66 protein-coding genes and 2 tRNA genes (1 of these 68 cut by a window edge) are annotated in these 56,419 nt (G+C 42.7%); 53 read left to right on the top strand and 15 right to left on the bottom strand.

Features of this window, described 5'->3' with window-relative positions; all coding sequences use genetic code 11:
- A protein-coding gene (locus tag ACESTK_RS04310; RefSeq protein ID WP_373118854.1) for a phosphate/phosphite/phosphonate ABC transporter substrate-binding protein crosses the window boundary here: on the bottom strand, positions 1-508 show its start. The gene continues 524 nt to the left of window position 1, outside the view; 508 of the gene's 1,032 nt are visible here — the first part of the coding sequence; it begins with the start codon at positions 506-508; the stop codon falls past the left edge of the window.
- A gap of 690 nt (positions 509-1,198) precedes the next feature.
- Positions 1,199-2,485, bottom strand: a complete 1,287-nt coding sequence (locus ACESTK_RS04305; protein WP_148461650.1) for an O-acetylhomoserine aminocarboxypropyltransferase/cysteine synthase family protein — start codon at positions 2,483-2,485, stop codon at positions 1,199-1,201.
- A 225-nt stretch (positions 2,486-2,710) separates the two neighbouring features.
- Here ACESTK_RS04305 and ACESTK_RS04300 point away from each other — a divergent pair, with 225 nt between their 5' ends.
- From ACESTK_RS04300 to ACESTK_RS04280, 5 genes are all read left to right on the top strand, one after another.
- Positions 2,711-3,421, top strand: a complete 711-nt coding sequence (locus ACESTK_RS04300; protein WP_373118852.1) for a LytR/AlgR family response regulator transcription factor — start codon at positions 2,711-2,713, stop codon at positions 3,419-3,421.
- Positions 3,422-3,432: 11 nt separating this feature from the next.
- Complete coding sequence (locus tag ACESTK_RS04295; RefSeq protein ID WP_195477650.1) at positions 3,433-4,782, top strand: ATP-binding protein; 1,350 nt, start codon at positions 3,433-3,435, stop codon at positions 4,780-4,782.
- 213 nt (positions 4,783-4,995) lie between these two features.
- Positions 4,996-8,070: a glycoside hydrolase family 3 C-terminal domain-containing protein gene (locus ACESTK_RS04290; RefSeq protein WP_373118849.1), complete on the top strand. Its 3,075-nt coding sequence runs from the start codon at positions 4,996-4,998 to the stop codon at positions 8,068-8,070.
- A gap of 16 nt (positions 8,071-8,086) precedes the next feature.
- Positions 8,087-8,491, top strand: a complete 405-nt coding sequence (locus tag ACESTK_RS04285; RefSeq protein ID WP_373118846.1) for a hypothetical protein — start codon at positions 8,087-8,089, stop codon at positions 8,489-8,491.
- Between the two features lie 98 nt (positions 8,492-8,589).
- On the top strand, positions 8,590-10,977 hold the full coding sequence (locus ACESTK_RS04280; protein ID WP_373118843.1) for a beta-glucosidase: 2,388 nt from the start codon (positions 8,590-8,592) through the stop codon (positions 10,975-10,977).
- A gap of 221 nt (positions 10,978-11,198) precedes the next feature.
- On the opposite strand, the gene ACESTK_RS04275 is transcribed toward ACESTK_RS04280, so the two are convergent.
- The 4 genes from ACESTK_RS04275 to ACESTK_RS04260 all read right to left on the bottom strand — a co-directional run bounded on the left by ACESTK_RS04275 (position 11,199) and on the right by ACESTK_RS04260 (position 13,897).
- On the bottom strand, positions 11,199-11,810 hold the full coding sequence (locus tag ACESTK_RS04275; protein ID WP_373118840.1) for a stage V sporulation protein AA: 612 nt from the start codon (positions 11,808-11,810) through the stop codon (positions 11,199-11,201).
- A gap of 55 nt (positions 11,811-11,865) precedes the next feature.
- Positions 11,866-12,222 (bottom strand): SpoVA/SpoVAEb family sporulation membrane protein, encoded by a 357-nt coding sequence (locus ACESTK_RS04270; RefSeq protein ID WP_118581240.1) that lies wholly within the window; start codon positions 12,220-12,222, stop codon positions 11,866-11,868.
- 113 nt (positions 12,223-12,335) lie between these two features.
- Complete coding sequence (locus ACESTK_RS04265; protein ID WP_173773715.1) at positions 12,336-13,430, bottom strand: stage V sporulation protein AD; 1,095 nt, start codon at positions 13,428-13,430, stop codon at positions 12,336-12,338.
- Positions 13,427-13,897 carry a SpoVA/SpoVAEb family sporulation membrane protein gene (locus tag ACESTK_RS04260; RefSeq protein ID WP_118581234.1) on the bottom strand — a complete coding sequence of 157 codons (471 nt, stop codon included), beginning with the start codon at positions 13,895-13,897 and terminating at the stop codon, positions 13,427-13,429. The genes ACESTK_RS04265 and ACESTK_RS04260 overlap by 4 nt, the downstream gene beginning before the upstream one ends.
- A gap of 221 nt (positions 13,898-14,118) precedes the next feature.
- Between ACESTK_RS04260 and ACESTK_RS04255 the strand changes: the two genes are divergently transcribed.
- Entirely contained in the window at positions 14,119-15,123 is a 1,005-nt protein-coding gene (locus ACESTK_RS04255; protein ID WP_373118837.1) for a helix-turn-helix domain-containing protein, read from the top strand.
- 31 nt (positions 15,124-15,154) lie between these two features.
- On the opposite strand, the gene ACESTK_RS04250 is transcribed toward ACESTK_RS04255, so the two are convergent.
- Positions 15,155-15,574, bottom strand: a complete 420-nt coding sequence (locus ACESTK_RS04250) for a stage V sporulation protein AB (protein WP_173716322.1) — start codon at positions 15,572-15,574, stop codon at positions 15,155-15,157.
- Positions 15,575-15,803: 229 nt separating this feature from the next.
- Here ACESTK_RS04250 and murB point away from each other — a divergent pair, with 229 nt between their 5' ends.
- The 41 genes from murB (at position 15,804) to ACESTK_RS04045 (ending at position 42,596) form a co-directional block, all read left to right on the top strand.
- Positions 15,804-16,715, top strand: coding sequence for a UDP-N-acetylmuramate dehydrogenase (gene murB / locus ACESTK_RS04245; RefSeq protein ID WP_204453733.1), 912 nt, complete (start codon positions 15,804-15,806; stop codon positions 16,713-16,715).
- Positions 16,716-16,832: 117 nt separating this feature from the next.
- Positions 16,833-17,711, top strand: coding sequence for an RNase adapter RapZ (gene rapZ, locus ACESTK_RS04240; RefSeq protein ID WP_118581226.1), 879 nt, complete (start codon positions 16,833-16,835; stop codon positions 17,709-17,711).
- Positions 17,712-17,728: 17 nt separating this feature from the next.
- Complete coding sequence (gene whiA / locus ACESTK_RS04235; RefSeq protein ID WP_373118833.1) at positions 17,729-18,688, top strand: DNA-binding protein WhiA; 960 nt, start codon at positions 17,729-17,731, stop codon at positions 18,686-18,688.
- Positions 18,685-18,939, top strand: coding sequence for an HPr family phosphocarrier protein (locus ACESTK_RS04230; RefSeq protein ID WP_118581220.1), 255 nt, complete (start codon positions 18,685-18,687; stop codon positions 18,937-18,939). The genes whiA and ACESTK_RS04230 overlap by 4 nt, the downstream gene beginning before the upstream one ends.
- A gap of 31 nt (positions 18,940-18,970) precedes the next feature.
- The gene (locus ACESTK_RS04225) at positions 18,971-20,038 is read left to right on the top strand and encodes a hypothetical protein (protein ID WP_118581217.1); all 1,068 of its coding nucleotides are present in this window, start codon (positions 18,971-18,973) and stop codon (positions 20,036-20,038) included.
- A 569-nt stretch (positions 20,039-20,607) separates the two neighbouring features.
- Positions 20,608-20,925: a 30S ribosomal protein S10 gene (gene rpsJ / locus ACESTK_RS04220; protein ID WP_117852518.1), complete on the top strand. Its 318-nt coding sequence runs from the start codon at positions 20,608-20,610 to the stop codon at positions 20,923-20,925.
- Between the two features lie 80 nt (positions 20,926-21,005).
- A complete protein-coding gene (gene rplC, locus ACESTK_RS04215) occupies positions 21,006-21,638 on the top strand; it encodes a 50S ribosomal protein L3 (RefSeq protein WP_117852520.1) in 633 nt (210 codons plus the stop codon).
- Positions 21,639-21,659: 21 nt separating this feature from the next.
- Positions 21,660-22,280, top strand: a complete 621-nt coding sequence (gene rplD, locus ACESTK_RS04210) for a 50S ribosomal protein L4 (protein ID WP_118581214.1) — start codon at positions 21,660-21,662, stop codon at positions 22,278-22,280.
- Positions 22,280-22,579 carry a 50S ribosomal protein L23 gene (gene rplW, locus ACESTK_RS04205; RefSeq protein WP_117852524.1) on the top strand — a complete coding sequence of 100 codons (300 nt, stop codon included), beginning with the start codon at positions 22,280-22,282 and terminating at the stop codon, positions 22,577-22,579. Before rplD ends, rplW begins: the two co-directional genes overlap by 1 nt.
- A 195-nt stretch (positions 22,580-22,774) precedes the next feature.
- Positions 22,775-23,620: a 50S ribosomal protein L2 gene (gene rplB / locus ACESTK_RS04200; RefSeq protein WP_118581211.1), complete on the top strand. Its 846-nt coding sequence runs from the start codon at positions 22,775-22,777 to the stop codon at positions 23,618-23,620.
- 15 nt (positions 23,621-23,635) lie between these two features.
- Positions 23,636-23,917 carry a 30S ribosomal protein S19 gene (gene rpsS, locus ACESTK_RS04195; protein ID WP_015526921.1) on the top strand — a complete coding sequence of 94 codons (282 nt, stop codon included), beginning with the start codon at positions 23,636-23,638 and terminating at the stop codon, positions 23,915-23,917.
- A 97-nt stretch (positions 23,918-24,014) separates the two neighbouring features.
- On the top strand, positions 24,015-24,404 hold the full coding sequence (gene rplV / locus ACESTK_RS04190; protein WP_117852663.1) for a 50S ribosomal protein L22: 390 nt from the start codon (positions 24,015-24,017) through the stop codon (positions 24,402-24,404).
- Positions 24,405-24,415: 11 nt separating this feature from the next.
- Positions 24,416-25,072 (top strand): 30S ribosomal protein S3, encoded by a 657-nt coding sequence (gene rpsC, locus ACESTK_RS04185; RefSeq protein WP_117852529.1) that lies wholly within the window; start codon positions 24,416-24,418, stop codon positions 25,070-25,072.
- Positions 25,072-25,509, top strand: coding sequence for a 50S ribosomal protein L16 (gene rplP / locus ACESTK_RS04180; RefSeq protein ID WP_117852531.1), 438 nt, complete (start codon positions 25,072-25,074; stop codon positions 25,507-25,509). Before rpsC ends, rplP begins: the two co-directional genes overlap by 1 nt.
- On the top strand, positions 25,499-25,708 hold the full coding sequence (gene rpmC / locus ACESTK_RS04175) for a 50S ribosomal protein L29 (RefSeq protein WP_118581208.1): 210 nt from the start codon (positions 25,499-25,501) through the stop codon (positions 25,706-25,708). The genes rplP and rpmC overlap by 11 nt, the downstream gene beginning before the upstream one ends.
- 18 nt (positions 25,709-25,726) lie before the next feature.
- A complete protein-coding gene (rpsQ, locus tag ACESTK_RS04170) occupies positions 25,727-25,984 on the top strand; it encodes a 30S ribosomal protein S17 (protein WP_117852536.1) in 258 nt (85 codons plus the stop codon).
- A gap of 14 nt (positions 25,985-25,998) precedes the next feature.
- Positions 25,999-26,367: a 50S ribosomal protein L14 gene (gene rplN, locus ACESTK_RS04165; RefSeq protein WP_022067326.1), complete on the top strand. Its 369-nt coding sequence runs from the start codon at positions 25,999-26,001 to the stop codon at positions 26,365-26,367.
- Positions 26,368-26,378: 11 nt separating this feature from the next.
- A complete protein-coding gene (gene rplX / locus ACESTK_RS04160; protein WP_118581205.1) occupies positions 26,379-26,690 on the top strand; it encodes a 50S ribosomal protein L24 in 312 nt (103 codons plus the stop codon).
- Between the two features lie 22 nt (positions 26,691-26,712).
- Positions 26,713-27,252 (top strand): 50S ribosomal protein L5, encoded by a 540-nt coding sequence (rplE, locus tag ACESTK_RS04155; RefSeq protein WP_118581202.1) that lies wholly within the window; start codon positions 26,713-26,715, stop codon positions 27,250-27,252.
- A 73-nt stretch (positions 27,253-27,325) separates the two neighbouring features.
- Positions 27,326-27,511 (top strand): type Z 30S ribosomal protein S14, encoded by a 186-nt coding sequence (locus tag ACESTK_RS04150; protein ID WP_117852543.1) that lies wholly within the window; start codon positions 27,326-27,328, stop codon positions 27,509-27,511.
- 198 nt (positions 27,512-27,709) lie between these two features.
- Positions 27,710-28,111 carry a 30S ribosomal protein S8 gene (rpsH, locus tag ACESTK_RS04145; protein ID WP_118581199.1) on the top strand — a complete coding sequence of 134 codons (402 nt, stop codon included), beginning with the start codon at positions 27,710-27,712 and terminating at the stop codon, positions 28,109-28,111.
- A 95-nt stretch (positions 28,112-28,206) separates the two neighbouring features.
- A complete protein-coding gene (gene rplF, locus ACESTK_RS04140) occupies positions 28,207-28,746 on the top strand; it encodes a 50S ribosomal protein L6 (protein ID WP_118581196.1) in 540 nt (179 codons plus the stop codon).
- A gap of 17 nt (positions 28,747-28,763) precedes the next feature.
- Positions 28,764-29,132: a 50S ribosomal protein L18 gene (rplR, locus tag ACESTK_RS04135; protein WP_118581193.1), complete on the top strand. Its 369-nt coding sequence runs from the start codon at positions 28,764-28,766 to the stop codon at positions 29,130-29,132.
- Between the two features lie 18 nt (positions 29,133-29,150).
- On the top strand, positions 29,151-29,660 hold the full coding sequence (gene rpsE, locus ACESTK_RS04130) for a 30S ribosomal protein S5 (RefSeq protein ID WP_117852552.1): 510 nt from the start codon (positions 29,151-29,153) through the stop codon (positions 29,658-29,660).
- Between the two features lie 14 nt (positions 29,661-29,674).
- Entirely contained in the window at positions 29,675-29,857 is a 183-nt protein-coding gene (rpmD, locus tag ACESTK_RS04125) for a 50S ribosomal protein L30 (protein ID WP_117852555.1), read from the top strand.
- 21 nt (positions 29,858-29,878) lie between these two features.
- Positions 29,879-30,319: a 50S ribosomal protein L15 gene (rplO, locus tag ACESTK_RS04120; RefSeq protein ID WP_118581190.1), complete on the top strand. Its 441-nt coding sequence runs from the start codon at positions 29,879-29,881 to the stop codon at positions 30,317-30,319.
- A 13-nt stretch (positions 30,320-30,332) separates the two neighbouring features.
- Positions 30,333-31,649 carry a preprotein translocase subunit SecY gene (gene secY / locus ACESTK_RS04115; protein ID WP_148461640.1) on the top strand — a complete coding sequence of 439 codons (1,317 nt, stop codon included), beginning with the start codon at positions 30,333-30,335 and terminating at the stop codon, positions 31,647-31,649.
- A 71-nt stretch (positions 31,650-31,720) separates the two neighbouring features.
- Complete coding sequence (locus ACESTK_RS04110; RefSeq protein ID WP_118581187.1) at positions 31,721-32,365, top strand: adenylate kinase; 645 nt, start codon at positions 31,721-31,723, stop codon at positions 32,363-32,365.
- 18 nt (positions 32,366-32,383) lie between these two features.
- Positions 32,384-33,142 (top strand): type I methionyl aminopeptidase, encoded by a 759-nt coding sequence (gene map / locus ACESTK_RS04105; protein ID WP_118581184.1) that lies wholly within the window; start codon positions 32,384-32,386, stop codon positions 33,140-33,142.
- 33 nt (positions 33,143-33,175) lie between these two features.
- Positions 33,176-33,394 (top strand): translation initiation factor IF-1, encoded by a 219-nt coding sequence (gene infA, locus ACESTK_RS04100; RefSeq protein WP_117852566.1) that lies wholly within the window; start codon positions 33,176-33,178, stop codon positions 33,392-33,394.
- A gap of 291 nt (positions 33,395-33,685) precedes the next feature.
- On the top strand, positions 33,686-33,799 hold the full coding sequence (gene rpmJ, locus ACESTK_RS04095) for a 50S ribosomal protein L36 (protein WP_003022746.1): 114 nt from the start codon (positions 33,686-33,688) through the stop codon (positions 33,797-33,799).
- 299 nt (positions 33,800-34,098) lie between these two features.
- The gene (rpsM, locus tag ACESTK_RS04090) at positions 34,099-34,467 is read left to right on the top strand and encodes a 30S ribosomal protein S13 (RefSeq protein WP_117852568.1); all 369 of its coding nucleotides are present in this window, start codon (positions 34,099-34,101) and stop codon (positions 34,465-34,467) included.
- A gap of 57 nt (positions 34,468-34,524) precedes the next feature.
- Positions 34,525-34,920: a 30S ribosomal protein S11 gene (gene rpsK, locus ACESTK_RS04085; RefSeq protein WP_148461639.1), complete on the top strand. Its 396-nt coding sequence runs from the start codon at positions 34,525-34,527 to the stop codon at positions 34,918-34,920.
- Positions 34,921-34,942: 22 nt separating this feature from the next.
- A complete protein-coding gene (gene rpsD / locus ACESTK_RS04080; RefSeq protein WP_118581181.1) occupies positions 34,943-35,536 on the top strand; it encodes a 30S ribosomal protein S4 in 594 nt (197 codons plus the stop codon).
- Positions 35,537-35,590: 54 nt separating this feature from the next.
- Positions 35,591-36,550, top strand: a complete 960-nt coding sequence (locus ACESTK_RS04075; RefSeq protein WP_118581178.1) for a DNA-directed RNA polymerase subunit alpha — start codon at positions 35,591-35,593, stop codon at positions 36,548-36,550.
- 110 nt (positions 36,551-36,660) lie between these two features.
- The gene (locus tag ACESTK_RS04070) at positions 36,661-37,197 is read left to right on the top strand and encodes a bL17 family ribosomal protein (RefSeq protein ID WP_118581175.1); all 537 of its coding nucleotides are present in this window, start codon (positions 36,661-36,663) and stop codon (positions 37,195-37,197) included.
- Positions 37,198-37,280: 83 nt separating this feature from the next.
- Positions 37,281-38,135 carry a phosphatidylinositol-specific phospholipase C/glycerophosphodiester phosphodiesterase family protein gene (locus ACESTK_RS04065; RefSeq protein ID WP_118581172.1) on the top strand — a complete coding sequence of 285 codons (855 nt, stop codon included), beginning with the start codon at positions 37,281-37,283 and terminating at the stop codon, positions 38,133-38,135.
- Between the two features lie 125 nt (positions 38,136-38,260).
- On the top strand, positions 38,261-39,598 hold the full coding sequence (locus tag ACESTK_RS04060) for a Mur ligase family protein (RefSeq protein WP_118581169.1): 1,338 nt from the start codon (positions 38,261-38,263) through the stop codon (positions 39,596-39,598).
- Complete coding sequence (locus tag ACESTK_RS04055; protein WP_118581166.1) at positions 39,595-40,320, top strand: type 1 glutamine amidotransferase; 726 nt, start codon at positions 39,595-39,597, stop codon at positions 40,318-40,320. The genes ACESTK_RS04060 and ACESTK_RS04055 overlap by 4 nt, the downstream gene beginning before the upstream one ends.
- 101 nt (positions 40,321-40,421) lie before the next feature.
- Complete coding sequence (locus ACESTK_RS04050) at positions 40,422-41,066, top strand: WYL domain-containing protein (protein ID WP_373118818.1); 645 nt, start codon at positions 40,422-40,424, stop codon at positions 41,064-41,066.
- Between the two features lie 63 nt (positions 41,067-41,129).
- Positions 41,130-42,596, top strand: a complete 1,467-nt coding sequence (locus tag ACESTK_RS04045) for a substrate-binding domain-containing protein (protein WP_373118816.1) — start codon at positions 41,130-41,132, stop codon at positions 42,594-42,596.
- Positions 42,597-42,679: 83 nt separating this feature from the next.
- On the opposite strand, the gene ACESTK_RS04040 is transcribed toward ACESTK_RS04045, so the two are convergent.
- Positions 42,680-43,252, bottom strand: coding sequence for a xanthine phosphoribosyltransferase (locus ACESTK_RS04040; RefSeq protein WP_118581157.1), 573 nt, complete (start codon positions 43,250-43,252; stop codon positions 42,680-42,682).
- Positions 43,253-43,492: 240 nt separating this feature from the next.
- Here ACESTK_RS04040 and ACESTK_RS04035 point away from each other — a divergent pair, with 240 nt between their 5' ends.
- Positions 43,493-43,720, top strand: coding sequence for a hypothetical protein (locus ACESTK_RS04035; RefSeq protein ID WP_373118813.1), 228 nt, complete (start codon positions 43,493-43,495; stop codon positions 43,718-43,720).
- 8 nt (positions 43,721-43,728) lie between these two features.
- On the opposite strand, the gene ACESTK_RS04030 is transcribed toward ACESTK_RS04035, so the two are convergent.
- Positions 43,729-43,923: a DUF6783 domain-containing protein gene (locus ACESTK_RS04030; RefSeq protein WP_373118810.1), complete on the bottom strand. Its 195-nt coding sequence runs from the start codon at positions 43,921-43,923 to the stop codon at positions 43,729-43,731.
- Positions 43,924-44,139: 216 nt separating this feature from the next.
- Between ACESTK_RS04030 and ACESTK_RS04025 the strand changes: the two genes are divergently transcribed.
- The gene (locus ACESTK_RS04025; RefSeq protein ID WP_118581323.1) at positions 44,140-44,469 is read left to right on the top strand and encodes a metal-sensing transcriptional repressor; all 330 of its coding nucleotides are present in this window, start codon (positions 44,140-44,142) and stop codon (positions 44,467-44,469) included.
- Between the two features lie 25 nt (positions 44,470-44,494).
- Complete coding sequence (locus ACESTK_RS04020; protein ID WP_118581151.1) at positions 44,495-45,325, top strand: Mrp/NBP35 family ATP-binding protein; 831 nt, start codon at positions 44,495-44,497, stop codon at positions 45,323-45,325.
- A gap of 116 nt (positions 45,326-45,441) precedes the next feature.
- Here the strand turns inward: ACESTK_RS04020 and ACESTK_RS04015 are convergent, their stop codons facing one another.
- Positions 45,442-46,530, bottom strand: coding sequence for a class II aldolase/adducin family protein (locus tag ACESTK_RS04015; RefSeq protein ID WP_226854328.1), 1,089 nt, complete (start codon positions 46,528-46,530; stop codon positions 45,442-45,444).
- A 78-nt stretch (positions 46,531-46,608) separates the two neighbouring features.
- Entirely contained in the window at positions 46,609-47,520 is a 912-nt protein-coding gene (locus ACESTK_RS04010) for a LysR family transcriptional regulator (RefSeq protein ID WP_187565486.1), read from the bottom strand.
- Between the two features lie 411 nt (positions 47,521-47,931).
- On the opposite strand from ACESTK_RS04010, the gene ACESTK_RS04005 reads away from it, so the two are divergent.
- The 3 genes from ACESTK_RS04005 (at position 47,932) to ACESTK_RS03995 (ending at position 53,643) form a co-directional block, all read left to right on the top strand.
- Positions 47,932-51,729, top strand: coding sequence for a phosphoribosylformylglycinamidine synthase (locus ACESTK_RS04005; RefSeq protein WP_373118807.1), 3,798 nt, complete (start codon positions 47,932-47,934; stop codon positions 51,727-51,729).
- Between the two features lie 263 nt (positions 51,730-51,992).
- Entirely contained in the window at positions 51,993-52,502 is a 510-nt protein-coding gene (locus tag ACESTK_RS04000) for a sigma-70 family RNA polymerase sigma factor (RefSeq protein ID WP_270413561.1), read from the top strand.
- Positions 52,495-53,643 (top strand): hypothetical protein, encoded by a 1,149-nt coding sequence (locus ACESTK_RS03995; RefSeq protein ID WP_373118803.1) that lies wholly within the window; start codon positions 52,495-52,497, stop codon positions 53,641-53,643. Before ACESTK_RS04000 ends, ACESTK_RS03995 begins: the two co-directional genes overlap by 8 nt.
- A gap of 82 nt (positions 53,644-53,725) precedes the next feature.
- Here ACESTK_RS03995 and ACESTK_RS03990 read toward each other — a convergent pair whose 3' ends face one another.
- The 4 genes from ACESTK_RS03990 to ACESTK_RS03975 form a co-directional block, all read right to left on the bottom strand.
- A complete protein-coding gene (locus ACESTK_RS03990; protein WP_373118800.1) occupies positions 53,726-55,273 on the bottom strand; it encodes a hypothetical protein in 1,548 nt (515 codons plus the stop codon).
- Positions 55,274-55,325: 52 nt separating this feature from the next.
- The gene (locus ACESTK_RS03985; RefSeq protein WP_373118797.1) at positions 55,326-56,018 is read right to left on the bottom strand and encodes a hypothetical protein; all 693 of its coding nucleotides are present in this window, start codon (positions 56,016-56,018) and stop codon (positions 55,326-55,328) included.
- Between the two features lie 187 nt (positions 56,019-56,205).
- Positions 56,206-56,279 (bottom strand) — tRNA-Met (locus ACESTK_RS03980).
- 60 nt (positions 56,280-56,339) lie between these two features.
- Positions 56,340-56,413: transfer RNA gene (locus tag ACESTK_RS03975), tRNA-Met, on the bottom strand.
- Positions 56,414-56,419: the final 6 nt, after the last annotated feature.

Here is a 56,419-nt window from a genome sequence, read left to right as displayed (position 1 = left end):
CGTTATTTACCTTTTCCAGTAAAGCCTGTCCCTTTTCGCTTGGACCTGCCAGAATAATAGAACGGTAATAGGTAGACATCTCATCGGTGTTTTCTTCGATTGTACCATCATTCCAATCTTTCGGATCATCAGAATCTTTGTTGATTCCATAGCGAAGGGCGGTAAGAAGAACGTCACAGTCATCAGAGAAAAGTACGTAATTTCCGCCGGAAATAAATCCGATATCTGCGCTTCCTGCACTTAAAGCCTGGCCAACAGCGGTGTAGCTTGTACCTACTGTCATGTCCACGTTCTCCACGTCATACCCCTTGGTGAGCAATGTTTCCTTCAGTAAATTTTCCAGCGGCTCGGTAGCAGTGGTGATAGTGTCGGAATCCGCGTATGGGGAAAATGCAATCTTCAGAGAATCAATCGTCTTAGTGTCCTCTGCAAAAACAGTGACAGCGCTCCCTGCGGTAAGTCCCAGGCATAATGCCATGGAAAGTGCGGATACAATGTGTTTCTTCATAGTGAAATACCTCCATGCTTTTGTTTGATCATATAATGTGTTACTGTGCATTTGAAATGTTACGCAAAGCGAATCGCTGCGAATAAAATGGGCAGTAACTTTATTTCTGCTGGAAGTCGGTTATAACAGGAAAACTGCCAAATTTCAAACCATAACATGTTTGAAAAAAGGTTTTTCCATTATTCTTATTCGCGTAAATAAAAAAATACATGCCTCCCAGCATGTATCGAAAATGACTTTCGAGCAGATGCTGACAATCCACCTGCAAAAAAAGGTGAACAGGTTTCGGTCGATCCTGACGGGATCCTCTCAACCCGGACTTACGGGCTCCCTCGCAATCTGGTTTTCGTCATCACAAATTCTGACCGCAGCACAAGGGCGCTCCCCCTGGCACTGCATTCCGTTAACCGGATAAATTGTATCATACCTGTTCTGGAATTACAATAAAAAATTCTGGTATAGCATTTGTAAAAATGGAGATGTTATTGCTTATTCGAAGTTCAATAATATGGAAAAAAAACATGGCAGTTCTCCATCGAAAATAATTGACGTGGTATATGCTTTAATGATGGAAGGAAAAATCCCCATAACAGATCAAATTTAAGGTCTGTTATGGGGATTTATGTGTAGGAATAGTTATAAAAGTGTAAAACTCTATAATTTCAATCCGTTATTGTGGAAAGCATGCAATTATTTAATTGCATCCAGCGCATTGGAAATATCCGCGATCAGATCCTCTTTATCTTCAAGACCAAGGCTGATACGGATCAGCTCTGCAGGTACACCAGCTTCGATAAGCTGCTCGTCTGTCATCTGTCTGTGGGTGGAGGTGGCAGGGTTCAGGCAGCAGGTTCTTGCATCTGCTACGTGAGTCTCAATTGCGCCAAGCTTTAAGTTCTGCATAAAAGTGGAAGCTGCTTCACGGCCGCCCTTCAGACCGAAGGAAACAACACCGCAGCCGCCGTTTGGCAGATATTTCTTCGCTCTGTCATAGTATTTATTAGATGGAAGTCCAGGGTAATTTACGTAAGCTACCTTCGGATGGCTTTCCAGAAATTCTGCTACAGCCTGTCCATTCTCCACATGCTTCGGCATGCGTACATGCAAGGACTCCAGTCCAAGATTCAGGATGAAAGCACTGTTCGGGGACTGCATGGAACCGAAATCACGCATAAGCTGAGCGGTACATTTCGTGATGAATGCGCCTTCTTTTCCAAATTTCTCAGCATATGTAATTCCGTGATAGCTTTCATCTGGGGTGCAAAGTCCCGGATATCGGTCTTTGTGCGCCATCCAGTCAAAGTGACCGCCATCAATTATAGCACCGCCTAATGCTGCACCATGTCCATCCATGTATTTGGTGGTGGAGTGAGTAACAATATCAGCACCCCATTCGATGGGGCGGCAGTTCACTGGTGTAGGAAAGGTATTATCTACTACAAGGGGAACCCCATGTTCGTGAGCAACTTTTGCAAAAAGTTCAATATCCAGGACGGTGAGTGCCGGATTCGCAATGGTTTCGCCGAACATAACCTTGGTATTTGGCTTGAAAGCTGCGTTTAATTCTTCTTCTGTAGCATCAGGGGAAACGAAGGTTGCGGTGATTCCCATTTTGGCCATGGTAACAGAGATCAGGTTGAAGGTTCCGCCATAAATGGAAGAAGAAGCCACAATGTGGTCTCCGCACTCACAGATATTGAACAGAGCCATGAAATTGGCTGCCTGTCCGGAAGAAGTGAGCATAGCTGCAGTTCCACCCTCCATTGCAGCAATCTTGGCTGCAACATGGTCGCAGGTAGGATTCTGAAGGCGGGAGTAGAAATACCCCTCAGCTTCAAGGTCGAAAAGTTTTCCCATATCCTCGCTGGTATCGTATTTAAAAGTAGTTGACTGAATGATCGGGATTTGCCGCGGTTCTCCGTTGCCAGGTTTATACCCAGCCTGAACACACTTGGTTCCCATTCTGTAATTGTTCATTATGTTCCTCCTCATCTGGTAAAATAAGCTCCCTGTAGGGAAATGTTCACAGGGAGCAAGTACATAAAGCTATAATACCATTTTTATATAAAAATAACAATGGTGGAGCTGCTTTTTGTATAGAATAGGTGGAAGGAACAGTAGTAAATGAAGACTGTAGCTTTACGGAAAATTTTTTTCATGTTATCATGACTTCAATGGAGAAGGTAAAAGGGGAAATGCATTATGATTACAATTGCAATTGTGGAAGACGACAATGAATATCGTCAGCAATACAGGGAATATCTGGGAAAGATGGAGACACAGCTGGGGGAAAGCTTCCAGATTAGGGAATTTACAGATGGAGACGGGATTTTAGCGTCCTATAAAGCGGATTTTGATATTATTCTCATGGATATTGAGATGAGTTTTGTCAATGGAATGGAAGCCGCAGAAGGAATCCGGAAGCTGGATCATGAAGTGGTGATTATTTTTATTACCAATATGCCACAGTATGTGATGGAGGGCTACAAGGTTCAGGCTTTTGATTATATTTTGAAACCTATCACATACTTCGCTTTTTCAAAAACGATCAATCATGCCATAGAAAGAATGGCCGTGAGAAAACGTCAGTATACAACCATTGCAATTCGAAATGGAATACAGCGTATTGATATGCAGGAGCTGGTTTACGTGGAAGTTAGAGACCATGAATTGATTTATTATACAACAGGTGAGAGTTATACAGCACGTGGATCCATGAAGGATGCAGAAGAAGTTTTGAAAAATTTTAGCTTTTTTCGCTGCAATAAATGTTACCTGATTAATCTCGCCTATGTGGAACGGGTTCAGAATAATGATGTATTTCTTGGAAAATATGTGGTTGCAGTTTCAAGAGCAAGAAGAAAACAGCTGATGGATGCAATCAACGATTATCTGAATGAAGTTTCAAAATAGGAGGGATATGGATGGCTCAGAATATTTACAATTATTTTTTTGAATATGATTTATCAAAAACTCCAGGCTTTATTTATGTGCTGGCAAATTTCCTGGGAGTTATTATATATACATCGTTCAATCCAAGAAGACGCAAGGATATATGGAGCTATGTGGAACTGATTATTCTGGAGCTGATGTATCTGATTTACAATTTTTTAACCAGAGATATATCCACTGTTTTGTTTATTCCAAGTATTATAGGTGCTTTTTTATTTACCACTCTTATGATCTATGCTGTTTGTGACATGAATCGGCGAAATGTAATTTATTATGCTGTGCGCGCTTATGCATTTGGAGAACTCGCAGGAGCCTTGGGATGGCAGCTGGTGTCTTATGTATTTGAAAACCGCAGAGCTCCCTATTCTGTATCCGTCCAGTGTTTGATTACAGTTGGTACATTGGCGGCTTTGTTTGTGTTTTTTCTTATGGCAGAAAAGTATATAAACCGTGATCAAAAACATCTTCATGTAGAGAGAAAAGAAGTTGTTATTTCTGTGGTTATGTGTGTATGTATGATCGCAGCCAGCAATTTAAGCTATGTAACTGCCAGTACGCCTTTTTCCAGCAGAGTTCCGGGGGATATTTATATTATCCGGACAATTGTAGATATTGCTGGCGTAAGCCTTCTTAGCGCATATCATATCATTTTGAAAGAATCACATGAAAAAATGGAAATGGCACAGATGGCAGCACTACATAGAATGCAGTATGCCAATTATCAGGTATCCAGAACCAGTATTGATCTGATAAACCAGAAGTATCATGATCTGAAGCATCAGATAGAATTTTTAAAAATGGAAATTTCTGAGAAAGATAAAATTGCATATCTGAACAAAATGGAAAAAGAAATTCAGCAATATGAAGCGGAGAATAAAACGGGAAACAGAATTTTAGATACCATTCTTACCACGAAAAGCCTTAATTGTCAGGAGAAAAATATTCAGATGACCTGTGTGGCAGATGGAAAAGCTCTGGATTTTGTAAATCCTATGGATATCTGTTCCATATTTGGAAATGCACTTGATAATGCGATTACAAGTGCGGAAAAAGTGGAAAATCCGGAGAGAAGGCTGATTCATGTTACTGTCTCCCAAGAAAAAAGCTTTCTTCGGATCAAAATAGAAAACAGTTTTCAAGGCGTGCTGAAGATGAAGAATCAATTGCCGATTACAACGAAGGAGGATCGGCGCTATCATGGATTTGGCTTAAAGAGCATGAAAGAGATTGCTGAGAAGTATAAAGGTTCTATGACTGTATCTGCAAAAGATGGATGGTTTGAATTGCGCATTCTGATTCCGTTACCAGAGAGTGAAAAATAATATCGTATAGCCAATGACTTTTGTATCAACAGTAAATATACACAAAAATAAAGCTAAACAATATACAAAATACACAAAAAAGAAACGGCAAGAGAAAGCATAATTGAATAAAATATCAGATTACGTAAAAAAATGCTGTTTTACGTCAAAAAAAGATATTGCAGATTTCTGGATGTTATAATCCTCTTACATAAAAAAAAGGAGGATTCATCTATGAAACAGAAAAATGTGATACGTGGTTTGGCTGGCTTATCTGCTACGCTTCTGGCGGTGAGCAGTGCCGCAACTGCAGTAGCAGCCACGCGAACAGATTTTATCAACTCAAAGCTTGGAACATCCAGTTTTAAGCTGGTTGAAAAAGGAGATGGAACGGGCGATTCCATTTACTTTGACTCTGAATTTTCTTCTGTCCAGGATCTGATTGATGCGAAAAAACAACTTGCGGAAGAAATCAGTGAAGAAGGAAGTGTTCTTTTTAAAAATACAAATGAGGCTCTTCCTATTGATAAAACAAGGGAAAAAGTAACCTTATGGGGAATGAACTCTCATGTTCCCACTCTGGGCGGCGAGATCGGCTCTTCTGTTGCTGGCCCTGAGGATGCTGTTTTTTATGGATTAGAGGAAGCTTTTGCAGAAAAAGAATTTGATGTAAATCAGGATATGATCGATTTTTATTCCAGTGATACCGTAGCCAAATACATGAGATTGGGCGGTTTCGGACAGCCTGGACACAGTCTTACACCTGGATTTGGTCCGATGTATGAAGAAAATAAGGATTATCCAATCGGAGAGATACCAGCCAGTGAATATTCTGATGAGCTGTTAAAAAGTGCAGATGATACAGCGGCTGTAGTTGTAATTTCAAGAGACAGCTCTGAGGCAGCAGACTATGAACCTGATATGGTAAATACAACCTCTGGAGACAGTTTTGAACGTCCATTAGCATTGTCTGAGTATGAGCGCCAGATGATTGCTCTTGCAAAGGAGCATAGCACAAAGGTGATTGTGCTGATAAATTCGGATAATCCAATTGAAATAGAAGAATTAAAAGAAGATGAGGAAATTGATTCTATTCTCTGGACAGGACTGCCAGGAATGTATGGATTTCTTGGTGTTGCAGATGTACTTAGCGGAGAGGCTAATCCATCCGGACATATTTCCGATACATACGCAGTAAACTCCACATCTGCTCCTTCCATGGTGAATTTTGGAATTTATACCTATTCTAACAGTTCCACATCCGGTGAAAAGGACAGCCTTACAGAAGCAAATAAAGGGGACTGGTTTGAAGTAGAATCTGAGGGAATTTACAATGGATACAAGTATTATGAAACCCGTTATGAGGATTGTGTTCTTGGAATAGGAAACGCAGATACTACAGAAGGATCTTCTACCGGTGATGCATGGGATTATGCAGATGAGGTAAGTTACCCATTTGGATATGGCCTGTCTTATACAACATTTGAGCAGAAGCTGGAAAGTGTAGAGGTACAGCCTGGAACAGTGGGAAAGGCTACGGTAACAGTTACGAATACAGGAGATGTTGCTGGAAAGGATGTGGCACAGCTTTATGTACAGGCACCTTACACAGAAGGCGGCATAGAAAAGTCTGCAATCCAGCTGGTAGGAATCGCAAAAACACAGCTTCTTGAACCAGGAGAATCTGAAACTGTGGAAATCGAGATCAATCCGGCATATTTCGCAAGCTATAATGAAAATGCAGTGAAAGCTGATGAAACCACAGGCGCATGGGTTCTGGATGAAGGAGACTATTATTTTGCTCTTGGAAATGGTGTACATGAGGCTTTGAATAATGTTCTTGCAAAGAAGAACGGATCTGGAGATGGACTTGTGTCTGTAAATGAGGATGCAGTGGTTAATCCGGAGAATGTCCAGGTATGGAATCTGGCTGCAAAGGATATAGAAACATATTCTGCAAATGTACAGAATGCATTGCAGGATTGTGATATTAACAATCTGATTGAAAATACAGTAGAGTATACTACCAGAACAGACTGGAGCAAAGGCTGGATTGCAGTGGAAAGCATTACTCCCACAGAAGCTATGATGGAGGGGCTGAGAAACAGCAGAACAGAACTTACAGAAAATGGTGAGGGAACAACCTGGGGAAAAGAAAATGGCCTGAAGCTGATTGACATGATGATAACAGATGAAAATGGTAATTATTCAGGGGTGATTGATATTAATGATCCTATGTGGGATCAGTTGATTGAACAGATGTCTCTGGATGAGGCTATTCAGTTTATAGAGTATGGCGGCGATGACATTGAGAATATTGACTCCGTATTTCTTCCAAGAACCTATGAACAGGATGGGCCTATCGGATTTTCCTATGATCAGGTAGCTGGTTACAGTGCAAGATGGTCAAAGGATCTTTCTGATGAGCCTACCTATGTAGGAGAGGACGATAAAAATGCGGATACTTCCATGGCAACATTCCCAACAGAGGTTGTAGTGGCCGCAACATTTAATACCAATCTTCTTGAGCGTGAAGGAGAACTTCTTGGAGAAGATGGACTGTGGTCCAATATCAGTGTTATCAATGCGCCTGGCTTAAATCTTCACAGAGCTGTTTATTGTGCAAGAAACTTTGAATATTATTCAGAAGATTCCATGCTTACCAACATTTTGGGAAAAGCAGTCTGCCAGGGAGCCCAGTCAAAAGGTCTTATGGCAGCAGTAAAACATTTTGCATATAACCATCAGGAAACCAACCGTTCTGGAATGTCTGTGTTCTTTACCGAGCAGGCCGCAAGAGAAAATGAGCTGAGAGGCTTCCAGGGCGCAATGGCAGAGAACATTGCGGGAGGTGCCATGACTGCATTTAACCGTGTTGGAGTGGATTATTCTGGTGCCAGCAGGAATCTTTTAGAGCAGATTACAAGAAATGAATGGGGCTATACTGGTGCATATGTTACAGATATGATCAATGGTGCCGATTACATGAACTGGAGAGATATTGTGTTTAATGGCGGCGGTATTGCACTTACTTCTGCAGCATATGCAGATTCTGAAATCGGCCTGATGGAAGACGTTAAAGCGGATATTGCAAAAGATACTGCTTTCCAGGAGGCATTGAAACTTAATATTAAATACTGGCTTTATAACCTTGTAAAAACAAATGCAATGAATGGAATCACAAATACAAGTGTTATGGAATCTGTAATTCCATGGTGGCAGATGGCCTTCTATGGTGTAGATGCATTCCTTGTATTACTCACTCTGTTATTCATTGTATTATATGCAAAAAAGTTAAAGAAAGCATAAGAAGGGAGAAGTCAGAATGAAAAAAACAACAGGTGAAAAAAAGGTTGGATTTTATCTGGTTATTGCAGCGGCTCTTCTTTCTCTGGTGAGCCTGCTGGTTTACCGTACTGTACTTAGTCGGCTTGGAATGGTATATGGGTTATCTGTAATTCCGGCTATTGTAGTAGTAATGGTAATGACCGGAGTGAAAATTGCAGGAGCAAAGGAACTGATTAACTGGGCTGCACCAGTGAATGCAGTGGTTACAGCACTTACGGCTATTATGAGCTGCAGCCTTATGCTGGATGCATTTGGTTACGTGGTATCTGGCTTGTATCAGTTCAGCCAGATTAAGTCCTATATTGTTTATGCGGTAATCGTGGTAATTGCAGTGATTTTAAATGTAGTGGCAGGCTTTACAGGAATTGTAGAAGAAAATTAAAAAGTAACAGAGAATGATCAAAAGACCTGGCAATGGAAGTGAGGATTTATCTTTGCCAGGCCTTTTGTATGCAAATAAATAGAAAAGGATGAGAATGCGTGGAGCTAAAAAATAAGAAGATAATTGAAAAAATGACCTTAAAAGAGAAGGCCCTGATGTTAAGCGGAAAAGGTATGTGGAAAACATACGGCTTTGAAAAATACGGAATACCGGAATTTTTCCTGTCAGATGGACCTCATGGGATGCGTACCCAGGAAGGCGCAGGAGATTGGCTTGGGATTAACAAAAGTAAAGCAGCTACCTGTTTTCCAACTGCGGCAACAATTGCAAACAGCTGGGACAAAAATCTGGCAGAGGAAGTGGCTGGTGCATTGGGAAAAGAAGCAGTATCTTTTGGTGTGGATATGATTCTTGGACCTGGTATGAATATAAAAAGAAGTCCTTTATGTGGAAGAAATTTTGAATATTTCAGTGAAGATCCTTATCTGGCAGGAGAAATGGGAGCTGCATATGTGAAAGGAATCCAAAGCAAAGGACCAGCTGCATGTCCGAAGCATTTTGCTGTTAACAGCCAGGAACTTCGAAGAATGTCAAATAATTCGGTAGTAGACGAAAGAACGCTGAGAGAAATTTATACTGCCGCCTTTGAAACAATGGTGGAAAAATCTGCTCCGAAGGCAATTATGTCTTCTTATAACCAGATAAACGGAGTTTATGCAAATGAAAACCAGTATTTATTGCGGAAATTACTGAGAGATGCCTTTGGCTTTCAGGGAATTGTAGTCTCAGACTGGGGGGCAAGCAATGATCACGTAGAGGGTGTAAGATGCGGAAGCAATCTTGAGATGCCTGGAAACTCTGGTACAACTGCAAAGGAGCTGGTAAGGGCAGTGAGAGCGGGAAAACTGGATGAAAAAGTACTGGATCAGCGCATTGATGAAATTCTGACAGTAATGCTTCCTGTTCACAAAAGGGTGGAACAGAGGAAAAAGAGCTTTGATGTGGCAGCTCATCATAAGCTGGCCAGACATGCCGCAGCAGAAAGCATTGTTTTGTTAAAAAATGAAGATCATATTTTACCATTGTCTTCCCAGAAGAAAATAGCAGTGATAGGAGAATTTGCGGAGAAAGCAAGATACCAGGGCGCTGGATCCTCTCTTGTTAATCCTACTAAAGTAGAGAATTCCCTGGATTTGGCAGGAAAATATTTTTCCGGAAAAATAACATATGAGCCAGGATATCACAGAAACCAGGAAACAGATCAAAAGCTTGTGGAAAAGGCAAAAAAAGCAGCAGTGGAAGCAGATGTGGTACTGCTGTTTGTTGGACTTGATGAGGCAAGTGAGTCTGAGGGGATGGATCGTGTCCACATGAAAATGCCACAAAATCAGCTGGAGCTTATAAATGCAGTTGCCCAGATGAATAAAGAACTTATTGTGGTGGTATCCGCCGGAAGTGTAGTGGAAATGCCCTGGATAAAAAAAGCAAAAGCAGTACTGCATGGTTATCTTGGCGGTCAGGCAGGAGCTTCTGCCATGTTAGATGTAATTACAGGAAAAGTAAATCCATCTGGGAAATTAAATGAAACCTATCCGATTTGCTATGAGGATACACCGGCCTATGCTTATTATCCGGGAAAAGAGAGAAATAGTGAATATCGGGAAGGCGTGTATGTTGGTTACCGTTACTATGATACTGTAAAAAAAGAAGTTCTGTTTCCTTTTGGATTCGGATTGAGCTATACAGATTTTTCCTACTCAAATCTCAAACTATCTGATAACGGTGTTAGATTTTGTATTACCAATGTGGGAAAAATAGCAGGTGCTGAAATTGCTCAGCTTTATATTGAAAAAGAAAATCCGGCGGTTTTCAGACCGGTTCACGAATTAAAGGGATTCTGCAAAGTATTTGTTCAGCCAGGTGAAACAAAAGAAGTTGAGATTTCATTTGAGGATAGAACGTTTACATATTTTAACGTTCAAACAGGAAAATGGGAGATTGAAGAGGGAAACTATAAAATTATAATTGCAAAAAATTCCAGAGCTGCCGTTTTACAGGGGAAAATTTACAGGAAAGGAACGGGAGCAGAGAATCCGTATAAAGAACTGCCAGATGTGTACCAGACAGGACATATTGAGAATATTACCGATGAAGCATATGAGAAACTGCTTGGACACAGGATTCCGGATGGAACGTGGAAGGGAGAACTGGAGAAGAATGATGCGTTTTGCCAGCTGTATTATGCTAAGGGAGCTGTTGGACGTCTGATTTACTGGATTCTTGATAAAATGTTAAAAGACAGCGAAAAGAAAGGTGAAGCCAATCTTGATATTCTGTTTTTCTACAATATGCCATTTCGAGGTCTTGTAAACACAACTCATGGAATTTTTACAAGCGGAATGGTGGATGGATTTGTGAAAATTGTGAATGGTCATATTTTGAGTGGATTGGGTAAAATGATCGGGGCAGCAATACTGAGAAAATAGAGAAAATTGGTAACTGCGCAGTACCTTCACAGTAACATGCTTCGCTATGCACAGAAATCATGCTTTGCATGATTTCGCGCAGAGATTCTCGGGGGTTCTGTGAACTATGTTCACAAAAAATACCTTGCGGAATAGTGCCTGCTGAATAGTTGTGAAAATTGTAAAAATGGCGGGTGGAAATGTCTAAAAGATAAGTAGAAAAAAGGAGCAGCCGTAAGTGGTTACTCCTTTTTTCGAGAGTCATCTTCAATGATGGTGGTGTTTACATCATCTTCATATAGACGCATCTGTACCTGCATAGGCGTAGGATCGTCGGTGAGCTTTATTCTACCGAAGTGGTTGAAGAAGAATAGGACACCAAGACCGATACCGAGAGAGTAGGAGATTTCCAGAACAGTATTGCCGGTTGTGGGCTGGCCGGTGACCTGGGTGTAGATCTGCTCGAAAAGGGCGGGGATGTCTACATCATTGTTAAAGGTCATAATGGAAAAGCCTGCACCGAAAAAGGTGGCGAGGCAGACAAATATGACTTTGCACCATCTTATAACAATATTGACAGTTCCTTCCTTCTGATAGTTGATGATGAAGTTTGGTTCGCCAATATGCGTAATATCAAGATCAGGCTCTTTGAGCTGGATATCATTTATAAGATCCATAACAGAAATCACATACCGGCCTGCCTTGTTCGGATCCAGGTTTGCTACCGGGAGAACCCTTAGGTGATTTAAAATTTTGGAATTGGTGCAGGATAGCTTGGCAATGTCCTGAAGATAGACATGGGGGTGATGAACCTCCACGTTTTCTTCGGTTTGGATGTATAGTGTGTCACTCATGAAATTCACTCCCATTGTAAAAAATGTTGGTTTCAGGCAAGGATAAAGTACGTTGTTATTCTTTCATTTTCGGTTTAAAAAACCAGCTTGCCAGATAAGAAAAAATCAGGGCTGCAGAGACACCAGCTGCGCAGGCGGTGAAGCCTCCTGTGAAAAGCCCGATGACACCATCTGTGTCGATGGCTTCTTTCAGACCTTTCCATAGTGTATTCCCGAAACCAAGTAATGGCACAGCAGCACCGGCACCGGCGAAATCAATCAGAGGCTGATAAATGCCTATGGCGCCAAGAATAGAGCCGGTGCATACCAGAAGAACCATGACACGTCCAGGCATAAGTTTGGTTTTATCAAGTAAAATCTGGACAAGGGCGCAGATCAGGCCACCTACCCAGAATGCATTAAAATAGTCCATGAAATCATCTCCTCATAGATACAGAAAAAGATAGTTGGTAGAGACAGATTATAATTAATACAGTACGGCTTATAGGACTGCAATTATACAGGAAGTACGCACAATTATTTAGTTTACTGCTTTTGATCTTTTTTTGAAACATGCTCTAATACTACAGCATGTGCAATCCCCGGAATGGAATCTCCCTCATTAAAACTTGTTTTGGAAAGCAATGCTCCTGTAGGAACAAAGAGCACCTTTTTCCAGGTTCCTTTTGCCAGTTCCGGCAGAATATAAGCAGCCAGCACAGATGCACTGCATCCACAACCACTTCCACCAGAATGAGTATCCTGTGTTTCACCATCAAAGATTAAAAGTCCACAGTCCTGATAAATGGACTCTATATCATATCCTTTTTCTTTTAACAGATCCAGCAGGATCCGTTTTCCAACAGCTCCCAGGTCTCCGGTGAAGATTGCATCATAATCATCAGGTGTTCGGCCAAAGTCACAAAAATTCCGGTAAATGGTATCGCAGGCGGCAGGTGCCATGCATCCACCCATGTTCAGAGAATCCTTAAGTCCAAAGTCAATCAGCTTTCCAGTGGTGAGTCCTGTTATTTGGACACATCCTTCTGCTGAAATTAGCGGATCAGTCTTTTCCGGAATTTCCGGAACAGGCAAAGTTCCGGAGAGAACACAGGCACCGCTCCCGGTAACCGTCCACGTGGCTGAGAGAGGACGCTGGTTTCCGTAAGCCAGAGGAAATCGGAATTCTTTTTCTGCGCTGGCAAAATGGCTGGAAGTGGCACAGAGAATATGTTCTCCGTATCCGGCTGCAACAGACATGGCGCCAAGAGAGAGGGATTCCCCTATGGTGGAGCATGCACCGAAAAGTCCGTAAAATGGGATTCCCATTCCGGCAATTCCAAAGGAAGAGGCGGTAGTCTGAGCCAGAAGATCACCTGCGAAGGTCATGCGGATATCCCCTGGAGTAAGTCCGGCTTTTCCAAGGGCCAATGCGGCTGCTTCTTTTTGCATGGTGCTTTCCGCAGCTTCCCAGGTAGCCTCTCCAAACATAGGTTCTTCGCAGACCAGATCAAATTTGCTTCCAAGAGGTCCTTCCCCTTCCTTTTTTCCAACTACAGAAGCACAGCTTACAACGTAAACCGGATTCTGAAAGCTCATACTGGCAGAACCGGTAAGTCTGGCTGGTGTCTGTGGATTCATGAAATCACCTCCATTATTTTCAGAAGATAGTAGATCACTCCGGCAATCCAGGAACTCATGATTCCGTAAAGGATTACAGGACCTGCAATGGTGAAAATCTTGCAGCCGATTCCAAAGACCTGACCCTCCGTTTTATATTCAATGGCAGGGGCGGCTACGGAATTAGCAAAACCGGTGATTGGAACCAGACTTCCCGCTCCGCCAAATTTTCCAATCTTTGGATAAATATTAAATCCAGTAAGAATAACACTGATGAAAACCAGGGTAACAGAACACCAGGTACCGGCCATATCCTGGTCTAATCCTCTGGATTTTGCAAAATTTGTTATAATCTGCCCAACGACACAGATTACACCGCCTGTGAGAAAAGCCTTTGCCATGTTCATGGGAAGACTGTGGGTAGGGGTGATCTGTTTTACATAGTCGGCGTATTGTTTCTGCTTTGCTTTTGGTATGGAACTGTTCATAAATGCCTCCTGTAGCTATGATGAATGGAATTGCTTGCTTAGAGTACAGTAACCTTTTGGTTTCTATTATTATGTGAAAAAATATGTAAAATATACTTTCTTTTTAGCTGAATTTATACTATCATGATAGTATTGTTATAGTTATTACGGAAGATGATGCTATTGCTCATAAACAGAATGACAGTAGCCTCATATTATAAACCGAAGAAGAGAGGTACCTTATGGGAAAATATTTTATAGGGAAGGGAGTACAGCTCCTTACAGAGGAAACTGAGAATAAGATCAGAATCTATAAGCTGGGACTGCTTCAGCCGGAATTTGGACATATGCCATGCATCAGTGGGAATGCATTCACTTTTCTATTGGCAGAAGAAGGAGAAATACAGTGTCAGATAAATCAGGAAAAAGTAGATCTGGAAGCTGGCGAGGCGTTATTTATCAATGCAGGACAGTCCTATCGTCTGGTCAGAAGTGAGAAGGAAAGCAGCAGTTTTTATATAATTGAGGTGACTGGAGAGTATCTGGCAGCTGGAGATGAGAGCCTTCAGAATAAATATATTTCACCGGTTGCAGAAGCAGAATCATTCGCTTATTGCAGGTTTATGCCGTCAGCTGAGGAAGATACAGATGAAGACATTCTTCTTCAGGCACTTCTCGCCGCTGCGCAGACAGCAGAAGGCAGGGATATGGCATATGAACTGGATATGAAGAGCTGGCTGTTTACTGCATGGGGAAGTCTTTATAAGAAATTTGCCCTGCCGCGTCCGGAATGTAAGAATGCAGTGATCAGAGAACGGGTGAAACTGAATCGTATGACAGGATATCTTACTGAGCATTATAACGAGAAACTGACTCTTTCTGCTATGGCAGAAGCATGTCAGGTAAGCACTGGTGATTTTTGCCGTTTCTTTAAGAAACATATGGAGATGACTCCATTTGAATATTTGCAAAAATGCAGAATCTGGAACAGTATGGATGCAGTTCTGGATAAGACTGCTTCCATGGGAGACATTGCAGTAGAAAATGGTTTTGCAGGAGCAAGCTATTTTTCAGAGACTTTCCGAAAAGAGATGGGCTGTTCTCCGGCAGATTATCGGAAATGGTACCGTGGTCTGTCAGATGAATGTCCGATAATCACCGGAGAAAATAAAGAAGAAAGCGCCAAGGTGTCAAAGAAGGATAAAAAAGGAAAGTCTGGTAAAAATGTTCCTTCTTATTTATTATAGAAAATTAGCTGCGTTGATTTTTTTACGCAATTCAGGGAAACCACCGTTTATAAAAATAATACAAAGATCCCAAAGCTTTTCCGAAGGCCACTGCGATCACGACCCATCGGATTCCATTGGTCAGTTTGATCCTTCTGGAAAAGATGGGGAAAACATCTGCCATCTCAGCAAGTGCCATGATCCATCCGCCCAGGAAAATACCGGAAAAAAGTCCATAAAGGAGCAGAGTAAAGGTTCCGCCTGGAATGTGCCAGCCATAGAGGAAAAAAAGATTACCACATACAATGCCAAGAAGCGTAATATCTTCATATAACAATATATGTTTTCCTGTATGAGTGATACCGGCATAGCGGGGAACGATGGAAAGACCGATAAGCAGGCCAACTACACCGCCTGCGATGATGATTCCAGAGCAGAAGCCAACTATGGATAGGAAAATTTGCTGGAGCATGGGTGAGATCTCCTTTCACGAAACGAACCTGTCGCTGAGAAAAGTTTGTTGTTTTGCAACTGTCATAACAACATTTAGTATGGAAAGAATCTTGGAAAATATGCGTTTTTTCTGTACATTTGTGAAGTTAAATAGTATAATAAAACGATGCGGCAATGGAAAGAATAGGATTGGCGCAGATATCATTTGATAGAAAAGTTGAGTATAGAAAGATAGAGGATGTAAATCTGTGAATGTAAATTTAAAACAGCGGTTCCAGGAAATTCTGGAAGATAACCGGATACTGGAAGCGGAGCTTATGAGCAGGCATACTACATTCCGAATTGGCGGTCCGGCAGATTTCTTTCTGGTACCGGAGAATGCTGATGAGATTAAGAAAATCATAGCTGTTTGTAAGGAAAAAAATGTTCCGTATTTTATTCTTGGAAATGGAAGCAATCTTCTTGTAAGCGACAAGGGCTATCAGGGAGTAGTAGTGCAGCTATATAGAAACTTTGGACAGATCAGAGTTGAAGACAGCCGGATCCATGCCCAGGCAGGAGTTCTTTTATCTGGAATTGCTGCAGCTGCAAGAGAGGCATCGCTGACTGGCTTTGAGTTTGCGGGAGGAATTCCGGGAACCTTAGGCGGCGCTGTGGTGATGAATGCAGGAGCGTATGGCGGAGAAATGAAGGATGTTCTGAAAGAAGTCACGGTTCTTACTCCAGAGGGCGGAGTCCTGACCTTGCAGGCAGATGAACTTCACATGGGTTATCGAACCAGTGTGATAAAAGAAGCAGGCTATATTGTTCTGGAAGCTGTCATTTCTCTTGAAAAGGGTGATCAGGAGGAGATTCGCAGCCGTATGCAGGAGCTAGCAGGGATGCGAACCAGCAAGCAGCCACTTTCTTATCCAAGTGCAGGAAGCACTTTCAAACGGCCAGAGGGCTATTTTGCAGGCAAACTGATCATGGACAGCGGATTGCGAGGCTATCAGGTAGGCGGTGCCCAGGTTTCTGAGAAGCATTGCGGTTTCGTGATCAATACAGGAAATGCCACAGCGAAAGATGTTACCACGTTGATGTCTGATGTTCAAAGAATTGTTATGGAGAAATTTGGTGTGAAGCTTGAACCAGAGGTGAAGTTTCTGGGAGAATTCTAGAGCCATGAAGAATCCTTTGGAATGGATTTAAGACACATAAGAGGCAGAAGAGTCCGTTTTACTGCTACTGGTCAGGCCGTGAGCAGTGACACTGTTTTGCCCGGCAGGAGATAAATTATGCGATTTGTAATTGTTACAGGCGTTTCCGGCGCAGGTAAGTCTACTGTGCTGAAAATGCTGGAGGATGCCCACTATTTTTGTGTGGACAATCTTCCTATTCCATTGGTGGAGAAATTTGCTTCCCTGATGCTGGAAGTACATGAAGAAGGAGTCCAGAATGCGGCTCTTGGTATTGATGCCAGAAGCGGTCACTCTCTGGAAGAACTGGCACAGGTTCTGGATCATATGAAAGAAGCTGGATATGATTTTGAGATTCTTTTTATGGATGCAGAAGATTCCGTGCTGGTAAAGCGTTATAAGGAAACCAGACGCAGCCATCCGCTTGCCAGTAACGGCAGGGTAGATGACGGAATCCGTCTGGAACGCCAGAAAATGGATTTTCTTCGTAAGAGAGCTGATTATATTATTGATACCAGTCACCTTCTTACAAGGGAGCTGCGCCAGGAAATTGAGAAGATTTTTGTAAATAATGAAAAATTCTGTAATATGATGGTCACGGTTCTGTCTTTTGGATTTAAGTATGGAATTCCGGCAGATGCAGACCTGGTATTCGATGTGCGTTTTCTTCCGAATCCATATTATGAGGATGAATTACGTCCCCTTACCGGTATGGATGAGAGCGTGTTTAATTATGTAATGGATAATGAGACCGCAAGGATTTTTGCAAATAAACTGGAAGATATGGTGGAGTTCCTGATTCCTAAGTATGCACAGGAAGGTAAAACAAGCCTTGTAATTGCAGTTGGCTGCACAGGGGGCAAGCACCGTTCTGTTACCATTGCAAGGGAGTTGTACAGCCGGATTGCCAGAAATGGTGAATACGGTTTTCGATTGGAGCACAGAGATGTGGATAAAGATCGCCTATTGAAAAAATAGAAAGAGGAGATCGTGGAATGTCTTTTTCAGGGATGGTGAAAGAAGAACTTTCCAGGCATATCGGCTCCGGAAGACACTGCAGGATTGCGGAACTGGCTGCAATCTTTACTTTCTGCGGCAGCCTGGAGGCTGGAACTGATGGGAGAAAATCCCTGCGTATCCAGACAGAAAATGAGGCACTTTCAAGAAAAGGCTTTACATTATTGCAAAAAACATTTAATATAGAGACAGATGTATCAAATTCCCGGATTGACCGTTTCAGAAAGGGAAATCTTTATTGTATTTCCATTATTGATCAGTTTTTAGTAAAGGAAATACTGGATTCTGCCAAGCTGGAATTTTCGGGAGTGAGCGGAGGGATGCCACTTGTATCCAATTCTATTGTATATCAGAGGGATTGCTGCAAAAGGGCGTTTGTACGCGGTGCTTTTCTCTCGGCAGGTTCGATCAGTGATCCTCAGAAGGGATACCATTTCGAAATTGTATGTCCCAGCCAGGAGATCAGCGGGCAGCTGCAGGAAATTATTCACAGCTTTCATATAGATGCCAAGATGGTTCTGCGTAAGAAGTCTTATGTACTCTATGTGAAGGAAGGGGCGCAGATTGTAGACATGCTTGCTATTATGGAAGCAAATGTAGCTCTTATGGATCTGGAGAATATCCGTATCCTGAAAGAGATGCGCAATTCTGTGAATCGGAAGGTAAACTGTGAGACTGCTAATATAAATAAGACGGTTAATGCAGCAGTGAAGCAGATCGAGGATATCAGACTTCTTGAGGAAAAGGTGGGCCTGGAGAGTCTGAATGAAGGACTTGAAGAGATTGCCAGATTGCGGCTGCAGTATCCGGAAGCAACACTTAAAGAACTAGGATTTATGTTGAACCCACAGGTTGGAAAGTCTGGAGTAAATCATCGGCTTCGTAAATTAAGCCTGCTTGCAGATGACCTGAGGGAAAACAAGGAGGAGTTATTATGATTAAAAAACCAATCACCATTCACCTGTCCACAGGGCTTGAAGCCAGACCCGTTGCACAGCTGGTACAGGTGGCAAGTCAGTTTAACAGTGAAATCTACGTAGAAGTAGGTAAGAAGAAAGTGAATGCCAAGAGTATTATGGGTATGATGACACTGGGACTTGACGCCGGTGAGGAGATTACACTTTCTGCTAATGGTGAAGATGAAGAAGCTGCGATGAGCAGTATTGAACAGTATCTGAGCAACCAGTAAAGGCTGCCGTAAAAAGTGAGGATGGTTACCAATGTCTAAGTTTTTAAAATTTATAGTACATTTTGTTGTAATATGTACCATACTTTGTGTGGTTGCATTAGCGGTTCCTCCATTCTTTGGAGTGACGACTGAAATCAGAGACGACTCCACAGTCAAGTCAAATCTGGCAATGGGATCTGTTACATATGCAATTCCGGTTAAAACCGAAGAAGCAGCTCTGGGTACACCGATCCTTGTAAATGATGAGAATGCAGTGTATCGTTATACACTGGCCAGCGCTGATGTCGCAAATGGTACAGGTACTGCTATGGATCCAACTGTTTCTCAGGGACAGCCGATCAATGTGGCAATTGGAAGCTACCTTCCGAAAATTGTTGTAACAATTCCGTTTATCGGATATCTGATGGCAGCTACCAAGAGTATTGAGGGGCTGATTGTTCTTGGACTTACCGTTCTGTTTCTGATTATTCTTTATGTAATCGCAGAACTCTGGAAAAAAGATCAGGATGATTATGACGACTATCCGGAGGATACAGAACCAGGATACGTGAAGAGCCGTAAAGAGCTGAAGAAAGAAGAGAAGCGTAAAGAGCGTGAGTACCGTGATGAAGAGCGTGAGATCAAAGCACAGGGCAAGCGCAGCAAGAAAGAGAAGCGTAAGATCCGTACCGGTGGCTTTGTGGATGAAATCGATGAAGACGATTTTGATGTAGAGGAAGAGGAAGCGCCACAAAGAGCTGTACAGAGCGCTACAAGTGAAGCACATGAACTTCTGAAGAAAGAAGTAGCAGCAGCTACCGCAAAGGACTCCAAACCAGTCAGGAAGTCTGCTAAGCCTGCAACACAGACTAAGAAGGCAGCACCGAAGAAGAAAGCAGCTCCGGAGATTCATGAGGAAGAAGAGGATAAACCAGTTGAGATCAAGAAACTGGCAATCCCAAGATATTCACCGGCGCAGCTTGCTGCGAAAGCAAAGAAAGAAGGAGATGCTCCTGACATTGTGAAGGATGAGATAACAAAGGTTACTTTGTTTGATTATTCTGATATCTTTGCTGACGAAGATGAGGACGAAGATGAATACTATGATGATGAAGATTGATTCATTATTATAATAGGAAAGAAGAGGCATTCGATGATGATGCCTCTTCTCTTTTTTTATTAAGGAAAAGACAATGACTTCGCGAGGCTTTAGAACCACTGTATTAAATAATGAAAGCTGATTGACAGTTGCCAGCAGGAGTATAACGGACAACTATTAGAAGCACTATATAATAGGAAGAAAGAAAAAAACTGGAATATACACACTCACATCTTGCAGAAAGCCTTTTTCAGATACACCCTAGATTGTATTTAAAATAATACAAAAAAACATCTGGATTTTTTGAAAAAAACACTTGCAATTTTTAAAACCTTTGTGTATACTAATATCTGCTGTGACATGATAGCAATGAAGCGCGAGGTTGCCGCCGAGTAAGGCGGGTTTTCCGTGGAGCGAATGTCAAGTTAGGAAACTGACGACAAGTCACTGTACAAGTTCAATAGCCATCTTGGGATGGGACGTGTGAGAGAATGTCCGTAGCAGGAAGATGTTTTAGGACACACACGGAGATGTGTACAGTCGCCGCTTGTCGTACTGATAGTGAGTACGAATAGGAGGAGACTTTTTTTATGGCAAATCAGGTAATGAGAATCACATTAAAAGCTTACGATCATCAGTTAGTAGATGCATCTGCTGCAAAGATCATCGACACTGTTAAGAAGAATGGTGCAACAGTTAGCGGACCGGTTCCGCTTCCAACTAAGAAGGAAGTTGTTACAATCTTAAGAGCTGTTCACAAATATAAAGATTCCAGAGAACAGTTTGAGCAGAGAACACATAAGAGACTGATTGATATCATTGCTCCGACCCAGAAGACAGTTGATGCACTGTCCAGACTGGAAATGCCTGCTGGTGTTCATATCGACATCAAGATGAAGGCAAAATAATTAATCTTGTAAATGCATAAGCATTTAGCTATTTATTATATGATTACCCGAAAGGGCAATCCGCTATAGGAGGAAGAAAGATGAAGAAAGCTATTTTAGCTACCAAAGTCGGAATGACTCAGATCTTCAACGAAGATGGAATGTTAATTCCGGTAACCGTTTTACAGGCTGGTCCATGTGTCGTAACTCAGGTTAAAACAGATGAGAACGACGGATATACAGCAGTTCAGGTTGGCTTCGGCGACATCAGAGAGAAACTGGTGAACAAACCGGAAACAGGCCACTTTGCAAAAGCAGGCGTTGCAGTTAAGAGATTCGTTAAAGAATTCCGTTTTGAGAACGCTGCTGAATATGAGGTAGGACAGGAAATTAAAGCTGATATCTTTGCAGCTGGAGATCACATCGATGCAACAGCAGTTTCAAAAGGTAAAGGCTTCCAGGGCGCAATCAAGAGACATGGACAGTCCAGAGGACCTATGGCTCACGGCTCCAAATATCATCGTCATGCAGGTTCCAATGGTGCTTGTTCTGATCCGAGCAAGGTATTCAAAGGAAAACACATGCCAGGTCATATGGGAAGCGAGCAGGTAACTGTTCAGAATCTTGAGATCGTACGCGTAGATACAGAGAATAACTTACTGTTAGTTAAAGGTGCTGTTCCAGGACCTAAGAAATCCTTGGTTACAATCAAAGAGACAGTAAAGTCCTTATAATAAGAAAGGAGGAGCACACAAATGGCAAACGTAACTGTTTATAATATGGAAGGCAATGAAGTTGGAACAATGGAGCTGAACGATGCAGTATTTGGCGTTGAAGTCAATGAGCATCTTGTTCACCTTGCTGTTGTTCGTCAGCTTGCAAATAAACGCCAGGGTACTCAGAAAGCGAAAACTCGTTCTGAAGTAAGCGGTGGCGGAAGAAAACCTTGGAGACAGAAAGGAACCGGTCATGCTAGACAGGGATCTATCCGTGCTGCACAGTGGACAGGCGGCGGAATTATTTTCGCACCAACTCCAAGAGATTATGAAGTAAAAATGAACAAAAAAGAAAGAAGAGCAGCTCTTAAATCCGCTCTGACTTCCAAAGTTCAGGACAATAAATTCGTAGTTGTTGATAGCCTTGCACTTGCTGATGCAAAGACAAAAGAAATGCAGAAGGTCCTTACAAACCTGAAAGCAGAGAAAGCTCTTATTGTAACAGCACAGGAAGACAAGAACGTAATCCTTTCTGCAAGAAATATCGAAAACGTACAGACTGTAGCTGCTAACGGCATCAACGTATATGATGTTATGAGCCACGGTACTGTAGTAGTAACTAAAGACGCTGTAGCATCCATCGAGGAGGTATACGCATAATGGCAGATATTAAATATTACGACGTGATCAAAAGACCAGTGATCACTGAAAAATCCATGGCTGCTATGGGTGAGAAGAAATATACTTTCCTTGTTCATCCGGAAGCAAACAAAGCTCAGATCAAAGAAGCAGTTGAGAAAATGTTCGATGGAACAAAAGTTAAAAGCGTAAACACCATGAATCTTGATGGTAAGAAAAAACGCCGTGGAATGGTAGTTGGAAAAACTGCTAAATCCAAAAAAGCTATCGTAGCCCTTACAGAGGACAGCAAAGACATCGAGATCTTCGAGGGTCTTTAATTGATAGCTTGCGATTCGTACGAGTGCACCTCGGAAGCTTTGCTTCCTCGGTCGCGTTACACGCTTTCAAGTCTTCATAAGAATCCGGTCTTACATGCAAGCATGACGACCTGCTTCTTCTGAATCCTTGGCACTCTGAATATCGCGAATATACGCATTCAAAAGCGTGAGAACAAATTTGAAAGGAGAAAAGAAATGGGAATCAAAAGTTATAACCCATATACCCCGTCTAGAAGACATATGACTGGTTCCGACTTCTCTGAGATTACGAAAGCAACACCAGAGAAATCCCTTACCGTGTCTTTAAAGAAAAACGCTGGACGTAACAACCAGGGTAAGATCACTGTAAGACATCAGGGAGGCGGAAGCCGTAGAAAATATAGAATCATCGACTTCAAGAGAAGAAAAGATGGAATCCCGGCAGTAGTTAAATCTGTTGAGTATGATCCGAACAGAACAGCAAACATCGCACTTATCTGCTATGCAGATGGCGAGAAAGCATACATTCTTGCTCCGGAAGGACTTAAAGTTGGACAGAAAGTTATGAACGGACCGGAAGCTGAAATCCGTGTAGGTAACTGCTTACCGTTAGAGCTTATCCCGGTTGGTACTATGGTTCATAACATTGAGCTTCACCCAGGAAAGGGCGGACAGATGGTTCGTTCCGCTGGTAATGGTGCTCAGCTTATGGCTAAAGAAGGCAAATACGCTACACTTCGTCTCCCATCTGGTGAGATGAGAATGGTTCCGATCATCTGCCGTGCTACAGTAGGTATTATCGGAAATGGTGATCACAACCTGATCAACATCGGTAAAGCTGGTCGTAAGCGTCACATGGGAATCAGACCTACAGTTCGCGGTTCTGTTATGAACCCGAATGACCATCCACATGGTGGTGGAGAGGGCCGCGCTCCGGTTGGACGTCCAGGTCCGTGTACACCTTGGGGCAAACCTGCTCTTGGTCTGAAGACAAGAAAGAAAAACAAAGCGTCCAACAAGCTCATCGTAAGAAGACGCGATGGAAAAGCTTTAAGCAAATAATAAGGAGGATTAAGAATGTCTCGTTCACTGAAAAAAGGACCTTTTGCAGATCAGAGCTTACTTAAAAAAGTAGATGCATTAAACGCTGCAAATGATAAATCCGTAATCAAAACTTGGTCACGCCGTTCCACAATCTTCCCGTCTTTTGTTGGACATACAATCGCTGTCCATGACGGAAGAAAACATGTGCCGGTATATATTACTGAGGATATGGTTGGTCACAAACTTGGTGAGTTTGTTGCTACCAGAACCTACAGAGGACACGGAAAAGACGAAAAGAAATCCGGTGTTCGCTAATTAGTACTTTTCACCAGGCTGCCTGATCGCAAGAAGCGGTTCGGGCAACCCAGGTGTTTACCTGAATATTGAATATGACGAAAGGAGGCACTTTAAAATGGCAAAAGGACATAGAAGCCAGATTAAGAGAGCCAGAAATGAGAATAATAGAGAGACAAGACCGTCTGCAAAATTATCTTATGCAAGAATTTCTGTTCAGAAAGCCTGCTACGTTTTAGATGCAATCCGTGGCAAAGATGTGCAGACAGCACTTGGTATCCTGACATACAACCCAAGATACGCTTCCAGCGTAATCAAAAAGTTACTGGAATCAGCTATTGCTAACGCTGAGAACAATAACGGAATGAACGCAGACAATCTCGTCGTTGCAGCCTGCTATGCAAATAAAGGACCTACAATGAAGAGAATCCAGCCAAGAGCACAGGGTAGAGCTTACAGAATCGAGAAGAGAACAAGCCATATTACCATCGTGCTGGATGAGAAATAAGGAGGATAGACATGGGACAGAAAGTTAACCCACATGGCCTTAGAGTCGGTGTTATCAAGGATTGGGATTCAAGATGGTATGCAGAGAGCGATTTCGCAGACTATCTGGTAGAGGACTACAACATCAGAACATTCCTCAAAAAGAAATTATACAGCGCAGGTGTTTCCAAGATCGAGATCGAGAGAGCATCTGACAGAGTCAAAGTTATCATTTACACAGCTAAACCTGGTATCGTAATCGGTAAAGGCGGCGCTGAGATCGAGAAAGTTAAAGCTGAACTTGCTAAATACACAGACAAGAAGCTTATCGTTGATATCAAAGAAGTTAAGAGACCAGACAGAGACGCTCAGCTCGTTGCAGAGAACATCGCTCTTCAGCTGGAGAACCGTATCTCCTTCAGACGTGCTATGAAATCTACAATGCAGCGTACAATGAAATCTGGAGCAAAGGGAATCAAAACATCCGTATCCGGACGTCTTGGTGGAGCTGATATGGCTCGTACAGAGTTCTACAGCGATGGAACTATTCCGCTTCAGACACTTCGTGCAGACATCGATTATGGTTTCGCAGAAGCAGACACCACATATGGCAAAGTTGGTGTAAAGGCATGGATCTACAATGGTGAGATTCTTCCAACTAAAGGAACTAAGGAAGGGAGCGATAAATAATGTTAATGCCAAAAAGAGTTAAACGTCGTAAACAATTCCGTGGCTCCATGAGAGGAAAAGCCCTTAGAGGTAATCAGATCAATTATGGTGAATTCGGTCTTGTTGCTACCGAGCCTTGCTGGATCAGATCTAATCAGATCGAGGCAGCCCGTGTTGCTATGACCCGTTATATCAAACGTGGTGGTAAGGTTTGGATCAAGATTTTCCCAGATAAACCAGTAACAGCAAAACCAGCAGAAACTCGTATGGGTTCCGGAAAAGGTGCCCTGGAATACTGGGTAGCAGTTGTTAAACCAGGACGTGTTATGTTTGAGATCGCAGGCGTTTCAGAAGAAATCGCTCGTGAGGCATTACGTCTTGCAATGCACAAGTTACCATGTAAATGCAAAATAGTTTCTCGTGCAGAGTTAGAAGGCGGTGATAACAGTGAAAATTAATAAATTCGTAGAAGATTTACAGGCAAAATCAGCTGCAGAATTAAACGAAGAATTAGTAGCTGCTAAGAAAGAACTTTTCAATCTGAGATTTCAGAATGCAACCAATCAATTAGACAATACAGGACGAATCAAAGAGGTTCGCAGAAATATTGCCAGAATCCAGACAGTGATCACTGCGAAAGCTAACGCTTCCAAATAGTGAATTTAGGAGGACATAATCGTGGAAAGAAATCTGAGAAAAACCCGCGTGGGTAAGGTTGTCAGCAATAAGATGGATAAGACCATCGTAGTTGCAATTGAAGACCATGTAAAACATCCTCTTTACAAGAAAATCGTGAAGAGAACATATAAATTAAAAGCTCATGACGAAAACAATGAGTGCAACATCGGTGATACCGTAAAAGTTATGGAGACCAGACCGCTGTCCAAAGACAAGAGATGGAGACTGGTTGAAGTAGTAGAGAGAGTTAAATAAGGAGGATAACCAGTATGATTCAGCAGGAAACAAGACTGAAAGTTGCCGACAACACTGGTGCAAAAGAAATCCTTTGTATCCGTGTTATGGGTGGCTCTACAAGAAGATATGCAAACATCGGCGATACAATCGTTGCTACTGTTAAAGATGCAACACCAGGCGGCGTTGTTAAAAAAGGTGACGTAGTAAAGGCTGTTGTAGTTAGATCCAAAAAAGGCGCTCGTCGTAAAGACGGATCCTATATCCGTTTCGATGAAAATGCTGCCGTAATCATTAAAGACGACTTAACTCCGAGAGGAACACGTATCTTTGGACCAGTTGCCAGAGAGCTTCGTGAGAAAAAATTCATGAAGATCGTTTCCTTAGCTCCGGAAGTATTATAGGAGGGTGCCTAATGTCAGCTATGAAGATTAAAAAAGGTGATACTGTTACAGTAATCGCTGGTAAAGATAAAGGCAAAGAAGGCAAAGTCCTTGCCGTTAACGTAAAAGACAATACCGTATTAGTAGAGAACGTTAATATGGTTACAAAACACACCAAACCATCAGCTGCAAACCAGAATGGTGGAATCATCACAAAAGAAGCTCCGCTTCACATCTCCAACGTAATGCTTATGGCAGATGGAAAAGCAACAAGAGTTGGCTTTAAGATGGATGGTGACAAAAAAGTCCGCGTTGCCAAAGCAACAGGTAAGGTTATCGATTAATTGAGAGAGGAGGCAGACATAAGTGAGTAGATTAAAAGAACTTTATACTAATGAGATCATGGATGCCATGACCAAAAAATTCGGATATAAAAACGTTATGCAAGTGCCAAAACTCGACAAGATCGTAATTAACATGGGTGTTGGTGAAGCAAAAGAGAACGCTAAGCTTCTTGATGCAGCTATTGCAGATATGGAGCTGATCACAGGACAGAAAGCTATCGCAACAAAAGCTAAAAAATCTGTTGCTAACTTCAAAATCAGAGAGGGAATGCCGATCGGATGTAAAGTAACATTAAGAGGCGAGAAGATGTATGAGTTCGCTGATCGTCTGATCAACCTGGCACTTCCACGTGTACGTGACTTCCGTGGCGTTAATCCTAACGCCTTCGATGGAAGAGGAAACTACGCTCTTGGTATCAAAGAGCAGCTTATCTTCCCAGAAGTTGAGTACGATAAAGTTGACAAAGTAAGAGGTATGGACATTATCTTCGTTACAACAGCAAATACTGATGAGGAAGCTCGTGAGTTACTGAAGCTGTTCAACATGCCTTTTGCGAAATAAGTAGAGGAACATTCCAAAGTTGACCGCCGGCTCCTTGCCGGGGTCAGCAGATCTGATATAGGAGGAACGATTCATGGCTAAGACAGCAATGAAAATCAAACAGCAGCGTCCAGCTAAATTTTCTACAAGAGAATATAGCCGTTGCAGAATTTGTGGACGTCCACATGCATATTTAAGAAAATACGGAATCTGCAGAATCTGCTTCCGTGAGTTAGCTTACAAAGGACAGATCCCGGGAGTTAAGAAAGCTTCCTGGTAAGCCGAAGCTGAAAGTCGCTTAATGAATGTAAGCCGTAAGGCGAACATGAATTTCGTGCAAAGTCCATCCCGAACCTTAACGAGTGCAAGCCGCAAGGTGCAGTACCAGTTCAGCACGGGATGATGTTACACAGGTAACACGTAAATTTATATAAATATACTATGACATGTAAAGTCTGAATATGAGGAGGAAACTAACATGACAATGAGCGATCCAATCGCAGACATGCTTACAAGAATTCGTAATGCAAACACTGCAAAACACGACACAGTAGATGTACCAGCATCCAAGATGAAAATTGCAATTGCAAACATCCTTGTTGATGAGGGATACATTGCAAAATACGATTTAGTTGAAGATGGTGTTGCTAAAAACATCCATATCACACTGAAATATGGCGAAGACAAAAACGAGAAGATCATCACAGGTTTAAAGAGAATCTCTAAACCGGGTCTTCGTGTTTATGCTGGTAAGGAAGAGCTTCCGAAGGTTCTTGGAGGACTTGGAATCGCAATCCTTTCCACTAATAAAGGTGTTATCACCGATAAAGAAGCTCGTAAACTTCAGGTAGGCGGCGAGGTTCTTGCATTTGTATGGTAAGCTTCGGCTCCATTCATTCAAGAAGTAGACGAAACACTGAAAACAGAGAGGTTGCGAAAACCTCTCCGATAATCTAAGTAAGGAGGACACATAGTATGTCACGTATCGGTAGACTTCCGGTTGCTATTCCGGCAGGAGTTGAAGTATCTGTTGCAGAAGGAAACGTAGTAACCGTAAAAGGACCAAAAGGAACACTTGAGAGAGCGCTTCCAACAGAGATGGAAATCAAAGTTGAAGATGGTCATGTAGTTGTTGCAAGACCAAACGACTTAAAGAAAATGAAATCCCTTCACGGCTTAACAAGAAGCCTTATCCACAACATGGTTGTTGGTGTAAGCGAAGGATACACCAAGACTCTTGAAGTTAACGGTGTTGGTTACAGAGCCGCTAAGCAGGGCAAGAAGCTTACTTTAAACCTTGGATATTCTCACCCGGTAGAAATGGAAGATCCGGAAGGTATTGAGACCAAAGTAGACGGTAACAAGATTATCGTTTCCGGTATCAGCAAGGAAAAAGTTGGACAGTTTGCAGCTGAGATCAGAGATAAGAGAAGACCTGAGCCATATAAGGGTAAAGGTATTAAGTATGATACTGAGGTTATCAGACGCAAAGTTGGTAAGACTGGTAAGAAATAATTAAGGAGAGTGAGAAAATGGTTAATAAAGCATCTAGAGCGGAAATTCGCGAGAAAAAGCATAGAAGATTACGTCATCATTTAAATGGCACTGCAACAACTCCGCGTCTTGCAGTATTTCGTTCCAATAAACACATGTATGCACAGATTATCGATGACACCGTTGGAAAGACTTTAGTATCTGCTTCTACTCTTCAGAAAGACGTAAAAGCACAGCTTGAGAACACCGACGATGTTGCAGCAGCAGCATATCTTGGCACTGTAATCGGTAAGAAGGCAGTGGAAGCCGGCATCGAGGAAGTTGTTTTTGACAGAGGTGGATACATTTACCACGGTAAAGTAAAAGCACTGGCAGACGCAGCAAGAGAAGCTGGACTGAAATTCTAATAAGGAGGAGCGAAACACATGAAACGTAATCTTATTGATGCTAGTCAGTTAGAGTTAGAAGATAAAGTAGTATCAATCAAGCGTGTTACCAAGGTTGTTAAAGGTGGTCGTAACTTCCGTTTCACAGCTTTAGTTGTTGTAGGTGACGGCAATGGACACGTTGGTGCAGGACTTGGAAAGGCAGCCGAGATTCCGGAAGCAATCCGCAAAGGAAAAGAGGATGCTATTAAGAAATTAGTAACCGTAGCAAGAGATGAGAATGGTTCCATTACACATGACTTCGTAGGTTCTTACGGAAGCGCTTCCATGCTTCTTAAGAGAGCTCCGGAAGGTACTGGAGTTATCGCCGGCGGCCCGGCTCGTGCCGTTATCGAGTTAGCTGGTATCAAAAACATCCGTACAAAATGTATGGGATCCAGAAATAAGCAGAATGTTGTTCTTGCAACCATCGAAGGCTTAAGACAGTTAAAAACTCCGGAAGAAGTTGCAAAACTTCGTGGAAAATCTGTTGATGAGATTCTGGCTTAAGGAGGAATATTAAAATGGCAAATACATTAAAAGTTACTTTAGTAAAATCTCCGATTGGCGCAGTTCCGAAGCACAAACTTACTGTTAAAGCAATGGGTCTTACCAAAATGCACAAAACAGTTGAGATGCCAGACAATGCGGCAACAAGAGGAATGATTCAGCAGGTACAGCACCTGGTAAAAGTAGAAGAAGCATAATTACAAAAAGGAGGTGCCATAATGGAATTATCAAACTTAAGACCAGCTGAGGGTTCTAAGCACAGCGATAACTTCAGAAGAGGCCGTGGACATGGTTCTGGAAACGGCAAAACAGCCGGTAAAGGCCATAAAGGACAGTTAGCACGTTCCGGACACAAGAAACCGGGATTTGAAGGTGGACAGATGCCTTTATACAGACGTCTGCCTAAGAGAGGATTCACAAACAGAAACTCTAAAGAGATCATTGCAATCAACGTTGATGTTCTGAACCGTTTTGAGGATGGTGCAGAGGTTACAGTTGAGAGCTTACTTGCAAGCAGTGCAATTTCCAAAGCTGGTGACGGCGTTAAAATCCTTGGAAACGGCGAGCTTACCAAGAAGCTTACAGTTAAAGTAAATGCTGTAAGTGAGACTGCAAAGTCTAAAATCGAAGCTGCAGGTGGTACAGTAGAGCTGATCTAATAGAGGTGATCAAATGTTTGAAACTCTCAAAAACGTTTTCAGAGTAAAAGAGATGAGACGTAAACTCCTCTATGTATTATGGATGATTCTTGTCATCCGTATCGGATCACAGCTTCCTGTTCCGGGAGTAGATAGCGATTTCTTTAAAGAGTGGTTTGCTAAAAACACTGGTGACGCATTCAATTTCTTTGATGCGTTCACTGGTGGCTCATTTACCCAGATGTCAATCTTTGCATTGAACATCACGCCATACATTACATCATCCATTATCATGCAGCTTCTCACAATTGCTATTCCGGCTCTGGAGGAGATGCAGAGAGATGGAGAAGAGGGCAGAAAGAAAATTACTGCCATTACCCGTTATGTAACTGTTGGTCTTGCGTTGTTTGAGTCTGTGGCAATGGCAATCGGTTTTGGTCGCCAGGGTCTGATCCCGAACATGAACTTCTTTAAAGGCTTAACTGTAGTTGCTTGCCTCACAGCTGGTTCTGCCATGCTGATGTGGATCGGTGAGCGTATTACTGAGAAGGGTGTTGGAAATGGTATTTCCATCGTCCTGACCATTAACATCGTTTCCCGTGTTCCAAGTGACTTATCTCTTCTTTATGAGAACTTCATCAAAGGAAAAACAATTGCAAAAGGACTGCTTGCAGGGGTTATCATTGTTGCAATAATCGTTGTCATGGTGGTATTTGTACTGATCCTTAACGGTGCAGAGAGAAGAATTCCTGTTCAGTATTCCAGAAAAATGGTCGGCAGAAAGCTGATGGGTGGTCAGACTACCAATATACCGCTGAAAGTTAACACCGCTGGTGTTATTCCGGTTATCTTTGCTTCCTCAATTATGTCTTTCCCAGGCGTAATCGCACAGCTTGCAGGAAAAGCTAATGGAACCGGCATCGGCAGTGAGATTATTCGAGGATTATCATCCAATAACTGGTGTAATCCAAGTCAGCCACAGTATAGCTGGGGACTGCTTCTGTATATTGTACTTTGCGTATTCTTTGCATATTTCTACACTTCCATCACATTCAACCCGCTGGAAGTTGCAGACAATATCAAAAAGCAGGGTGGTTTCATTCCTGGTATCCGTCCAGGAAAACCAACGTCAGACTATTTGACTAAAATCTTAAATTATATTATATTTATAGGTGCAGTAGGCCTGATTATCGTTGCGGTTATTCCGTTCTTCTTCAATGGAGTATTCGGTGCAAACGTATCCTTCGGTGGTACTTCCATCATCATTATTGTTGGAGTTATCCTGGAGACTGTGAAACAGATTGAATCACAGATGCTTGTCCGCAATTACAAAGGCTTCCTGAACAACTAAAAGAATAAAGGTTGTGGTGCTTATATGCGTCACAGCCTTAATTCGTAGTATGAGAAAATGGAGGGCTTTTTATGAGAATTATCATGTTAGGTGCACCAGGTGCAGGAAAAGGAACCCAGGCTAAGAAAATTGCTGAGAAATATGGTATTCCCCATATCTCTACAGGCGATATTTTCCGTGCCAATATCAAAAATGGCACAGAACTTGGGAAAAAAGCAAAAACTTATATGGACCAGGGACTGCTTGTACCGGATGAACTTACCTGCGACCTTGTTGTGGACAGAATCCAGCAGCCGGATGCCAAGAACGGCTATGTTCTGGACGGTTTTCCAAGAACAATCCCACAGGCTGAATGCCTTACCGATGCTTTAAGCAAGCTGGGAAGCAAGATTGATTATGCTATTGATGTTGATGTTCCGGATGAGAATATCGTGAACCGTATGGGTGGAAGACGCGCATGCGTAAAATGTGGTGCAACCTACCACGTTGTATTTGCAGCTCCGAAGACAGAGGGGGTTTGCGATACATGCGGTGAGGATCTTGTGCTTCGTGACGATGACAAGCCGGAGACTGTACAGAAGCGTCTGAATGTATATCATGAGCAGACTCAGCCGCTTATCGACTACTATACTGGTCAGGGCGTACTGAAAACTGTAGATGGCACCAAGAACCTGGATGAGGTATTTGGTGATATTGTGAAGATCCTTGGCGAATAGAATAGAGGATAAGAAGTAATGTCAGTTTCAATAAAAACAGCACAAGAAATTGAACTTATGAGGGAATCCGGACATCTTCTGGAAAAAGTCCATGACGGGCTGATCCCTTATATTAAACCAGGAATGAGTACCAAGGAGATCGACCGTATCGGCGAAGATATGATCCGTTCCATGGGATGCATTCCCAATTTTCTGAATTATGGAGGCTTTCCTGGCTCCTTCTGCATCAGCCTGAATGATGAAGTGGTCCACGGAATTCCTTCGGAGGACAAAATTATCCAGGATGGTGATCTGGTAAAGATTGATGCAGGACTGATCTATAAAGGATATCATTCTGATGCGGCCCGTACTTATGCAGTCGGAGAAGTTTCCAAAGAAGCCAAGCAGCTTATGGATGTAACCAGGCAGTGCTTCTTTGAAGGAATAAAATTCGCGAAAGCAGGAAATCATCTCAATGATATTTCCAAGGCAATCGGAGCGTATGCGGCGAAATACCGTTATGGTATTGTACGAGATCTGGTGGGACATGGGATTGGTACTCATCTTCACGAAGATCCGCAGATTCCCAACTTCCCTCAGAAACGCAGGGGAGTGAAATTACTTCCAGGCATGACACTTGCCATAGAGCCCATGATCAATATGGGCAGAGCAGATGTATGCTGGCTGGATGACGAATGGACAGTGGTGACCATGGATGGTTCCCTTTCCGCACATTATGAGAACACCATACTGATTACAGATGGCGAACCGGAGATTCTGACACTCACAGAGTATTAATCATTATCATTAAGGCGATACAGGAGGTATAAAATGTCAAAAGTAGATGTACTTGAAGTAGAAGGCACTGTTTTAGAGAAGCTGCCAAACGCAATGTTTAAAGTGGAACTTGAAAACAAACATGTTGTACTTGCTCATATCAGCGGCAAGCTGCGCATGAACTTTATTCGTATTCTTCCAGGAGACAAAGTAACAATGGAGCTTTCCCCATATGATCTTTCCAAGGGAAGAATCATCTGGCGAGATAAGTAATTCAGATTCGTTAATAGCAAATTCGGATTAATGAATATAAAACTCCTGTGCCTGAGAAAATGCTTCTATGGTACAGGAGTTTCTTCTATTATAGAAGAAACTGAACACAGAAAAAATGTTTCAAACTTCAGGAAACTAAAAAAATTAGAAAAATGTAAAAAAAATTTAAAAAACTGCTTGCATTTTGTAGACCATAATGCTACAATACAATGCGGACGCGCTTGTACGTGTGTATAACTGCGCCCTAAACTGCAGATTTTAATGCTATATTTTACGGAAGGAGGATTTCCAGTGAAAGTAAGATCATCTGTAAAACCGATCTGCGAGAAATGCAAGGTCATTAAGAGAAAAGGTTCTATCAGAATTATCTGTGAGAATCCAAAGCACAAACAGCGTCAGGGTTGATTGATCCATTGTTTGTGAATGCGGCTGCAGGTGAAACACCCGGACGGGTTGTATCATCTGACATATAATGAACTAAGCATGTATTGCCTAATACCGGAGGCAACGTTGGCCCGTTGGCCGCAAATTTCGGAAAGGCTGCGAATCGCCAAAAGCAGCTGGGTGTTATACCGAGGCACCCCAATTAGGAACTAAGAATTAAGAAAGAGTGCGTATGGATGCATCCCATTTCACCTTGTATCTGATACAAGTGATGTACGAAGACGCAGAACTTTCAGTAAAGAAAATGGAGGAAACAGTACATGGCTCGTATAGCTGGTGTAGACTTACCAAGAGAGAAAAGAATCGAAATCGGTCTTACCTATATTTATGGTATCGGAAGACCAAGTGCAGACAAAATCCTTGCTCAGGCAAATGTAAATCCTGACACACGTGTCAGAGACCTGACTGATGATGAAGTTAAGAGACTTCAGGCTGTCATTGATGAGACAATGATGGTAGAAGGTGATCTTCGTAGAGAAATCGCCCTGAACATTAAGAGACTGCAGGAAATCGGATGCTACAGAGGAATCCGTCATCGTAAAGGACTTCCGGTTCGTGGTCAGAAGACCAAGACCAACGCTAGAACACGCAAGGGTCCGAAGAGAACAGTAGCAAATAAGAAGAAATAATTCAGTATCCTAACTATAAATTTTGATTGATTAAGGAAAGCGTAGGTTAGTTTTAAAATGGCAAAAACAACTAAAAAAACGACAACAAAACGTCGTGTCAAGAAAAACGTTGAACACGGACAGGCACATATCCAGTCTTCTTTTAACAACACAATTGTTACTCTGACTGACAACGAAGGAAACGCTCTTTCATGGGCAAGTGCCGGCGGTCTGGGATTTAGAGGTTCAAGGAAATCTACTCCTTATGCAGCACAGATGGCAGCTGAGACTGCAACAAAGGCTGCTTTAATTCATGGATTAAAAACAGTAGACGTAATGGTTAAAGGACCAGGATCAGGTCGTGAGGCTGCTATCCGTGCCCTTCAGGCATGCGGTCTTGAAGTAACAAGTATCCGTGACGTAACTCCGGTTCCGCACAACGGATGCCGTCCACCAAAACGTAGAAGAGTCTAATTGAATTAGGAGGTAAGCCAAGATGGCAGTAGATAGAACACCGGTCCTGAAAAGATGTAGATCCCTTGGAATGGATCCAATTTATTTAGGAATTGATAAAAAATCCACAAGACAGTTAAAACGTGCAAACCGTAAAGTATCTGAGTACGGTCTTCAGTTAAAAGAAAAACAGAAAGCAAAATTCATTTATGGCGTTCTGGAGAAACCTTTCCGTAACTACTACAAGAAAGCCGACAGAATGAAAGGTCAGACTGGTGAGAACCTGATGATCATGCTTGAGACAAGACTTGACAATGTTCTTTTCCGTATGGGATTTGCAAGAACAAGAAAAGAAGCTCGTCAGATCGTTGACCACAAGCACGTTCTTGTAAACGGAAAATGCGTTAACATTCCTTCTTATCTCGTAAAAGCTGGCGACAGCATCGAGATCAAAGAGAAATGCAAAGGTTCTGAGAGATACAAAGGAATCCTTGAGGTAACAGGCGGAAGACTTGTTCCGAACTGGCTTGAGGCTGACCAGGAGAATCTTAAGGGCGTTGTAAAAGAGCTTCCTACAAGAGAAGAAATTGACGTTCCTGTAAACGAGATGCTTATCGTCGAGTTGTACTCCAAATAATGAGCCCTGATAATACCCTCAATTGCATACAACCCAGAAGGAGGGAAATTTATAGTGTTTGATTTTAATAAACCAAAAATCGAAATTACCGAGATATCTGAAGATAAAAAATTTGGAAGATTCGTTGTAGAACCTCTTGAAAGAGGTTACGGTACTACACTTGGCAATTCTCTTAGAAGAATTATGCTGTCCTCCCTGCCGGGAGCTGCAGTAAGTCAGGTTAAGATCGATGGTGTTCTTCATGAATTCAGCTCCATCCCTGGAGTAAAAGAAGACGTGACAGAGATCATCATGAATCTTAAGAGTCTTGCAATTAAGAATAACAGTGCTGACAATGAGCCGAAGACCGCATACATTGAGTGTGAGGGCAAAGGTGTTGTGACAGCTGCTGATATTCAGGCAGATCAGGATATCGAGATCATGAATCCGGATCAGGTAATCGCTACCTTAAACGGTGGTAAGGATTGCAGACTTGCAATGGAACTTACCATTACAAAAGGCCGCGGATATGTGAGTGCGGATAAGGGCAAATCAGATGACATGCCAATCGGTGTAATTGCAGTTGATGCAATCTACAGCCCGGTTGAGAGAGTCAATATGGTTGTGCAGAATACACGTGTGGGTCAGGTTACAGACTTTGATAAACTGACACTTGATGTATACACAAATGGCACGCTGGATCCTGATGAGGCAGTAAGCCTTGCAGCAAAGGTATTAAGCGAGCATTTAAGCCTTTTCATTGACCTTTCCGAGAATGCAAAGACCGCTGAGGTTATGATCGAGAAAGAAGACAATGAGAAAGAGAAAGTTCTTGAAATGAGCATTGATGAGCTTGAGCTTTCAGTTCGTTCTTACAACTGTCTGAAGAGAGCAGGCATCAATACTGTTGAGGAGCTTTGCAATAAGACTTCTGACGACATGATGAAAGTACGTAACCTTGGACGTAAGTCTTTAGAGGAAGTACTTGCCAAGTTGAAAGAGCTGGGCTTACAGCTTCAGCCAACAGAAGAGTAAGATAACCATAAAGGTATCGCGTAAGATTATTACAGTGGGGATTTGCTAAGCAGCAGCCCAGTAAGACCGAACAAGCGTGGACTGCTGTCCCACAGATGGAGGAAAATTAAATGGCAAAATATAGAAAATTAAGCAGAACAGCTGACCAGAGAAAAGCTCTGTTAAGAAACCAGGTTACAAATCTGTTATACAATGGAAAAATTGTTACAACAGAAGCTAAAGCTAAAGAGATCCGTAAGATCGCTGAAGGCCTTGTAGCTATGGCTGTTCGCGAGAAAGACAACTTTGAGACTGTTACTGTAACAGCTAAAGTTGCAAGAAAAGACGCTGAAGGCAAGAGAGTGAAAGAAGTTGTAGACGGTAAGAAGAAAACTGTTTACGATGAAGTTGAGAAGCAGATCACAAAAGATGCTCCATCCAGACTTCACGCTCGTCGTCAGATGATGAAAGTGTTCTACCCGGTTAAAGAAGTTCCGGCTAAGGGCGCTGGCAAGAAGAAAAACACCAAAGATGTAGATATGGTTAAGAAGATGTTCGAGGAAATCGCACCAAAATACGCTAACCGTAACGGTGGATACACCAGAATCGTTAAGATTGGACAGCGTAAAGGTGATGGCGCTATGGAAGTGCTCATCGAGCTGGTTTAATCCGAAACAGAATTACTGATCATAAGAAAAGAGATATTTACGTTTCGTAGATATCTCTTTTTTCTTAATTTAGGGATACCAATGTGAGAAAGTTACTTTTATTAATAGAAATTTGTTTGTTAGCCTGGCTTTTGACAGGCTCCGCCCGGTACGAAGCGAAAAAAGAAATTCCAGTGAATACACCGGAATTTGACTGGGAAAATTACAATATTATAACGCATGCTCTGGGTGGGATTGACGGTCTCACATACTTAAATTCCAGAGAAAGCTTTATCAATTATTATGATAAAGGCTGCCGCCTGTTTGAGGTGGATCTGACGCAGACCAGTGATGGAGTATGGGTGTGCCGCCATAACTGGAAAGAGTCTCTTGGACAATGGGAAGGAGAAGAACGAAAAGTTCTATCCTCAGAAGAATTTTTAAATACGCCTATATATGGGAAATACACCCCTATGACCTTTGAAGACCTTCTGAAACTGCTGGACGAATATCCGGATGCATTTGTAATGATAGATTCCAAACAATATTCTGTCCGCAATTACCAGCGTACTCTTGAGGATTATGCACAGTACAGGGAAATCTCTATAAAAGCTGGCATCGAGCATACGCTTAAACAGATCATCCCGGAAATATACAATTCAGCCATGTATCCTGGAACAGCACTTTTGTATAAATTTCCTGCATATATCTATTCTCTGTGGCAGGAATATACCACAGAAGAATTGAACGATATTGCAGAATTCTGTCAAACCAATAAAATCATGGCTGTAACCATTTATCGTGACTACTGGTCCGAAGAAGTGCAGAAAATTTTTGACGAACGGGACATTTTGGTATATATTTATACCATAAATGACAAAGAGGAAGCCAGAAGATATCTGGCGAATGGGGCGCAAGGTGTCTGTACAGATGTACTGATCACAGATAACCTGAATTAAGCTGCACTGTCTAATTATATAACATACGAAAATAATACTTGAAAAGGACTGCCATTCATTGGCTCATTCATAATTGCTTTTTAAGCTTTACCCTGTGAATAGTAGTGAAAAAGGATTAAATACACATGAAAATCAGAACAATGGCTGCTGTTTTTGCAGCGAAATCTGCAGGCTTTATCTGCAGGAAAATGGGACGCCAGGGAGTGACCTGGGCGGGCAAGATCGCATTAAAGATCAATCCTGATATCCTGGAAGATCTTTCTTCTCAGGTGCGGAAGAAAATATTTGTAACCTGTGGAACCAACGGTAAGACAACCACCAACAACATGCTCTGCGCAGCCCTTGAAAATGAAGGGCAGAAAGTAGTCTGCAATCACACCGGTTCTAACATGTTAAACGGCGTTGTAGCAGCTTTTGTGCTGGCTGCCGGACCTACAGGCAGGCTGGATGCAGATTACGCCTGCATTGAGGTAGACGAGGCTTCTACCCGCCATGTATTTCCAGGCCTGAAGCCGGACTACATGCTTCTGACTAATTTGTTCCGCGACCAGCTGGACCGCTACGGTGAAATTGATATTACCATGAACATTCTGGAAGAGATGATCCGCACAGTACCGAAAATGCAGGTAATCGTAAATGCGGATGATGCGCTTTCGGCGTATCTTGCTATGGACAGCGGCAATCCGTATATCACATACGGAATCAGTAAGCCTGTCCAGAAGAGTGCGGCAAACGAGATACGGGAAGGACGTTTTTGTAAAAAGTGTGGTGCCAGGCTGGAATACAGTTTTTACCACTATAGTCAGCTGGGGGATTACAAGTGCCCATCCTGTGGCTTTGCAAGACCGGAAATCAAATATGATGCCCATGATGTAAAGGTTGGTGATCAACTGTCCTTTCAGGTGGAGGATAAGCACCTTACAGCCAATTACAAAGGCTTTTATAATGTATATAATATTCTGGCTGCTTATGCCGGGCTGCGTACAGCTGGATTTTCCGGAGAGCATTTCCAGAATATGCTTCAGAAATTTAATCCGGAAAATGGTCGTATGGAACAGTTCCGTATTAAAGGCACTGGTGTTATGCTGAACCTTGCAAAGAATCCTGCCGGTTTTAACCAGAATATTTCCGCAGTTATGCAGGATAAAACACAGAAAGATATTATTATCACCATCAACGACAATGCACAGGATGGAACAGATATTTCCTGGCTCTGGGATGTGGATTTTGACCTTCTGGGCGATGCAAGCATTCATTCCATTACAGTCAGCGGTATCCGCTGCCAGGATATGCGCCTCCGGATGAAATATGTGGACATTCCGGTTATGCTTGAGGAAAATGTGGAAACAGCGATCCGAAAAAGAATTGAAGACGGCGTAGGCAATCTCTACGTTCTGGTAAACTACACTGCATTATTCAGCACTCATAATATTCTTAAGAAAATGGAGGGAGAAAAGGAATGAAACTGACAATCGGACATTTATATCCTGATCTCCTGAACCTGTATGGAGACAGAGGAAATATCCAGTGCCTTATGAGACGCTGCCAGTGGCGTGGAATTGAGGCAGAGACCATTGCTTTTGAACTGGGTGACAAGATTGATTTTTCCAGACTGGATATTGTGCTACTGGGCGGTGGTTCCGACAGGGAGCAGATGCTGGTTTGTGAGAAACTGAAGGAAATTCAGCCGGATTTTAAGAAATATGTGGAAGATGGAGGCGTAGTTATCGCTATCTGCGGTGGTTACCAGCTTCTTGGAAAATATTATAAGACAGATCAGGGAACCATTACAGGGCTTGACCTGGTAGATCTTTACACCGAACAGGGAGAGGGACGTCTGATCAGCAATATTGTGCTGAAAAGCGACCTTTTTGATATGCCTGTGGTTGGATTTGAGAACCATGGAGGAAGAACCTGTATTAATAACTGCAAGCCTCTGGGAAAAGTACTCTATGGATCTGGAAATGATGGAAAAACAGGCTATGAGGGTGTGGTTTACAAGAATGTGATCGGAACGTACCTTCACGGTCCGCTTCTTCCCAAGAACCCGCAGCTGGCAGACTGGCTGATCGCACATGCTCTTGAGCAGAAATATGGAAAGGAAGTCCAGCTTGCGCCGCTGGATGATACAGAAGAGAAGGCAGCAAATGATTACGTATATCATCGCTTTGTAAAAGAGAACTGATACAAACAAGCTCCAAAGCCTGTTTGAAAATCATTCCTGCCTTGCAGAGAGCCTTTTTCAAACATGCTCTGATATGTACAGATAAAAATAAGGGGAACGATATGGCAAAAGGAATCAATCAAAAAGGGAAAATCCTTTATCTTGAAAAAATATTGAGAGAGACCAGTGAAACACATCCGTGCACTATGCAGGAAATTATCGGAAGACTTCAGGAAAACGGAGTCAGTGCTGAGCGAAAAAGTATTTATGACGATATGGAAGTGCTGAGAAGCTTTGGCATGGACATTAAGTTTAAAAGAGGAAAGTATACCGGATATTATGTTGCCGGAGAAGCTGCCGCAGAGAGCGTAAATACATCCACTACAGAAATGAATGGTGCAAATCCGGAAGACTCTGCAAAAAACAGGGCTGGAGCAGAGAATGAAGGCAATGCATTTTCCAATGAGGCTCACAAAAAAGCGAAAAATTCCTGGCTGCTTCCACCGTCAGATTCTGAGGAGGATAAACCGGTGAAGCTTCTTTGCAGAAATAAGAAAAAGAAAGAAGTCATGGCAGCACTTGGAAATTATGCCCAGTACAAGGAGAAAGAAGAGGATACTTTCGTTGCTGCAGTGCAGGTGGATGAGACCTTTGAGTTTTACGGATGGCTTACAGGCATGGGGAAAGATGTAATCCTTATGAAGCCTAAGAAGTCAGTTCAGGCTTACCGTGATTATCTGAAGGGAATCCTGAAAGAATATAAGTAAGAATACTATTTGAAAAAGCTTGAAAATAGAGAATGATATGAAGTTACATAGAAAGGAATTTTTATGAAAAAGCAAATTGCAGGACTTCTTACCGGACTTCTGGTGTGCAGTGCTTTTCTCACAGGCTGTGGTAAAAATGAAGCCACCGAGGCTGTAAAAGAGAGCGTTGAGGACGAAAATGAGGGCACTGGAGACACGAAGGACGCTGACAGCAAAAAGGATACGAATAAAAAGTCCGATAAACAGGACAGTGATAAAAGTGATGAAAATTCAGAAGAAAGTGAGACAACTGAAGCCCCGGAGGAAAATCTTGATAAGGTGGGGGTTCTGCTTCCGGAAGAGGGAGAGGATATCAACAGCAGTCTGGAGCGTACAGAACTGAAATCACGTCTGGAAGAGGCAGGTTATGAAGCTGCTATGTATTTTGCCGGGGACGATTCTGACACCCAGGCAGAACAGATCAGGGAGCTTCTTCAGGATGAGAAACTGAAAGCACTGGTAATTTCACCTGTTGATCCATATGGTCTTACAGATGTACTGGAAGAGGCTTCTGAGCTCTCAATTCCGGTGATTGACTATGACAATCTGATCATGGATACGCCCAACGTGAAATATTTTGTCACTTTTAATATGCGTGCAATTGGAAAAGAGATTGCCAAAAATATTGTAGAGAAAGAAGAACTGGATAAAGTCCGGGAAGACAGAGGTGCCCGTACCATAGAGTTTCTTATGGGCTCTCCGGATGATGACGCCTCGTTATTCCTGTTTAACGGAATAATGGAGGTTCTGCAGGAGTATATTGACGATGGTACCCTGATCTGCCGTTCCGGCCGTGTGACTTTTGATGAAACCAGCATTATGGATCAGAATACAGATACTGCGAAGAAGCAGCTGAAATCTGAGATAGACGAATTTTATTCTCTGGAGAAAACTCCGGATATTATCTGCACTGCTTCTGATGATTTTGCTCTGGCAGCTCTGGAGCTTCTGGAAAAAGAGCAGCTCCAGCCTGGTGATGAGAACTGGCCTCTGATCACAGGTGTAAATGCAGATGCAGATGCTGTTAAAAGTGTGGCAGAAGAAAAAATCGGTTTTACAGTCATGCTGGATCGCCGGGATCTGGCAGAAGCACTGACGAAGCTGGTGGAAACCTACCTGAATGGGGATGACGTTGATATCAATAATTATTCCCAGTATGATAATGGTGTGAAGATCATTGGAACGGTTACCTGTGATGGAAAGCTGATCGATAAGGATAATTATCAGATTCTTGTGGATAATGGATTCTATCTGGCAGAAATGATCGCGCCGGAAGCCTCTCCTATGCCTGTTCCCGAGGAAGTAAGTCCGACACCGGAAGTGACAGTGACGCCGGAGGCGAGTCTTACACCGGAAGGTGGTGAGCCTGAGAAAAAGAGCCAGGTAATTCCAAAGGATGAGCCTGAAGTGAGCACAGAAGAAGTTCCGGCTGTAAAGGATGGAGAAAACCAGGAGAGCAATAGCAAGCTGCAGAGTAGTGGAAAAGCATAAAACGGAAGTAAAATGAAAATACGTAAGTAAAATGAAAATACCAGTAATCGTTTGGTGATTACTGGTATTTTTGCTCTTAAAAATTAATCGCGGAAGGTCAGGGAATCATCTGTCATGGAATCAATGATAGCCAGAGATTCCAGACGGACACCCATATCGCGGATCTGCTGTCCGCCGTGCTGGAAGCCCTTCTCAATTACGATTCCGGCACCTTCAAGAGTAGCTCCGGATTTCTTTACAATATCGATCAGTCCGAGAAGAGCACAGCCATTTGCAAGGAAATCATCAATAAGAAGTACGTGATCCTCTGGACTAAGGAACTTCTTGGAAATAATAACATCATAAACTTTCTTATGGGTAAAGGATTCAATCTTGGTGCAGTACATCTCGCCGTCCAGGTTTACACTCTGGGATTTCTTGGCAAATACTACAGGAACATGAAAATACTGTGCTGCAATACAGGCAATGCCAATACCGGAAGCTTCAATAGTGAGGATCTTGGTGATGGGGCAGTCTGAGAAACGCGCCTTAAACTCCTTACCAATCTCATTGATCAGGTCAATGTCCATCTGGTGGTTCAGGAAACTGTCTACCTTTAATATATTGCCTGGTTTCACAACGCCATCTTTCAGAATACGTTCTTTTAAAAGCTGCATGGCTATATCTCCTTTTCGCTTCATGTCGTTTCGATTTTAGTATTTCTATGATACGACATTCTTTGAAGAAGTTCAATTATTTTTGACAAAAAAGTACAAAATATCTATAATGAAATTAATTTATGGAAAAAGGATTAGCTTTATTGTGAAAAACATCTGCAGTCAGCCGGATAAACAGTAACGCAAATGCGGGAGATGACAAAGGAGCAGATAGTTTTACAAAAAAGAGCAGGTGAGAATATGAAAGAGTATGAAGTAATCTGGGAAATTTTCAATAAATGTCCAAGGAATCAGATGAGGGATGTATTTGTGGACGAGGTGGAAATTGAAGATCCTGAGGAATATGTGAAGAATAAATTTAAGGGAAAAGACGTAACCTATGAGAAGACGGTTCTGGAAGATGGCACCATCATATTTGACATCCAGACCTCCCAGATCAAACAGAGATGTTCCTTTACGGAAATATAAGCTGCAGGTCACGAAGCGGATTTTAAGCTACTGCTTACAACAACGACCTTAGAGCATGTTTGAAAAAGGCTTTCCGCAAGATGTGCGTCACAATTTGTGGGAGATTTTGTCCGGATGAGGGCGCCGTAGCGGGCTACGGCAACCGAATTCAGACAAAATCTCCCGCAAAGTGGGGCGTGCAGATTGCGGGAATGATTTTTCAAACATGCTCTAAGGCATATTTTTTAATACAATCATCAGAAATAGTGCATATTTAAGGGAAGTATGTTATAATAAACGGACGTGCTTCAAAAGAATTACACCAGTCAGAAACCATCCACAGAACACTGTTGGATATGCGAAATGGTTGGCAAATACAGGAGGATGACATGATAGAAGAACATTTAGAGAACCACCTGCATGAAGGCGAGGAAGAGCATATGCATACCCATGTTCTGGAAGATGGCACCACTGTCATGCATTCCCATGGAGAACACGGACATCACCACAGTCATGCACAGACCAAGGCTGTACTGAACCGGCTTTCCCGTGCAATCGGGCACCTGGAATCCATCAAACGTATGGTGGAAGACGGCCGGGACTGCAGCGAAGTGCTGATCCAGCTTTCCGCAGTGAAATCTGCTATTAATAATACAGGCAAGATTATTTTACAGGATCACATTGAACACTGTATTGTGGATGCGGTAGAGCATGGAGACAAGGACGCCATCAAGGAACTGGAACGTGCAATTGACAGGTTTATGAAATAAATAAGGAAAAAGGAGATAGATAAAAATGGCAAAAGAATGTGACAGCAAGACTTGCGACAAATCAAGCTGTGAAGGCTGTGCCAGCAAGAAAAATCCGCAGAGCATGCAGGCTGCAATGAATGCAATGTCCAATGTAAAGCATGTGATCGGTATTGTAAGTGGTAAAGGCGGCGTTGGAAAATCCTTCGTGACAGCATCTCTTGCAAACAGAATGGCAAAGAAAGGCTATAAAGTAGGAATCCTTGACGCAGACATTACCGGACCATCCATTCCGAAAATGTACGGCCTGAAAGGTGCTGCCCAGGCAAACGACAGCGGTATTTTCCCTATGGAGACCAAAAACGGAATCAAGGTTATGTCCATTAACCTGCTTCTTCCAACTGAGGACACTCCGGTAATCTGGCGGGGACCGATCCTTGGCAACATGGTAAAACAGTTCTGGACAGATGTTATCTGGGGTGATGTAGATTACCTGTTCGTAGATATGCCACCAGGTACAGGAGACGTTCCGCTGACTGTATTCCAGTCCCTTCCGATTCAGGGAATCGTGATCGTAACCTCTCCACAGGATCTTGTAAGCATGATCGTGAAGAAGGCATACAATATGGCTGGAATGATGAAGGTGCCGGTTCTGGGCCTTGTAGAGAACTACAGCTATGTGAAATGTCCAGACTGCGGCAAAGAACTGAAAGTATTTGGCGAAAGCCACATTGACGAGATTGCCGCATCCCTGAATGTTCCGGTTCTTGGCAAAATGCCAATCGACCCGGCCTATGCAGCCAAGGTTGACGAGGGCGCCTTTGATGAGATCGATAATCCGTATATTGAAGCAGCAGATGGAGTTCTGCCACAGTAAGAGGCTGGGAGCACTATAGAAAAACACACAAATTGTGGCGAACATTTTGCAAAAAAAGATTCTGTGTAAAAACAAGATTGTAACATCCTGTTTTTACCAGAATCTTTTTCTTTTCTTTATTTCTTACTGCGGTAAGCCTCTGCTTCCCAATGGGTAATGAAATAAGTGATCTCATCTGTCATCTGAAGCGGACCGCCGAAGCTTTCTGCATAGACAGCAAGCTTGATGGCATCCTTAGCAAGAAGCTGAGCCTTGGCAGCTTTCCCCTTGTCATCTTCCATAATAAATGCACCAACGCCCTGAACCAGGATCAGTCTTGGTTCTTTATCATTTTCAGCCATAAATGCATCCAGTGCTTCTTTTGCCTGATCAATGTTTTCAACAAATAAAGGATATGGACCGCAATATACTATGTGATCAGGGGTGAATGGTTTCAGAAGCGGTGCGGCAGCTTCTATATTTTTTACAAAATTATCTGCTTCAGCAGCCGGTACAACCTCTACAGCATGTCCGAGCAGCTGGGAAAGCTTCTGTGCAGCAGCCTCTTTTTTAGGGGTAACAGCATCACTGACGTCAGCTGTTCGTTTTACCTGTTTTTCAAGGGTGGAGATCACGCCATCAAATAAAACACCAATCTCTTCTACGGTATTTGCAGCTACGAAAATACCGTGATTCTGAAGCAGAAGAACCTGAACATCTTTTCCAAATTCTTCTTTATAAGCGTTCATTTTCTCATAACAGATACGTGCAAGTGTGTATCCTGGTTTACAGATGTCGATCCAGAGAACCTCTTTACCAAGGAGCTGCTCGGAAAGTGCCTTTGCGCCATTGCCGCATGTCAGACCATTTACAAGAGTAGGATGAACATGCAGTACATAGGTATATGCAAATAAATTGTGAAGTAATGCTTCCACGCTTGGACGCTTGGTCTTATCTGCATCGGTCACTGCAGCCATTACATCTGCAAGATAGGCAGCTTCACGCTCAGTGTCATTTCCCGGATATTCTGTTTTCATGATCTCATTGAGACGGGTGCGGCTCATCTCAACGAATTCCTCTGCCTTAATGGTGGCAAGCTGTGTACCGGAGCCCTTTACATACAGTGTGGTTTCATCTTTGACAGAAGTATTTCCACCGCCTGCAAGAACGTAAGCAGGATTGCTTCCGTAAGTGTTTGACATTTTTACCAAAGTTGAAAGATCCATAAAATTTAATACCTCCCATTGTTTTTTTCATACATCTACATTGTACATGATATGATAATATTTAGCTATCAAAATATGCTAAAAAGAAGTAGTTTTTGTGCTTTTTGATGAAAAATAGTCAAAAAACTTCTGGGCAGCCTGGGATAAAGGAAGGCTTTCGTGATATACAAGGGCTAATTGTCTGGGTGGAAGCTGCTGCTTCAGGCTGACCTCTATCAGAGCGGTTTCCTGTCCACGTAAAGAAGCCAGCATGTAATCCGGAACACAGGCAATTCCAAGACCAATGCGTGCCAGATCAATAAGCAGATCATTGCTGTTAAGCTCAACCTCCGGAATCAGATTCTGTCTGTGGGATGCAAAAAACTGATGAAGATATTCACTTGTTGTGCTTTTGGACGAAAGGGTGAGAAGAGGATATTCCATCAGCTTCTTTATTTCCAGGGCTTTTCCTTCAAGTGGAAAAAAGTCCGGATTGGCAACAAAAATATCCCGAAATTCTTTTACCACCTGTACTTTTGTGTGTGCGGTAAGCCGGGAATTGGGAAGATTGCTTACGATCAGGTCCACCTGACGGTTTTCCAGAAGCTCCACGCAGCCCATGGAGGTGCTGTTTGTGACCTTGATCCGCACTCCCGGATAATCCTGATGAAATCGCTTCAGGTAGTCAATCAGAAAGTACCGGCAGATGGTATCGCTTGCCCCGATCCGCAGCTGCCCCTGAAGTCTGTCTTCCTCAAGAAGCTGTGCCTCCCCCTGGGAAAGCATTTCCAGGGCCGGTTTGACATGCTGGAAAAGTATTTCTCCCTCAGGGGTAAGGGAAACCTTCTTGGTGCTTCGGAAAAACAGTTCCCGTCCCAGCTTTTTTTCCAGAGTCTTGATTCCCTGGCTTACTGCAGACTGGGAAATGAACAGCTGGCGGGAGGCTTCAGAGAAGCTTAAGGTGGTGGCAACGTAGTAAAAGCATTTGTATAATTCAAGATTGATATCCATATATAAATCCTCCAAAATCAAACTCGTTACTGTCCACTCCGTGACCAGTAACACGCTTCGCGATGCACAGAAAGACGAACCTTCTTGTGACAAGCACAAGAAGTAGCGTTTGCTGCGCAAACTTAATTCTCGGGTTTTCTGTGAACTTTGTTCACAAAAAACACCTCGCGGAATATTGTCAGTGAACAGTAACTCAAACTCTGCTATGACTGATGAGCCATGTTTATTTACATATAGAAGTAATAGTAATAAAAAATATAAGATATATTAATTTTACTTATGACAAAACCTATGATACTATAATAAACGAAAATGTGCAAGAATGGCTGCAGTTTTGCGCAGTCATCCAATTTTTTCAAAATGAAAAAGCACACCACACTATGATTTCACATTCACGAAAGGAGTTTTCCAATGAGTAACGTAAGACGAGTATACGTAGAAAAGAAACCATCCTTTGCCGTAAAAGCCAAAGAACTGAAGCATGAGATCAGCTCTTATCTGGGTATTCAGACTGTAACAAACGTGCGGGAACTGATCCGCTATGACGTAGAGAATATTTCTGATGATGTATTTGAGAAAGCATGCCATACCGTATTTGCCGAGCCTCCGGTAGATGACCTTTACCTGGAGAAATTCGAGGCAGCAGATGGCGCACATGTTTTTTCTGTAGAATTCCTTCCTGGCCAGTTTGACCAGAGAGCCGATTCCGCTGTACAGTGCGTACAGTTCCTTGATGAGAACGCGCAGCCAATCATCCGTTCTGCCACTACTTATGTGATCGAGGGTGATATTACAGAGGAAGAATTCGAGGCAATCAAAAATCATTGCATTAACCCTGTAGATTCCCGTGAGACAGGCCTTCAGAAGCCGGAGACACTGGTTACAGAGTTCAAAGACCCGGAAGATGTCAAGATCTTTGATGGCTTCCGTGATATGGAGGAAGCACCATTAAAAGAGCTTTACAGCTCCCTGAACCTTGCTATGACATTTAAGGATTTCCTTCATATTCAGAACTATTTTAAGAACGAGGAGAAACGTGATCCATCCATGACCGAGATCCGTGTTCTGGATACATACTGGTCTGATCATTGCCGTCATACCACATTCTCCACTGAGCTTACACAGGTGAAATTTGACGAAGGTGATTATAAAACTCCTATCGTTGATACCTATAACAGATATCTTTCCGACAGAGAAGTCCTTTATAAGGGACGGGACGACAAATTCGTCTGCCTGATGGATCTTGCCCTTATGGCTATGAAGAAACTGAAATCCGAAGGCAAGCTTCAGGATCAGGAAGAGTCCGACGAGATCAATGCCTGCAGTATTGTAGTGCCGGTTGATGTAAATGGAAAAGAAGAGGAATGGCTGATCAACTTCAAGAATGAGACACACAACCATCCGACAGAGATCGAGCCATTTGGTGGCGCAGCTACCTGTCTTGGCGGTGCAATCCGTGACCCACTTTCCGGACGTACTTATGTATATCAGGCAATGCGTGTAACAGGAGCAGCAGATCCTACTGTTTCTGTAAAAGAGACTCTGAAGGGCAAGCTTCCGCAGAAGAAATTGGTTCGTGGCGCAGCCCACGGCTACAGCTCCTACGGCAACCAGATCGGTCTTGCTACCGGTTATGTAAAAGAAATCTATCATCCGAATTACGTTGCAAAACGTATGGAGATCGGTGCAGTTATGGGTGCTGCTCCAAGACGTGCAGTTATCCGTGAGAACTCTGATCCGGGAGATATCATCATCCTTCTTGGCGGACGTACCGGACGTGACGGCATCGGTGGTGCTACCGGTTCCTCCAAGGTACATACAGAGGCTTCTATCGAGGTCTGCGGCGCTGAGGTACAGAAAGGAAATGCACCTACAGAGCGTAAGATCCAGCGTATGTTCCGTCGTGAGGAAGTCAGCTATATCATTAAGAAATGTAACGACTTCGGTGCAGGCGGTGTATCCGTAGCAATCGGAGAGCTGGCACCTGGTCTTCAGATCGACCTTGACAAAGTTCCGAAAAAATATGCAGGTCTTGACGGTACTGAGATCGCAATTTCCGAGTCCCAGGAGCGTATGGCAGTTGTTGTTGCTCCGGAAGACGTAGAGAAATTCCTTGGTTTTGCAAACGAAGAGAACCTGGAGGCAGTTCCGGTTGCAGTTGTAACAAAAGAGCCAAGACTGGTGCTTTCCTGGAGAGGAAAAGAGGTTGTAAATATTTCCCGTGCATTCCTTGATACCAACGGTGCACATCAGGAGACAACCGTAGAAGTTGAAATCCCGAATAAAGAGGGCAACCTTTTTGAAGAGCGTCCGGACGTAGCCGATGTAAGAGAAAAATGGCTTTCCACACTGGCAGACTTAAATGTATGCTCCCAGAAGGGCCTTGTAGAGATGTTTGACAGCTCCATTGGTGCAGGAAGCGTTCTTATGCCTTATGGCGGTAAAAATCAGCTTACAGAGACTCAGGCAATGGTTGCAAAGGTACCTGTACAGAATGGAACAACTAATACTGTAACTATGATGAGCTATGGCTTTGATCCATACTTATCCTCCTGGAGCCCATATCACGGAGCTGCTTATGCAGTGACAGAATCTGTTGCAAGAATCGTGGCAGCAGGTGGTGATTATAAGAAGATCCGCTTCACCTTCCAGGAATACTTCCGTCGTATGACAGAGGATCCAAAGAGATGGAGCCAGCCATTTGCAGCACTTCTTGGTGCTTATGCAGCACAGATGGGCTTCGGTCTTCCGTCTATCGGTGGTAAGGACAGTATGTCCGGAACCTTCAATGACATTGATGTTCCGCCAACACTGGTTTCCTTTGCAGTGGATGTTGCCAAGCTTCAGGATGTGATTACACCAGAGCTGAAAAAGGCTGGAAATAAACTGGTATGGCTTCGTGCACCCAAGGATCAGTACGATTTACCAGACTATACAGGCATTATGGAGCAGTATGAGAAGCTTCACAATGATATGCAGGCTGGAAAAGTGGTTTCCGCTTATGCACTTGACCGTCACGGTATTGCGGCAGCAGTCAGCAAGATGGCATTTGGAAATGCAATGGGCGTGAAGATCGAGCATAATCTGGATCCAAGAGACTTCTTTGCACCAGGCTTCGGCGATCTGGTTCTGGAAGTTCCGGCTGAAAAGGTTGGTCAGCTTTCTATCACATATACCGTGATCGGTGAAGTAACAGATAATGGTAAATTCTCATATGGAAATGCTGAGCTCACAGTAGATGAGGCTTACAAGGCATGGACAGGCACTCTGGAGAAGGTCTTTAAGACAACCTCTGGTGAAGAAAACGATGGACCAGTTGCCATGGCTGTAAAGACAGCAGATCCGGAAGCAACCTATGAGAATGGTATTTATAATACAAAGAATATTTATGTCTGCAAGCATAAAGTAGCAAAACCTCGCGTATTCATTCCTGTATTCCCAGGAACAAACTGTGAGTACGACAGTACAAAGGCATTCGAGAGAGCCGGAGCTGAGGTAGACGTTAAGGTATTTAAGAACTTAAGTGCAGAGGATATCCGTGATTCTGTGAAAATATTTGAGAAATCCATTGATCAGGCACAGATGATCATGTTCCCAGGCGGCTTCTCCGCTGGTGATGAGCCAGACGGTTCTGCGAAATTTTTTGCAACTGCCTTCCAGAATGCAAAGATCAAAGAAGCTGTTATGAAGCTGTTAAATGAGAGAGATGGTCTTGCACTTGGTATCTGTAACGGATTCCAGGCGCTGATCAAGCTGGGACTTGTTCCATACGGCGAGATCTGCGGACAGAAAGAGGATTCTCCTACACTGACCTATAACACCATCGGACGTCATATCTCCAAGATGGTTTACACCAAGGTAGTGAGTAACAAGTCTCCATGGCTGCAGAAAGCGGCTCTTGGCGGCGTATACTGCAACCCGGCTTCCCACGGTGAAGGACGTTTTGTAGCAAACGATGAGTGGCTTACAAAGCTCCTTGCAAACGGACAGGTGGCTACCCAGTACGTAAATCCAAACGGAGAACTGGATCAGTCCGAAGAATCCAATATCAACGGATCTACCTATAACATTGAGGGTATCACAAGCCCGGATGGACGTGTTCTCGGTAAGATGGCACATAGCGAGCGCCGCGACAATGGCGTTGCAATCAACATCTATGGACAGCAGGATATTCAGATCTTTGAGTCCGGTGTTGAGTACTTCAAATAAAACGTTGCAAATAAAACGTTAAAAAAGAAATATCCTGGTAAGTACAAAGCTTTTTTCGCATTGTAACTTATCCAGGATATTTTTTGTATCTTCATTACTTTGATTTTCGTCGCCGCAGATACATTGCCATCAATATAGTTCTTGCGCTATATTTAATAATTTTAATGAAATATTTTCCCGGCTATTTCCATCTAATGTATGTAAAAGGAAATACAGCAATTAATTTCGTGTACTGCAGAACACAAAAAGGAGCGAAAAACCTTATGGAAAATTTGGTGAAAAAGGCAAAATCCGGAGATCCCGGTGCATTTGCACAGCTCATCCGGATGAATACTCAGAGCATGTATAAAGTAGCCTGGGCCTATCTGAAGAATGACGAAGATGTGGCAGATGCCATACAGGAAACGATTTTAAAGTGTTATGAGAAGCTTTCCACTTTAAAAAAGGATTCTTACTTCAAAACCTGGATGATTCGGATTCTGATCAATAACTGCAATGAAATGCTTCGGCATAAAGGCCGTGTTTTTCCTACGATGGAAATGGAAGAGGGAATCTTCGAGGAATCAGGCTATGTAGATTGTGAGTGGAAGGAAATCCTGGCATCCCTGGAAGAGAAGTACCAGGTGGTGATGCTTTTGTATTACAGCAAATCCCTTAGTGTAAAGGAAATTGCCGCTCTTCTGGAAATCAGCCAGAATACAGTGCTTACAAGGCTCTCCAGAGCCAGAAAACAGCTTCGTGCAGAGTATGAAGGAGGATATATTCATGGATGATAAATTATTTGATATTTTTTCAGAAGAAACAGAAGTGCCGGAATGTGTGCTCAGGCGTGTAGATGAGACATTGGAAATGATAGAGAATTCGGCAAAGTCCGATAGAGGGTATCAGAAAGAAGAAAAAACGGGAAAAGTAATAAATGGCACTGACAGAATGGGAAAAATTGGTACACGAAAAAACTGGAAGCGCAGTTTGATCTTGACATTTGCGGCAGTGATGGCATTTGGTGCCACTGTTTTTGCAGCAGAGAAGTATATAGGCATTTCCGGTTTTTTCCAGGAAGTTGGAAATAAGATGCCGGAAGAAGCCAAGGAGCTGATTGAAAAAAATCCGGTGCAGCAGGAAGATGGCGATTCCATTCTCACTTACACCGTGAAGGAAGCCCTATGTGATAAGAACAGTGTTCAGGTGGTGGTGGAAGTTACAGCGAAAGAAAGAGGCAAGTATCTTCTGGCAGGACAAGATACCATGAATGAGGATCCTGTAAGAAATCTTGGAATTGAAAGTGACAAGACAATAGGAGAATATGCCGCAGAAAAAGGACTGATCATCGTAAAGGTTGGAGCCAGCTTTGATTTTGATTCAGATCTTGGCATTGAAACAGCAGTGGGAAATTACCGAAATCTGGAAGATGATGTAGTAGATTTCTATTCTTCCGCGGTAAAGACAAATGAGAGTAAGAATCTTACCGTTTCCTGCATCGGAACAGCCACGCTTCCGGATGCTAAGTGCGTTGATGATGTGATGCGTACAAACATTACTTTCCAGCTGGAAGATAAGAGCCAGGGGAAAAATGCGACCTATGTGCCTGTGGATGGTGAAGGGATAACCGCCGATGGAAAAGTAAAGATCCTGTCCGCAGATATAGAAGAAACAGAAGTGGGAGAATACGTCACAATCCATTGTATCTTCTTAGAAGAGTGCGACAGTATTTCCCTTGACGTAACGGATCTGAATGGAAATCTGTGGCAGCTCTCCGACCTTGGCGGCGGTTCAGAGGTGGCAGAGGTTGGAAAAGAAGCCACCTTCCAGAGAAGCTATCAGAAAACGGACCTTCTAGATGAAATCGGAATACGGGGATATGACTATGAAACGAATACTACGTATGAGCCGGTAAAAATGAAGCTTAAGAAATAGAATAATCGAAAAAAGTCCCCATTCACTGTTTTTTGCAATTAAAACAGTGGGATGGGGACTTATTTGATTTGTTAAATTAAGATTATCCGAACTTTCGCATATTACTCAGATCGGAAAAATCAATCATTTTGATTTCTTCAACGTTGCCGGTTGAAGCCATTGGGCAAACGGCGTAGTTTCGCGTCTCATTTCCTATAGTAAGCTTTACCACATAATGCCATATGGACCATGATGGAGAGCCAACCGGATAATCATTAAAGCAATAATGAATATCATCAAATCCACCGACTAATTCAGCGAACTTACCGAGAATTGCCGGTGATGTGCTAGAGTCCCAACGGTAAGTTACAAAAAATGGAACATTGGGATCTGCTGCCAGATTGACTGTATCATCGTTATATTGTGTTAAATATTTAAAGCGGCCTGGTTCTCTGAGGTAGGCACTTATAGCGTCCATCTTTTCAAAAGGAGTCATATCAGCAGTTGTAGTTTTGTTAATAATGTCAATCATCCATGCGTTTTTTGCCTGATCATAATCCAGAACATTTAATGTCACTGTATTTGCAACCGTATAACCTGATGATGAATATTCCCTGAATTCTACAGTGTTGGTTCCTGCTTCCCAAAATATCGCGTATTTGATATAACCGCCTTTTACTTTCTCTAATGAAGTAGTTTCTGAGTCATTGTTTTCTAAAGGAATATCATCAAAGAAACGAGATGAACCACTTCTGTATGCGCTGGTCCGCGAGTCATTTCCATTAAAAATCAAGGAAAAAGAGTTCGGATCCGGATTGTCTGTCTTTATAAAAAAAGGTTTGGGACAACGGGTGTAAATATCTGCCTTCTGTTTGTCCAGACCATAAATTTCATATGTATATTTAGCTGGTGCAGTTCCTTCTTTATCGTGTGCAGGCAGATCAGTTTTGGGAATCGGTGTGGGTGTAGGAACCGGTGTGGATGTAGGCGTTGGTGTAGGTGTAGGGGTTGCACTTTGGTGGGTACTGTTTGTCTCTCTGTTTGTTGTGCAATGGCCTGTAGAAGACCATTTGGAATAGTATTTTTTTCCTTTAACGGTCATGTAAGTGCGGGTTTGCATATAATATGTAGTCCCGGCACGGAGGCCATTGAGAAAAATTGTGTTGTTTTTGTTACCTTTGACTGTTATAGTTTTTGCATTTTTTAGTTTTGAATTAGTGGCATAGCGCAGCTGGTAACCATTGGTCTGGGAGGTTTGTCTTTTTACTACTACAGTTGCAGCAGCTGTTTTTGCATAGATATTCATTATCTGGGCTTTCGGCGGTAAAATGACAAACTGTTTTTTGACAGTACCGGTATAAGTGCCTTTTCCAATAATCTGAACCGTGTAAGTTCCTACTTTTTTGCAGCCTTTAGAGTACTTTACAATATAGTTTTTCTTTTCCTTCAAGACTTTTCCTTTATAAGTTACTCTTACTTTTGGACGCTGTACCTTTTTATTATAGGTAAGCTTTGTGGCGGATAATTTAATCCTGGTATTTTTCACATTTACCCTTGCTGCGGCAAATACCTGGCTTGAACTGCAAAACAGAAGCAGTAAAATGATGAGGCAGAGGTGAATCTGCCGGTGTAGATGATGATTTTTTTTCATGGCTTTTTACTCCTTTTATATGATAAGTTTATTGGGTTTTGTAAAAATATAACTATTTATGACCAGACCGTAGCAGCCATTTCTGGTCAATCTTTTTTACCTCATCATCTGCAAACCGGATATGTAGTCTGACGGAATTGGACAGCTGTACGATTTCCTCTACAGTACCTTCCCCAAATTTGGGATGAGTTACCACATCGTTTACCCGGAATTTTATTTCGCTATGTTTGGCGCTTTTGTAGGCCTGTTCACGGCGGTAGGTGTCCCGGATGGGAACTGTCTTGTCATGGATAGGGTTTTTCAGAGCTTTGTCATAATTGTGCTTCAGAAGGCTTTCTCCGATTCTGTAATAAGGAGTAGGCGCGGCGCCCACAAGAGAACAGCAGTATTTCCAGGCGCTCCCATGCTTTCCTGCCTGCCAGTTATACTGCGCCGGGATTTTCATATTGTATTGCATATAATGGGCGTATTCGTGCTTATAAAGATCCAGGCGATCCTCTTTGGAAAGAGGCTTCTTTACGGCATAACCAATAAACAGAAGGGAAAAATAGAAGCCTTCCTTTTCATGAGAAGAAGCAGGTGTATAAGAGCCAAGTACAGCCTCATCGTAACCAAAGCGGATAGGCACAGAAGCTCCACGAAGCCCAAACCTGCGGTCAAGAGTCTGGAACAAAGCGCGGATCTGAGCTTCGTGGATGGTAGCTTCATTATCAAGAAGTTTACGGATAGATGGGTCAATATTCATGCAGTTACTCCTTTAAAAATTATTAACTGGAAAAAATACATGCCAAGTTTTATGGCGTTTGACTTGAAAACTCCCACTGACAGATCGCGGAGCGACTGCGTTCATGAGCAAGTAGCGAAGCGGACATTCCAGGTCCGCTTCGCTGATAGATAAAAAAAATAGATGCTGCAATCTGCAACATCTATAATAGCGAGAGGGGGATTCGAACCCTCGACACCGCGGGTATGAACCGCGTGCTCTAGCCAACTGAGCTATCTCGCCATATTCAATTAAAAAAACTTTTGCTGAAAAGTCTGTGCGTATAAAAGACTATCAGCAAAGTAGCGAGAGGGGGATTCGAACCCTCGACACCGCGGGTATGAACCGCGTGCTCTAGCCAACTGAGCTATCTCGCCATATTC

It is taken from the genome of Ruminococcus sp. Marseille-P328, from assembly GCF_964249465.1.
Classification (GTDB): domain Bacteria; phylum Bacillota; class Clostridia; order Lachnospirales; family Lachnospiraceae; genus Blautia_A; species Blautia_A faecis.
Note: the sequence above shows the minus strand (reverse complement) of the source record. Positions and strands in the feature narration are given on the sequence as shown.

Coding starts and splice junctions, on each gene's coding strand:
- ACESTK_RS04005 (WP_373118807.1), top strand. CDS start 47,932: ATGAGTAACGTAAGACGAGTATACGTAGAAAAGAAACCATCCTTTGCC.
- rapZ (WP_118581226.1), top strand. CDS start 16,833: ATGCGATTTGTAATTGTTACAGGCGTTTCCGGCGCAGGTAAGTCTACT.
- rplX (WP_118581205.1), top strand. CDS start 26,379: ATGTCAGCTATGAAGATTAAAAAAGGTGATACTGTTACAGTAATCGCT.
- rplV (WP_117852663.1), top strand. CDS start 24,015: ATGGCAAAAGGACATAGAAGCCAGATTAAGAGAGCCAGAAATGAGAAT.
- rplF (WP_118581196.1), top strand. CDS start 28,207: ATGTCACGTATCGGTAGACTTCCGGTTGCTATTCCGGCAGGAGTTGAA.
- whiA (WP_373118833.1), top strand. CDS start 17,729: ATGTCTTTTTCAGGGATGGTGAAAGAAGAACTTTCCAGGCATATCGGC.
- ACESTK_RS04305 (WP_148461650.1), bottom strand. CDS start 2,485: ATGAACAATTACAGAATGGGAACCAAGTGTGTTCAGGCTGGGTATAAA.
- secY (WP_148461640.1), top strand. CDS start 30,333: ATGTTTGAAACTCTCAAAAACGTTTTCAGAGTAAAAGAGATGAGACGT.
- ACESTK_RS04045 (WP_373118816.1), top strand. CDS start 41,130: ATGAAAAAGCAAATTGCAGGACTTCTTACCGGACTTCTGGTGTGCAGT.
- ACESTK_RS04010 (WP_187565486.1), bottom strand. CDS start 47,520: ATGGATATCAATCTTGAATTATACAAATGCTTTTACTACGTTGCCACC.
- infA (WP_117852566.1), top strand. CDS start 33,176: ATGTCAAAAGTAGATGTACTTGAAGTAGAAGGCACTGTTTTAGAGAAG.
- rpmD (WP_117852555.1), top strand. CDS start 29,675: ATGGCAAATACATTAAAAGTTACTTTAGTAAAATCTCCGATTGGCGCA.
- rpsD (WP_118581181.1), top strand. CDS start 34,943: ATGGCAGTAGATAGAACACCGGTCCTGAAAAGATGTAGATCCCTTGGA.
- rpsH (WP_118581199.1), top strand. CDS start 27,710: ATGACAATGAGCGATCCAATCGCAGACATGCTTACAAGAATTCGTAAT.
- rpsC (WP_117852529.1), top strand. CDS start 24,416: ATGGGACAGAAAGTTAACCCACATGGCCTTAGAGTCGGTGTTATCAAG.
- ACESTK_RS04275 (WP_373118840.1), bottom strand. CDS start 11,810: ATGAGTGACACACTATACATCCAAACCGAAGAAAACGTGGAGGTTCAT.
- ACESTK_RS04015 (WP_226854328.1), bottom strand. CDS start 46,530: ATGGATCTTTCAACTTTGGTAAAAATGTCAAACACTTACGGAAGCAAT.
- rplP (WP_117852531.1), top strand. CDS start 25,072: ATGTTAATGCCAAAAAGAGTTAAACGTCGTAAACAATTCCGTGGCTCC.
- ACESTK_RS04270 (WP_118581240.1), bottom strand. CDS start 12,222: ATGGACTATTTTAATGCATTCTGGGTAGGTGGCCTGATCTGCGCCCTT.
- ACESTK_RS03985 (WP_373118797.1), bottom strand. CDS start 56,018: ATGAATATTGACCCATCTATCCGTAAACTTCTTGATAATGAAGCTACC.
- ACESTK_RS04110 (WP_118581187.1), top strand. CDS start 31,721: ATGAGAATTATCATGTTAGGTGCACCAGGTGCAGGAAAAGGAACCCAG.
- ACESTK_RS04050 (WP_373118818.1), top strand. CDS start 40,422: ATGGCAAAAGGAATCAATCAAAAAGGGAAAATCCTTTATCTTGAAAAA.
- ACESTK_RS04230 (WP_118581220.1), top strand. CDS start 18,685: ATGATTAAAAAACCAATCACCATTCACCTGTCCACAGGGCTTGAAGCC.
- rplN (WP_022067326.1), top strand. CDS start 25,999: ATGATTCAGCAGGAAACAAGACTGAAAGTTGCCGACAACACTGGTGCA.
- ACESTK_RS04055 (WP_118581166.1), top strand. CDS start 39,595: ATGAAACTGACAATCGGACATTTATATCCTGATCTCCTGAACCTGTAT.
- ACESTK_RS04040 (WP_118581157.1), bottom strand. CDS start 43,252: ATGCAGCTTTTAAAAGAACGTATTCTGAAAGATGGCGTTGTGAAACCA.
- rplW (WP_117852524.1), top strand. CDS start 22,280: ATGGCAGATATTAAATATTACGACGTGATCAAAAGACCAGTGATCACT.
- ACESTK_RS04000 (WP_270413561.1), top strand. CDS start 51,993: ATGGAAAATTTGGTGAAAAAGGCAAAATCCGGAGATCCCGGTGCATTT.
- ACESTK_RS04265 (WP_173773715.1), bottom strand. CDS start 13,430: ATGAATCCACAGACACCAGCCAGACTTACCGGTTCTGCCAGTATGAGC.
- ACESTK_RS04255 (WP_373118837.1), top strand. CDS start 14,119: ATGGGAAAATATTTTATAGGGAAGGGAGTACAGCTCCTTACAGAGGAA.
- ACESTK_RS04300 (WP_373118852.1), top strand. CDS start 2,711: ATGATTACAATTGCAATTGTGGAAGACGACAATGAATATCGTCAGCAA.
- ACESTK_RS04150 (WP_117852543.1), top strand. CDS start 27,326: ATGGCTAAGACAGCAATGAAAATCAAACAGCAGCGTCCAGCTAAATTT.
- rpsS (WP_015526921.1), top strand. CDS start 23,636: ATGTCTCGTTCACTGAAAAAAGGACCTTTTGCAGATCAGAGCTTACTT.
- ACESTK_RS04260 (WP_118581234.1), bottom strand. CDS start 13,897: ATGAACAGTTCCATACCAAAAGCAAAGCAGAAACAATACGCCGACTAT.
- ACESTK_RS04295 (WP_195477650.1), top strand. CDS start 3,433: ATGGCTCAGAATATTTACAATTATTTTTTTGAATATGATTTATCAAAA.
- rpsJ (WP_117852518.1), top strand. CDS start 20,608: ATGGCAAATCAGGTAATGAGAATCACATTAAAAGCTTACGATCATCAG.
- ACESTK_RS04025 (WP_118581323.1), top strand. CDS start 44,140: ATGCATACCCATGTTCTGGAAGATGGCACCACTGTCATGCATTCCCAT.
- ACESTK_RS03990 (WP_373118800.1), bottom strand. CDS start 55,273: ATGAAAAAAAATCATCATCTACACCGGCAGATTCACCTCTGCCTCATC.
- rpsM (WP_117852568.1), top strand. CDS start 34,099: ATGGCTCGTATAGCTGGTGTAGACTTACCAAGAGAGAAAAGAATCGAA.
- ACESTK_RS04225 (WP_118581217.1), top strand. CDS start 18,971: ATGTCTAAGTTTTTAAAATTTATAGTACATTTTGTTGTAATATGTACC.
- ACESTK_RS04020 (WP_118581151.1), top strand. CDS start 44,495: ATGGCAAAAGAATGTGACAGCAAGACTTGCGACAAATCAAGCTGTGAA.
- rplD (WP_118581214.1), top strand. CDS start 21,660: ATGGCAAACGTAACTGTTTATAATATGGAAGGCAATGAAGTTGGAACA.
- rplR (WP_118581193.1), top strand. CDS start 28,764: ATGGTTAATAAAGCATCTAGAGCGGAAATTCGCGAGAAAAAGCATAGA.
- ACESTK_RS04250 (WP_173716322.1), bottom strand. CDS start 15,574: ATGCTCCAGCAAATTTTCCTATCCATAGTTGGCTTCTGCTCTGGAATC.
- rplO (WP_118581190.1), top strand. CDS start 29,879: ATGGAATTATCAAACTTAAGACCAGCTGAGGGTTCTAAGCACAGCGAT.
- ACESTK_RS04290 (WP_373118849.1), top strand. CDS start 4,996: ATGAAACAGAAAAATGTGATACGTGGTTTGGCTGGCTTATCTGCTACG.
- map (WP_118581184.1), top strand. CDS start 32,384: ATGTCAGTTTCAATAAAAACAGCACAAGAAATTGAACTTATGAGGGAA.
- rplC (WP_117852520.1), top strand. CDS start 21,006: ATGAAGAAAGCTATTTTAGCTACCAAAGTCGGAATGACTCAGATCTTC.
- ACESTK_RS04070 (WP_118581175.1), top strand. CDS start 36,661: ATGGCAAAATATAGAAAATTAAGCAGAACAGCTGACCAGAGAAAAGCT.
- ACESTK_RS04060 (WP_118581169.1), top strand. CDS start 38,261: ATGAAAATCAGAACAATGGCTGCTGTTTTTGCAGCGAAATCTGCAGGC.
- rpsK (WP_148461639.1), top strand. CDS start 34,525: ATGGCAAAAACAACTAAAAAAACGACAACAAAACGTCGTGTCAAGAAA.
- ACESTK_RS04035 (WP_373118813.1), top strand. CDS start 43,493: ATGAAAGAGTATGAAGTAATCTGGGAAATTTTCAATAAATGTCCAAGG.
- rplB (WP_118581211.1), top strand. CDS start 22,775: ATGGGAATCAAAAGTTATAACCCATATACCCCGTCTAGAAGACATATG.
- ACESTK_RS03995 (WP_373118803.1), top strand. CDS start 52,495: ATGGATGATAAATTATTTGATATTTTTTCAGAAGAAACAGAAGTGCCG.
- ACESTK_RS04285 (WP_373118846.1), top strand. CDS start 8,087: ATGAAAAAAACAACAGGTGAAAAAAAGGTTGGATTTTATCTGGTTATT.
- rpsE (WP_117852552.1), top strand. CDS start 29,151: ATGAAACGTAATCTTATTGATGCTAGTCAGTTAGAGTTAGAAGATAAA.